Source organism: Paraburkholderia sp. JHI2823 (genome assembly GCF_038900695.1).
GTDB classification, from domain to species: Bacteria; Pseudomonadota; Gammaproteobacteria; order Burkholderiales; family Burkholderiaceae; genus Paraburkholderia; species Paraburkholderia mimosarum.
Genome location: NZ_JAYMRY010000015.1, coordinates 1 through 57,671, shown reverse-complemented (window position 1 = coordinate 57,671; position 57,671 = coordinate 1). Strand labels below are relative to the sequence as shown.

49 protein-coding genes and 2 rRNA genes (1 of these 51 running past the window's edge) are annotated in these 57,671 nt (G+C 64.5%); 25 read left to right on the top strand and 26 right to left on the bottom strand.

Annotated features, from left to right (window positions below):
• Both VSR34_RS18000 and VSR34_RS17995 read left to right on the top strand, forming a co-directional pair.
• A protein-coding gene (locus tag VSR34_RS18000) for a metallophosphoesterase (RefSeq protein ID WP_342963118.1) crosses the window boundary here: on the top strand, window positions 1–501 show its 3' end. The gene continues 855 nt to the left of window position 1, outside the view; only the last 501 of its 1,356 coding nucleotides appear in the window; its start codon lies beyond the left edge, outside the window; its stop codon occupies window positions 499–501.
• A gap of 705 nt (window positions 502–1,206) precedes the next feature.
• Window positions 1,207–2,451: a hypothetical protein gene (locus VSR34_RS17995; protein WP_028213886.1), complete on the top strand. Its 1,245-nt coding sequence runs from the start codon at window positions 1,207–1,209 to the stop codon at window positions 2,449–2,451.
• Between the two features lie 52 nt (window positions 2,452–2,503).
• On the opposite strand, the gene VSR34_RS17990 is transcribed toward VSR34_RS17995, so the two are convergent.
• The 5 genes from VSR34_RS17990 to VSR34_RS17970 all read right to left on the bottom strand — a co-directional run bounded on the left by VSR34_RS17990 (window position 2,504) and on the right by VSR34_RS17970 (window position 6,018).
• Window positions 2,504–2,716, bottom strand: coding sequence for a hypothetical protein (locus tag VSR34_RS17990; RefSeq protein ID WP_028213885.1), 213 nt, complete (start codon window positions 2,714–2,716; stop codon window positions 2,504–2,506).
• A gap of 92 nt (window positions 2,717–2,808) precedes the next feature.
• The gene (locus VSR34_RS17985; RefSeq protein ID WP_028213884.1) at window positions 2,809–3,054 is read right to left on the bottom strand and encodes a hypothetical protein; all 246 of its coding nucleotides are present in this window, start codon (window positions 3,052–3,054) and stop codon (window positions 2,809–2,811) included.
• 136 nt (window positions 3,055–3,190) lie between these two features.
• Window positions 3,191–3,823, bottom strand: a complete 633-nt coding sequence (locus tag VSR34_RS17980; protein WP_028213883.1) for a response regulator transcription factor — start codon at window positions 3,821–3,823, stop codon at window positions 3,191–3,193.
• Complete coding sequence (locus tag VSR34_RS17975) at window positions 3,820–5,472, bottom strand: response regulator (RefSeq protein ID WP_081716163.1); 1,653 nt, start codon at window positions 5,470–5,472, stop codon at window positions 3,820–3,822. The genes VSR34_RS17980 and VSR34_RS17975 overlap by 4 nt, the downstream gene beginning before the upstream one ends.
• Window positions 5,473–5,676: 204 nt before the next feature.
• The gene (locus VSR34_RS17970) at window positions 5,677–6,018 is read right to left on the bottom strand and encodes a hypothetical protein (protein WP_081716167.1); all 342 of its coding nucleotides are present in this window, start codon (window positions 6,016–6,018) and stop codon (window positions 5,677–5,679) included.
• A 471-nt stretch (window positions 6,019–6,489) separates the two neighbouring features.
• Here VSR34_RS17970 and VSR34_RS17965 point away from each other — a divergent pair, with 471 nt between their 5' ends.
• The 7 genes from VSR34_RS17965 to VSR34_RS17935 all read left to right on the top strand — a co-directional run bounded on the left by VSR34_RS17965 (window position 6,490) and on the right by VSR34_RS17935 (window position 16,042).
• Complete coding sequence (locus VSR34_RS17965) at window positions 6,490–7,506, top strand: ABC transporter substrate-binding protein (RefSeq protein ID WP_342963162.1); 1,017 nt, start codon at window positions 6,490–6,492, stop codon at window positions 7,504–7,506.
• Window positions 7,506–9,380 carry a PAS domain S-box protein gene (locus VSR34_RS17960; RefSeq protein WP_342963117.1) on the top strand — a complete coding sequence of 625 codons (1,875 nt, stop codon included), beginning with the start codon at window positions 7,506–7,508 and terminating at the stop codon, window positions 9,378–9,380. The genes VSR34_RS17965 and VSR34_RS17960 overlap by 1 nt, the downstream gene beginning before the upstream one ends.
• Before the next feature lie 235 nt (window positions 9,381–9,615).
• Entirely contained in the window at window positions 9,616–10,752 is a 1,137-nt protein-coding gene (locus tag VSR34_RS17955; protein ID WP_028213880.1) for a branched-chain amino acid ABC transporter substrate-binding protein, read from the top strand.
• A 369-nt stretch (window positions 10,753–11,121) separates the two neighbouring features.
• Window positions 11,122–12,003 (top strand): hypothetical protein, encoded by an 882-nt coding sequence (locus VSR34_RS17950; protein WP_342963116.1) that lies wholly within the window; start codon window positions 11,122–11,124, stop codon window positions 12,001–12,003.
• A gap of 233 nt (window positions 12,004–12,236) precedes the next feature.
• Window positions 12,237–13,493, top strand: coding sequence for a chromate efflux transporter (chrA, locus tag VSR34_RS17945; RefSeq protein WP_342963115.1), 1,257 nt, complete (start codon window positions 12,237–12,239; stop codon window positions 13,491–13,493).
• A gap of 539 nt (window positions 13,494–14,032) precedes the next feature.
• Window positions 14,033–14,452 carry a hypothetical protein gene (locus VSR34_RS17940; RefSeq protein ID WP_051391071.1) on the top strand — a complete coding sequence of 140 codons (420 nt, stop codon included), beginning with the start codon at window positions 14,033–14,035 and terminating at the stop codon, window positions 14,450–14,452.
• Between the two features lie 381 nt (window positions 14,453–14,833).
• Window positions 14,834–16,042: a GNAT family N-acetyltransferase gene (locus tag VSR34_RS17935; RefSeq protein ID WP_342963114.1), complete on the top strand. Its 1,209-nt coding sequence runs from the start codon at window positions 14,834–14,836 to the stop codon at window positions 16,040–16,042.
• 54 nt (window positions 16,043–16,096) lie between these two features.
• Here the strand turns inward: VSR34_RS17935 and VSR34_RS17930 are convergent, their stop codons facing one another.
• The 6 genes from VSR34_RS17930 to VSR34_RS17905 form a co-directional block, all read right to left on the bottom strand.
• Window positions 16,097–16,357, bottom strand: a complete 261-nt coding sequence (locus VSR34_RS17930; RefSeq protein WP_342963113.1) for a hypothetical protein — start codon at window positions 16,355–16,357, stop codon at window positions 16,097–16,099.
• Window positions 16,358–16,416: 59 nt separating this feature from the next.
• Window positions 16,417–17,361, bottom strand: coding sequence for an MBL fold metallo-hydrolase (locus VSR34_RS17925; protein WP_042290910.1), 945 nt, complete (start codon window positions 17,359–17,361; stop codon window positions 16,417–16,419).
• A 49-nt stretch (window positions 17,362–17,410) separates the two neighbouring features.
• A complete protein-coding gene (locus VSR34_RS17920; protein WP_342963112.1) occupies window positions 17,411–19,219 on the bottom strand; it encodes an HAD family hydrolase in 1,809 nt (602 codons plus the stop codon).
• A 321-nt stretch (window positions 19,220–19,540) separates the two neighbouring features.
• Window positions 19,541–20,737 (bottom strand): 5-demethoxyubiquinol-8 5-hydroxylase UbiM, encoded by a 1,197-nt coding sequence (gene ubiM / locus VSR34_RS17915; RefSeq protein ID WP_028213877.1) that lies wholly within the window; start codon window positions 20,735–20,737, stop codon window positions 19,541–19,543.
• Between the two features lie 23 nt (window positions 20,738–20,760).
• A complete protein-coding gene (locus tag VSR34_RS17910; protein WP_036020251.1) occupies window positions 20,761–21,198 on the bottom strand; it encodes a hemerythrin domain-containing protein in 438 nt (145 codons plus the stop codon).
• A 258-nt stretch (window positions 21,199–21,456) separates the two neighbouring features.
• Window positions 21,457–21,666: a hypothetical protein gene (locus tag VSR34_RS17905; protein WP_036020234.1), complete on the bottom strand. Its 210-nt coding sequence runs from the start codon at window positions 21,664–21,666 to the stop codon at window positions 21,457–21,459.
• Window positions 21,667–21,868: 202 nt separating this feature from the next.
• Here VSR34_RS17905 and VSR34_RS17900 point away from each other — a divergent pair, with 202 nt between their 5' ends.
• Entirely contained in the window at window positions 21,869–22,663 is a 795-nt protein-coding gene (locus VSR34_RS17900; protein WP_028213875.1) for a hypothetical protein, read from the top strand.
• A gap of 238 nt (window positions 22,664–22,901) precedes the next feature.
• Entirely contained in the window at window positions 22,902–23,756 is an 855-nt protein-coding gene (locus VSR34_RS17895; protein ID WP_028213874.1) for an alpha/beta hydrolase, read from the top strand.
• 237 nt (window positions 23,757–23,993) lie between these two features.
• Here VSR34_RS17895 and VSR34_RS17890 read toward each other — a convergent pair whose 3' ends face one another.
• From VSR34_RS17890 to VSR34_RS17865, 6 genes are all read right to left on the bottom strand, one after another.
• On the bottom strand, window positions 23,994–24,704 hold the full coding sequence (locus VSR34_RS17890) for a YceH family protein (protein WP_028213873.1): 711 nt from the start codon (window positions 24,702–24,704) through the stop codon (window positions 23,994–23,996).
• 108 nt (window positions 24,705–24,812) lie between these two features.
• Window positions 24,813–27,638, bottom strand: a complete 2,826-nt coding sequence (locus tag VSR34_RS17885) for an Hsp70 family protein (RefSeq protein ID WP_342963111.1) — start codon at window positions 27,636–27,638, stop codon at window positions 24,813–24,815.
• Between the two features lie 5 nt (window positions 27,639–27,643).
• Entirely contained in the window at window positions 27,644–29,488 is a 1,845-nt protein-coding gene (locus VSR34_RS17880; protein WP_028213871.1) for an Hsp70 family protein, read from the bottom strand.
• Window positions 29,485–30,078: a DUF2760 domain-containing protein gene (locus VSR34_RS17875; RefSeq protein ID WP_028231839.1), complete on the bottom strand. Its 594-nt coding sequence runs from the start codon at window positions 30,076–30,078 to the stop codon at window positions 29,485–29,487. The genes VSR34_RS17880 and VSR34_RS17875 overlap by 4 nt, the downstream gene beginning before the upstream one ends.
• A gap of 393 nt (window positions 30,079–30,471) precedes the next feature.
• A complete protein-coding gene (locus tag VSR34_RS17870; RefSeq protein ID WP_028213869.1) occupies window positions 30,472–30,981 on the bottom strand; it encodes a hypothetical protein in 510 nt (169 codons plus the stop codon).
• A 332-nt stretch (window positions 30,982–31,313) separates the two neighbouring features.
• Window positions 31,314–33,239, bottom strand: a complete 1,926-nt coding sequence (locus VSR34_RS17865) for a potassium transporter Kup (RefSeq protein WP_028213868.1) — start codon at window positions 33,237–33,239, stop codon at window positions 31,314–31,316.
• Between the two features lie 760 nt (window positions 33,240–33,999).
• Between VSR34_RS17865 and VSR34_RS17860 the strand changes: the two genes are divergently transcribed.
• The 3 genes from VSR34_RS17860 (at window position 34,000) to VSR34_RS17850 (ending at window position 37,584) form a co-directional block, all read left to right on the top strand.
• On the top strand, window positions 34,000–35,316 hold the full coding sequence (locus VSR34_RS17860; RefSeq protein ID WP_028231837.1) for a tryptophan 7-halogenase: 1,317 nt from the start codon (window positions 34,000–34,002) through the stop codon (window positions 35,314–35,316).
• 337 nt (window positions 35,317–35,653) lie between these two features.
• Window positions 35,654–36,688 carry an SGNH/GDSL hydrolase family protein gene (locus tag VSR34_RS17855; protein WP_028231836.1) on the top strand — a complete coding sequence of 345 codons (1,035 nt, stop codon included), beginning with the start codon at window positions 35,654–35,656 and terminating at the stop codon, window positions 36,686–36,688.
• Between the two features lie 233 nt (window positions 36,689–36,921).
• Window positions 36,922–37,584 (top strand): gamma-glutamylcyclotransferase, encoded by a 663-nt coding sequence (locus tag VSR34_RS17850; RefSeq protein WP_036020230.1) that lies wholly within the window; start codon window positions 36,922–36,924, stop codon window positions 37,582–37,584.
• Here the strand turns inward: VSR34_RS17850 and VSR34_RS17845 are convergent.
• The gene (locus VSR34_RS17845; RefSeq protein ID WP_028231835.1) at window positions 37,581–38,222 is read right to left on the bottom strand and encodes a LysE family transporter; all 642 of its coding nucleotides are present in this window, start codon (window positions 38,220–38,222) and stop codon (window positions 37,581–37,583) included. The genes VSR34_RS17850 and VSR34_RS17845 overlap by 4 nt on opposite strands.
• 111 nt (window positions 38,223–38,333) lie before the next feature.
• Between VSR34_RS17845 and VSR34_RS17840 the strand changes: the two genes are divergently transcribed.
• Complete coding sequence (locus tag VSR34_RS17840) at window positions 38,334–38,804, top strand: Lrp/AsnC family transcriptional regulator (RefSeq protein ID WP_028231834.1); 471 nt, start codon at window positions 38,334–38,336, stop codon at window positions 38,802–38,804.
• Between the two features lie 46 nt (window positions 38,805–38,850).
• On the opposite strand, the gene VSR34_RS17835 is transcribed toward VSR34_RS17840, so the two are convergent.
• Window positions 38,851–39,558: a YafY family protein gene (locus tag VSR34_RS17835; RefSeq protein WP_342963110.1), complete on the bottom strand. Its 708-nt coding sequence runs from the start codon at window positions 39,556–39,558 to the stop codon at window positions 38,851–38,853.
• A 117-nt stretch (window positions 39,559–39,675) separates the two neighbouring features.
• On the opposite strand from VSR34_RS17835, the gene VSR34_RS17830 reads away from it, so the two are divergent.
• The gene (locus VSR34_RS17830) at window positions 39,676–40,074 is read left to right on the top strand and encodes a VOC family protein (RefSeq protein WP_342963109.1); all 399 of its coding nucleotides are present in this window, start codon (window positions 39,676–39,678) and stop codon (window positions 40,072–40,074) included.
• A gap of 87 nt (window positions 40,075–40,161) precedes the next feature.
• On the opposite strand, the gene VSR34_RS17825 is transcribed toward VSR34_RS17830, so the two are convergent.
• The 3 genes from VSR34_RS17825 to VSR34_RS17815 form a co-directional block, all read right to left on the bottom strand.
• On the bottom strand, window positions 40,162–40,545 hold the full coding sequence (locus VSR34_RS17825) for a hypothetical protein (RefSeq protein WP_342963108.1): 384 nt from the start codon (window positions 40,543–40,545) through the stop codon (window positions 40,162–40,164).
• 131 nt (window positions 40,546–40,676) lie between these two features.
• On the bottom strand, window positions 40,677–41,972 hold the full coding sequence (locus VSR34_RS17820; protein WP_342963161.1) for an MFS transporter: 1,296 nt from the start codon (window positions 41,970–41,972) through the stop codon (window positions 40,677–40,679).
• Window positions 41,973–42,036: 64 nt separating this feature from the next.
• Window positions 42,037–43,086, bottom strand: coding sequence for an ABC transporter substrate-binding protein (locus VSR34_RS17815; RefSeq protein ID WP_028231829.1), 1,050 nt, complete (start codon window positions 43,084–43,086; stop codon window positions 42,037–42,039).
• A gap of 159 nt (window positions 43,087–43,245) precedes the next feature.
• Here VSR34_RS17815 and VSR34_RS17810 point away from each other — a divergent pair, with 159 nt between their 5' ends.
• Entirely contained in the window at window positions 43,246–43,911 is a 666-nt protein-coding gene (locus VSR34_RS17810) for a response regulator transcription factor (RefSeq protein ID WP_028213858.1), read from the top strand.
• Window positions 43,898–45,361 (top strand): sensor histidine kinase, encoded by a 1,464-nt coding sequence (locus tag VSR34_RS17805; RefSeq protein WP_342963107.1) that lies wholly within the window; start codon window positions 43,898–43,900, stop codon window positions 45,359–45,361. Before VSR34_RS17810 ends, VSR34_RS17805 begins: the two co-directional genes overlap by 14 nt.
• Window positions 45,362–45,461: 100 nt before the next feature.
• On the opposite strand, the gene VSR34_RS17800 is transcribed toward VSR34_RS17805, so the two are convergent.
• The gene (locus tag VSR34_RS17800; RefSeq protein WP_028213857.1) at window positions 45,462–45,755 is read right to left on the bottom strand and encodes an antibiotic biosynthesis monooxygenase; all 294 of its coding nucleotides are present in this window, start codon (window positions 45,753–45,755) and stop codon (window positions 45,462–45,464) included.
• 253 nt (window positions 45,756–46,008) lie between these two features.
• Between VSR34_RS17800 and VSR34_RS17795 the strand changes: the two genes are divergently transcribed.
• Entirely contained in the window at window positions 46,009–46,518 is a 510-nt protein-coding gene (locus VSR34_RS17795) for an FCD domain-containing protein (protein ID WP_342963106.1), read from the top strand.
• Window positions 46,519–46,565: 47 nt separating this feature from the next.
• On the top strand, window positions 46,566–47,825 hold the full coding sequence (locus VSR34_RS17790) for a LysR family transcriptional regulator (protein ID WP_042290916.1): 1,260 nt from the start codon (window positions 46,566–46,568) through the stop codon (window positions 47,823–47,825).
• 448 nt (window positions 47,826–48,273) lie between these two features.
• Here the strand turns inward: VSR34_RS17790 and VSR34_RS17785 are convergent, their stop codons facing one another.
• On the bottom strand, window positions 48,274–49,170 hold the full coding sequence (locus tag VSR34_RS17785) for a hypothetical protein (protein WP_063619609.1): 897 nt from the start codon (window positions 49,168–49,170) through the stop codon (window positions 48,274–48,276).
• Window positions 49,171–49,249: 79 nt separating this feature from the next.
• On the opposite strand from VSR34_RS17785, the gene VSR34_RS17780 reads away from it, so the two are divergent.
• From VSR34_RS17780 to VSR34_RS17760, 5 genes are all read left to right on the top strand, one after another.
• Window positions 49,250–49,591 carry a helix-turn-helix transcriptional regulator gene (locus VSR34_RS17780; RefSeq protein WP_028213855.1) on the top strand — a complete coding sequence of 114 codons (342 nt, stop codon included), beginning with the start codon at window positions 49,250–49,252 and terminating at the stop codon, window positions 49,589–49,591.
• A 244-nt stretch (window positions 49,592–49,835) separates the two neighbouring features.
• Entirely contained in the window at window positions 49,836–50,273 is a 438-nt protein-coding gene (locus tag VSR34_RS17775; protein WP_342963105.1) for a GFA family protein, read from the top strand.
• Window positions 50,274–50,404: 131 nt separating this feature from the next.
• Window positions 50,405–50,662 (top strand): hypothetical protein, encoded by a 258-nt coding sequence (locus VSR34_RS17770; protein WP_342963104.1) that lies wholly within the window; start codon window positions 50,405–50,407, stop codon window positions 50,660–50,662.
• 415 nt (window positions 50,663–51,077) lie between these two features.
• On the top strand, window positions 51,078–53,057 hold the full coding sequence (gene rpoD, locus VSR34_RS17765) for an RNA polymerase sigma factor RpoD (protein ID WP_342963103.1): 1,980 nt from the start codon (window positions 51,078–51,080) through the stop codon (window positions 53,055–53,057).
• 214 nt (window positions 53,058–53,271) lie between these two features.
• On the top strand, window positions 53,272–54,315 hold the full coding sequence (locus tag VSR34_RS17760) for a glycosyltransferase (RefSeq protein ID WP_028213851.1): 1,044 nt from the start codon (window positions 53,272–53,274) through the stop codon (window positions 54,313–54,315).
• Window positions 54,316–54,492: 177 nt separating this feature from the next.
• Here the strand turns inward: VSR34_RS17760 and rrf are convergent.
• Window positions 54,493–54,606, bottom strand: a 5S ribosomal RNA gene (gene rrf / locus VSR34_RS17755).
• Between the two features lie 170 nt (window positions 54,607–54,776).
• Window positions 54,777–57,657: ribosomal RNA gene (locus tag VSR34_RS17750) — 23S ribosomal RNA — on the bottom strand.
• Window positions 57,658–57,671: the final 14 nt, after the last annotated feature.

Below are 57,671 nucleotides of genomic sequence, written 5' to 3'. Positions count from 1 at the left end.
GGACGTCATGGCTGGAGTATCGAAATGCAGCGGCAGATCGATGCAATCTGCAACGAGGTCGGCGTATGGCCTCACGTCGATCTTGCGGGTCACGCGCACAACTACCAGCGCTTTACGCGCACACGGCCGGACGGCACCCACATCCCATACATCGTGTGCGGCAACGGCGGGCACGGTGTGCAGCGACTGACCACCAACGGGCAACCGCCGCTTCGCGCGCCGCAACTGCTCCAGGCCGCAACGGAGAACACCGATGCCGTTGTCATCGAAAACTACGACGACCGGAATTACGGCTATTTGCGCATCGTGGCGGACGCAACCCAGTTGCGGATCGAATATCACGCCGCAGTCGACGGCCCCTATACCAAGGCGCCCGACGATCAGGTGACCGTGGATCTGGCGACCCGCCAGCTTTCCCACTACGTGGCCCGTAATGCCGGAATACCCGCACTGGCCGAGCGCATTCGGGCGTTCGCGCAAGGCGGGAAATCCAGCGGATGACGTCGTGAAAAGCCACACGACCCGATGACCACGGCTTGAGTATGCGTTAGCCGAGGCCATCGCGTCAGGTAGCACGCCTCGCGAGCCTTGGGGCAGTCACTTACCTCCAGTCCATACGTGCCCACGAATGCGCCTGCGATCGGCGATCTGTTCGATTCCTTCCGGTTCCATCCAGTCAAGGAGTCCGAATCAGAAAGCAGGAACGAGGGCGCAACCGGGATGCTCCCATTCTGACTGCGCTGAATAGTATCGCTACCGGCCGCTCGCCCAGGGACTGCTCATGCCCGGGGCCAGGAAGCCGACCAGGTCGAGGCGACTCGTGCACGGCATCAGCCGGCACGGGGTCGCCACGGCGCCGCTTTTTTCGAGGTCCCCTGGGCGCGCACAGCCGCGTTCGAGAGCCATGAGAGCCAATAGAAACTCGAACGCGTTCAATTTCCATATCATTTGCGTTTTCATTGGCCGTGTTGAGCAATGAACTGGAGTGCGTCCAGCACGCATGAGCCAGGATCGCGCAACCATGACATGGATCAAAAGGTGGGATCTCCCCCCCTCTTACGATGAGACCTGGGCCGAGGCTGCCCACTGGCCCGGCAGTCGTGCGTCAAACGGCATGCGTGAACGACTCGCGCAATCCGCATCGAATGCGGTCCCCTGCGCCGCCGTGGCCACGGAATCGATCAAGAGGGGGAGGCACGCCAAATCATGAACCGCTACCTACATATCGGACCGGAGCACAGAATCCGCCCGGCCCCGACTGCCGAAGAAATTCTGCAGGACACACAAAACTTCTCACTGGTGCTAGGCGGCCCGCTCTTCCAGCTTCTGCGCCGCACGCACATGGCCGACGATGCGCTCGATCTGGTACGCCAGCGGGTGATCGTCATCTCGCTCGTGGCGTGGCTGCCCCTCCTCGCGCTCGCTGCTCTCGACGGACACTTGCTGGGCAGCCAGGTGACCGTGCCATTCCTGATGGACCTGGAAGTTCACATCCGCTTCCTCGTGGCGGTGCCCCTGCTCATCATCGCCGAACTGGTCGTGCATCGGCGCCTGCGTCCGATCGCGCGGGCATTTCTCGACCGGAAGATCATCCCGGAAGCGTCCGTGACGCGGTTCGACGAAGCCGTCCGATCGGCATTCCGCTTGCGCAATTCGGTAGCCGCTGAGCTGATCATGATCGCTCTCGTGTACGGCGTGGGCGTTCTCGTTGTCTGGCGCCAATACATGGCACTGCAAACGACGTCGACCTGGTATGCGATACCGTCCTCCGGCGGCTTGACTCTTTCGCACGCGGGATTGTGGTACGCCTTTATCAGTGTGCCAATATTCCAGTTCCTGTTGATCCGTTGGTACTTCCGGCTGTTCATCTGGACGCGGCTGCTTTGGCAGGTGTCGCGGATCGAACTGAGCCTCCTTCCCACGCATCCCGATCGCGTCGGCGGTCTCGGATTCCTTTCCAATACTGTCTATGCGTTCATGACACTCCTCGCCGCGCACGGCGCCATGCTCGCCGCCCAGTTCGCCAACCGGATTTTCTTCGCAGGTGCGGCACTCACGGAGTTCAAGGCCGAGACGGGGGCAATGGTTGTCTTCCTGCTGTGCCTCGTCTTTGGTCCGTTACTGGTTTTCGCGCCGCAGTTGGCCCAGGCGAAGCGGACCGGCCTGAGCGAATATGGCATGCTGGCCGAACGATACGTGCGGGAATTCGACACCAAGTGGCTGCGGGGCGGCTCGCCTGACGGCGAGCCGTTGGTGGGGAGCGGCGATATTCAGTCGCTTGCCGATCTGGCCAACAGTTTCGACGTGGTGCGAACCATGCGCATCGCACCGATTACCAGGGATGCGGTCATTCGCCTCGCGGCCGCGGTGCTCATACCGATCCTGCCGCTGGCACTGACGATGATGTCGCTGGAAGATCTGATCAAACGGCTCTTCGGATTGGTATTCTAGGCGTGCCTGGAAGTGCCGGTCTGCGACCGACGTTTGGGCGCCGAGGCAAGCATCAATGCGCGCGGCCGAAAAAAGCCTGCGCGCCTTCCGAGGGTGTCAATCCTGCGGCGAAATAGCCTTCGAGCCGCTCGGCCTTGGCGTCGTCGAGCAAAAACGGCGGACGCACGAGTCCCTCGGCCACGGCGTGGTCGTACCACCGGCTCATCCATTGACGCAGATTCGTCTCGTACTGGGACAAGCCATCCTCCGGCGCAATATCGTCCATGCGCAATCTCCCACGCGGCCGCCGCACCCGTGAACGCGACGTGTCCGCCATTTCTCCATCGGGCAGGCATGACGCAATGCCTGCCGCTCAGTTCAGGCCGCTACGCGCCCCAACCCCATCGAAGGACGCATGGTCTCGGGCGGAAACACCTGCCAGCCGCGATCGGCATGGCGGAAGAAAAAGAGCGCACGCGGCCCGTCCGCCGTCTGCGCCTCGACGTACACGCTGACGATCCGTCCCGATGGAGAACGATGCACCGTCACCACCCGCGCCGTCTGCCTGCTGGTGGGGCACAGCCACTTCACGACCGCTGCCCCCAACGACTGCCGCACTGCCATCGCCTTTCCCCCACACTCCGCCCGAAAGCATCGTAGGCAGCCGTAAAACCGGCCGCCATCGGGACGGGTAGATAGATCCTTCGGGAATGGCTGGTTCGTTTGTCAGGATTTCCTTCCGGCCGCGCGTGGCTCGCGTCTATTCGCTGATCAGACCATGGCGAATCGCGTAGCGGATCACCTCGGCGTTGTTGGTGAGCCCGAGCTTTTGCATCAACCGCATCTTGTGCGTGCTGATCGTCTTGGCGCTGAGCGCGCACGTATCGGCGATGTCGTTGATGCTCCTGCCCGCCGCCAGCATCTGCAGCACCTGGAACTCGCGGTCCGAGAGGACCTCGTGCGGCGGCACATCGCCCGAATGCTTCTCGAACACCATCGCGTCCACAAGTTTGGGGTCGATAAAGCGGCCACCGTCCGCGAGTTTGCGGATCGCGGCGAGGAGCACGTCCGGGTCGCTGTCCTTCGTCACATACCCCGTGGCGCCGGCGCGCAGCGCACGGGACGCGACCTGCGCCTCGTTGTGGATGCTGAGCACGAGCACCGGCAACGCAGGCTGCTCGGCGCGCACGCGGCGGATGAGATCGACGCCGCTGATGCCCGGCATCGTCATGTCCAGCAGCAAGAGATCGAAGTCGCAGCTTCTCAGCTTTTCGATCACTTCCGAACCCTGCCCCGCTTCCGCCGTCACGGCGATGTCGGCCGTCGTCGCGAGGATCTGCTTGAGTCCGCCACGCACGATGGCATGGTCATCGGCGATGAGTATTCTGATCATGGGCTGGAACTGCCTTCTAGCGGAACATGGATCGAAATCAGGGTGCCCGTTGCGGCTTCCTTGCCGGCCCGGCTTTCGATGATCAACGTACCACCAATCAACCTTGCGCGCTCGGCCATGCCAAGCAGGCCGTACGCGTATTTTCCATGCGCGGCTGCCACGTCGAATCCGCGGCCGTCATCGCGAACGAGCAGATCGAGCGAGCCCGGCCCCGCGGTGAGCATGACGCGCACGCGCGTAGCCGCCGCGTGGCGCGCGACGTTCGTCAACGCGGCCTCGACGATACGAAAGAGGGCCGTCGTCTGCGCGTCCGTCAAGGCGGGCTCGCGGGCTTCGATGTGCAACTCGCACGGGATGGCGTGGCGCCGGCTCCATTGACCGGTCAGCCACTCGAGCGCCGAAACGAGGCCAAAGTTGAGCGCGGCGGGCCGCAGGTGGCTGGCGACGTTGCGGACCATCCAGATCGTGCCTTCGACCAGTTCACGCATGTCGTCTGCCCGCCCGATCGCCTCGGGATCGTCGGTGAGCCGCATCCTCAGCAGCGAGACATCCATCTTCAGCACGGTGAGCAACTGGCCCAGTTCGTCCTGTATCTCCAGCGCGCTTCGCTTGCGCTCGTCTTCGCGAATTCCTTCCAGATAGGCCGACAGTTCGCGCTGCTGCTCGCGCGAGCGAACGAGTTCTTCCTCGACGCGCTTGCGCCCCGATATGTCGTGCAGCCCAACGTAAATGGCGGGCGCGCTCTCATACGTCGACACCCTCGCCGTCGCCATGGCCCAGAACTGCGTCCCGTCGGGCCGGCACAGTTCGACCTCCGCATCGTCGAAGCTGCCTTGAGCGGCAAGACAGCGCACCAGCCGCTCGCGCTCGGCCGGATCGACGTAAAAATCGGCAATCTCGACGTTAGCGCACGCCGCCTCCTCGAGACGAAACAGTTCGCGAAACCGCGCGTTGGCATAGAGAAGTTTGCCGTCCGGCATCGACGTAATGCCCATCGCAACCGGACCTGATTCGACAATCGCGCGAAACCTCGTTTCGCACGCGCTCAGGCGGCCTTCGAGATCGCGCCGCGCGGCGACCTGGGCGGCCAGTTCCACCTTCACGCGGGCGAGTTCGGAGGCACATCGCGCGACGCGCTGCGTGAGCTCCTCGCGCACATGCGCGAAAGCCGCCTGCATTCGACGCTGATTCCCGGCGGCTTCGAACAGTTCGCGCTGCTGCGTGGCGATCCGCTGCTGAGCGGTGCGCAACGCGACGTGCGCGCGCACCCTGGCCATCAGTTCCTCGACGCGTACAGGCTTCGACACGTGGTCGGCTGCGCCGGCCCTGAACGCATCGGAGAGGTCGCGATGGCTGCACGCCGGCATCATGAGCAAGACCGGAATATCGCGTGTGCGCTCGTCCAGTCTGAGGCGCAGACAGGTGGCGAGGCCGTCCACACGGGTGGCCTCGCCATCGAGCAGAATCAAGTCCGGCTGCGAAAGGCGCGCGCGTTCCAGCACATCGAGGCCGTCGCTCGCGGCGAGCGTCCGGAACCCCTCCCATACGAAGTGATCCGCGATCAGGCTGGTCTCGTTCGGCGTGCCGGCCGCCACCAGGATCGTGCCGGGCATCGCCGTGGCGATGCGCAACCCAGGCTGGGCGCTCATGGCGACGCGCCCCCAGGAACGTTCCGTTTCGCGCGCTCCCCCATCCACCCCTCACGCTGGATGCCTTTGCGCGCGCTGCACCACGTACAAGCCCCGCTGGTAGTCGTCATGTCCACAGTCGCTCCGGCCCTGGTTCCATTGTTTTTGCTTGCTGCCGAAGCCATGGCCCTTCGGCAACGTTTATCAGCGGACTTGCTCGCCCCGTTAGCCTTCCCCTCCCACGCTCCAGCGTGGCAGCGAATCAGCGAACGAATGACTCGCGGTGGTTTGCGCACGGTCGATCAATTCGTCGAGATGGCTGGCGAGTTCGCCGAGCACCGACAACGCGTACGGATCGAGCTTGTCCGCGTGGTTGCGGCGCAGATCCTTCATCGTTTCCTGCAAACGCCGTATCGTGTGCGGGCGGCAGTCCGATAGCGGCCAGCAGTGCATCAGGTAAGCCAGCGGTGTGAGATTGCGCGACTCGCACCATGTGTCGAACAGGCGCATGCAGATCGTGTTGACGTCCTGAACGCACGTGTTGCGGCCCACCACCCCGGAAATCATTGCACGTTGCCTCTGCAGCTTCGGATTGACACCCGCTTCATCATGAACCTGCCCAATGACCGCTGGCAGTCGTCTTCGACTGCAAACGAGAAAGGGCAATCCTGAATCGCGCGTCAGGAAATCCTGAACATCGGCCGCCGCGCCGTGGATTGCGCCCTTGAATTGCAGCGCTGGGTTCAGCCCGCAGTTCATCGGATTGTCGGCACGATTCCGTCGCGCTATGCTGCCGAATCATTAAGGCACGGACAGGTATGGGGCTTCGCACCGGCCCCGACACATTGCCCCGTCCATACTCATTGCACCGTCGCCTTGTCGACTGACCCTTCGGTTCCAAAGAGCGCCCCGCGTGGCTTACGCTGATTTCGTATGAACAGAAGACAGATGATCGCGCGATGCATTGGCATCGGCGCGAGTCTTGCGACGACCCGGGCGAGTCTTGCGTTACCGGTCGGCCGCGCGCCGGCGCGAGTCGTGTTCCTGAATCCGGGGGAAAGCGTGGAACACGATACCGGCCGGCACTGGCAACTCGTCTCGCGCTTCATGGCGGCGACGGCGAAGCGTTTCGGCATGGAACTCGAAGTGCTGTATGCCGAACGCGATCATCTCCTGATGCTCCGCCAGGCCGAATCCGTCGCGGCCCGGTCAGAGGCACCGGACTACGTGGTCATCGTCAACGAAAAACTGGCGGCGCCCCAGATGCTGCAGACGCTGGCGCGCTCCCCGGCCAGGATCCTGCTGATCCACAACGATCTGACCGAAGCCCAGCGGGCGCGAACGGGCAACGAACGCGGCCGGATCGCAAACTGGATCGGCACCATCACCGCCAACGCAGAGCGCGGGACTTTCCGGCTCATGGATTACCTGATGCGAGTGAACGGCAGCACACCGGCCAGCGTGATCGGCATTACCGGCGACCCTGCCACACCGGTTTCGGCGGAGCGCGCCGCCGGGGCGCAGGCCGCGCTCGCGCGCCGGCCGGAGGACCATATCGACCAGCTCGTCTACGGCGACTGGAGTTTTGCCGACGGCCGCGACAAGGCACGTGTGCTCCTGTCACGCTATCCGGATGCCAACATCATCTGGGGTGCCAACGATTCGATGACGCTTGGCGCGTTGAGCGCGGTACGGGAGCGGCATCTCTCCACCACCATTGGGGGCGTCGGCGCGCTGTCCGAAGCTGTTGCGTCGGTGATTCGCGGCGAGCTGGCCGCAATCGTGGCGGGCGATCAGTTCATCGGCGCATGCGCCATGGTGCTGATCCACGACTACCATCACGGCGCGGATTTCGCGCAAGTGGGCGGACCGCGTCAGCGGCTCGACTACCTGAAGGTCCTCCATGGCGCCAACGCCGAGCGTTACTACGAAATGACCTTTCAAGACCGCGCTTCCCTCGACTTCAGCGGCTTTTCGCGTGTTCTGAGCCACCGCGCAGGCGCGTACACCTTCGATCTCGATGCCCTGCTCAATTCTGCTTCGAAGGCCGCGTGATGGGGCTGGCACGGTGGCCATCACGTCCACGGCAACGCTTCCCGCGCAGCCTGCATGCGCAACTCATACTTTCGCTGCTGGTGCTGTGTACGCTGGTCGCGGGGACGTCAGCCTTCGTCCTGCTCGAGCATGCGCGCGAAAGCCGGATCGCCGAACTCGATGAACGCGCGAACCGCATTGCCGACCTCCTGGGTCAATCGCTCGCACAACCGCTATGGAACGTCGATCGCGACGCGATCGCGCGCCAGCTGAACGCCCTGCAACCGAACCCGGAGGTGGTTCGCCTCACCGTCACCGCGACGAATTATGGCGTGCTCGCGGATGCGCGCAACGCGCCGATGCCTGCCCCGGACCGGCAGGTCGTGCGCGTGCGCCCCATTGAATTCGCGCCTCCCGGCGACGTTCCTGCAGAAAAGATCGGCGAGGTCAGCGTGGTATTGACGAAAGCGCTTGCCGAACGAGGGTTCGAGACCGCGCGTGCCGCCGTGCTCGCGACCCTGGCGCTCGTGCTCGCGGTGCTCTACCTCACGACGTTCCTGCTAACAAAGCATCTGGTACGAGAACCCATTCGACGCCTCGAGGACATGGTCGATCGCATCGCCTCCGGCGATCTCGACAGCCGATGCGCGATCGAATCCAGCGTCGAACTCGGCCGGCTCGCCTCGCGCGTCAACGTCATGGCCGACCGGCTGCGCGAGTCCACGGCGTCGCTCAGGGAGAGCGAGCGCAAGTACCGCAGCATCATCGAGCACTCGCTGGAAGGATTCTTCGTGCTCGATCGAAACGGCAAGCTCTGCGAAGCGAATCCCGCGATGGTCCAACTGCTCGGCTATCGCGACATCGAGAGCATGAAGGCGGCGCTTGCGCATGAGGTGCCCGCCGTTTGTGTTCTACGCCCGCCTTTCTCCGCCGCGACGACTGCTCACCTGTTCTCGATGCTCCCACTCACGGGAAAGATCGCGGGACTGGAAATCCAGCTGACTCGCGCCGACGGCAGCGCGGTCTGGTGCCAACTCAATGCCCGCGGGATACGCTACGACGGCGCAGGGCCACGATACCTCGAAGGGCAACTGACCGACATTACCGACCGCAAGCAGGCGATGGAAGTGCTCACACGTCATCGCGATCAACTCGCGGAGGAAGTGCGCGAACGCACGCGGACCGAGCAGCTTCTTCGCCATTCGCGCGAACAGTTGCGGCAACTCTCATCCCATCAGGAGTCGATCCGCGAAGAGGAGCGGCGGCAGATCGCCATGACGATCCACGACGAACTGGGCCAGTTGCTCACCGCAATCAAGATCAACGTGTCCTTGCTGAAGCTCGCTCTGAGCCAGGGCGCCGACTGGAAGCAGAAGGTGGCGGACATCGGCCATCTGGCCGAACGCACCATCGACATCGTCCGTAACGTCGCGAGTCACCTGCGCCCGGCCGCCCTGAACTTCGGACTGCTTTCCGCGCTCGAATGGCTCGTCCAGGACTTCACGCACCATAACGCGACAGCTTGCAGTTTCCGGCTCGAAGGCCGCGAGCCCGCGTTGAGCGACGATCGCGCGACAGCTGTTTTCCGCATCGCCCAGGAGGCGCTCACCAACGTTAGCCGGCACGCTCATGCCTCGCACTCGGAGGTAGTCCTCCGTTGCGTTCACAACCATTTCGAGCTCGAAGTTCATGATGACGGATGCGGCTTCGACGTCACGAAAGCGGTCCGTGGCAATTCTTATGGTCTGCAAGGCATGCGCGAGCGCGCGCGAATGATTGGCGCGCAATTTCAGATCGAGAGCCGGGATGGCCCGGGGTCGACTGTCCGCCTCGTTTTCAGCGAGACGCCGGAGAACGTCGGCCGGGGCTTGCCCGCCGACAATGAATTCAAATAACGACTTCTGCCCGCCGCCGCTACCGGTGCGCACCCTGGTAGTCCTCTACACTTTCCGCATGCTGTGCAGAAATCGTCATGACGCGCACCCCAAACGACCAAGACGCGCACATTTTCGCTACCTAGACTGCATTGGCCGATCCCGCCACGTTACGCGGCGACGCGAAAACCACTCGCCGGCACCGAAGCACCGAGCGTCCGGCATCGCCCAACATGCACCTGAGGGGAAGTGAAAAGTGAAACTGAAGGTAATGCGCTCCGCGCTCGTAGTCGCCGGGGCATGCTCATGCGCCGCCGCCCACGCCGCCGATGTCGTCAAGATTGGTTTTGCAGCGCCGCTCACGGGCGCGCAGTCGAACTATGGCACGGACATGCAAAAAGGCGTGCTGCTGGCCATCAACGATTTCAACGCCACGCGCCCCACGATCGGCGGCAAGCCGGTATCGTTCGAACTCGATTCGCAGGACGACCAGGCCGACCCGCACACGGGTACCGTGGTTGCGCAGCGCCTGATCGACAACGGCGTACGCGGAATCATCGGCCACTTCAACTCGGGCACCAGCATTCCCGCCTCGGATCTGTACAATCGCGCCGGACTGCCGCAGATTTCGATGGCAACGTCCCCGGTCTACACGGCTCGCGGCTACAAGACGACGTATCGTCTGTTGACGAGCGACGCACAGGCCGGCCGCATCGTGGGCGCCTATGTCGTCAAGTCGCTGCACTTCAAGCGCATTGCGATCATCGACGACCGCACGGCGTACGGTCAGGGCATCGCAGACGAATTCGCGAAGGCGGTCGAGGCGGCCGGCGGCACGGTGATCAAGCGTGACTACACGAACGACAAGGCGCTCGACTTCTCTGCAATCCTCACGAATATCAAGGGCCTCGGTCCGGACGCGGTGTTCTACGGCGGCGGCGACGCGCAATCGTCGCCGATGATTCGCAAGATGCGCCAGCTCGGCATCAAGGCGGCGTTCGTGACCGGGGAAATGTCGCGCTCGCCTACCTTCCTCAAGATCGGCGGCAGCGCAGCGGAAGGTGCGATCGTCTACATGGGCGGTTTGCCGAAGGACAAGATGCCCGGCTTCGCCAGCTATGCAACGCGCTACAAGGCGCGCTTTGGCGAGGAACCCATCACGTATTCACCGTACTCGTACGATGGCACGATGGCGCTTCTCACCGCCATGAAGAACGCGAACTCGACCGATCCGAAGGTCTACGGCGCGTATCTCGACAAGCTGTCGATCAAGGGCGTATCCGCTGCGACAATTTCCTACGATTCGACCGGCGACCTCAAGGACGCACCGGTGACGATCTACAAGGTTCAGCACGGCGACTTCAAGCCCGTCGACACCATTGCAGGCAGTTGATGAGCAATTGATTTACCGGCGGGTCCAGGGCGGCCCCGCCGGCTAGTGCCCTTCTCTCCCAGGCTGCATAAATAAACGTGCGCGGAATATCGCGAATTTCTTCGCGCGCGAGGAAGGCGCACGCCCTGTCCAATTCCGCCAGGTGTTGGCGGAATCGGCCGATTGATCTATGGGACGAAGTGGCCCATATTCGATTTGGTGCGCGAACTGCGGCACCCATTTTGCTGCTCTTCGTCAATCGAAGCCAAAGCTAGCTTTCCCATGTTCGACGAACCCGGTCACGAGCAATCTGGCCCGTGGGAGTGCCCCTACTGCGGGATGAGGCTCAACGCGCCGCTTATCCTCTGTCCCCAATGCGGCGCGAATCAATTGGCGGCTGCATCACGCCTTGCCGCTACGGGCGATGGCGCGCCCGACGAACGCGCGGGCGGCGTCGCCGACAACGTGCTCACGAACCCAGGCGGCCCGCCGGGCAATGCCGGGGGCAAACGTGTCTACGACGGCGACTACCCTTCGATCGACGAGGAAACCATCACGCGCCGCCCGCGCCGGCCACTTTACGCATGGGTGGGTCTCGGCGCGCTCGCGATCGCGCTCACCGCCTATGCGGTCCTTCGCAGCGATTGGGAACCGAAGCTCGGCGCCCAGGTGGTCGAGGGCTCCGTGACCGGCTCGAAGGACAAACTCGCGTTGCCGGCGGCCCGCCCGCACGGCGCGCACGTCATGGCCGCGCTCCCGCGCGCCGCCACGACCCGCGCGAACATGGCGCAGCCGGGCGTCGCGCTACAGAAGGCGCCCGCCTTCAAACTCGCGCCCGCCGCGCCGAGCTATGCGAACGCCCATTCCGACGCCGCCCGAAACCTGGCCAGCGCGCGCGCCAGTCTCGACAGGAATAACCTGTGGCCCGCTCGAAGGGCGATCACGAGCGCGCTGGACGCGGAGCCCGGCAACACCGACGCGCAACAAATCGAGGCCGACCTCGTCGCGCGCGAGCAGGAGCGCGACATGCTGATCGGCCTCGCACGGCAATGCGAGCACCTGCGGCAGTGGGCCTGCGTGAGGCAGGACGCGGGGCACGCGGTGAACGTGGACACCTCGAGCCGCGAAGCGAGACGCCTGCTCACGCTCGCGGACGCCGGGCACGAATCGGGCGGGGGCAAGCGCCATGGCCGGTACTGGCCAAGGGAGAGCCAGTACGCGCAGGCAGGCGACACACATTCTCACCAGGGGCCTCTGTTCTGGCATCACTGATCGTTGCCCGTCGCGGCACTCGGGCCGCGACGCGAGCGAAGCGTCCCCGCGTTTTTCCTCAGTAAACGCCATTTGGGCCCTCGCCTTTCGCGCGAAGGCAGCGCGGCGCTGCTCGCTCATTGCCAGGACCCCGCGCCATCGGCTGCCGCAGTCGCCACGGTGGCCCGGCGGCGCCTCTCGCGCTACTATCGCGACGTTCCCGAAACCGCAGCCCTTCCCCCACCTGCTCACCCATGAATTCTGAAATGTCGTCAGTCCACGCGTCTCGCGTTGGCCGCGTCGTCGAAGTACTCGTCGTGTTCCTCAAGCTCGGCATGACGAGCTTCGGTGGCCCGATCGCGCACATCGGCTACTTTCGCCGCGAATTCGTCGAGCGCCGCCGCTGGCTGGACGACAAGGCCTTCACCGATCTGGTCGGCCTTTGTCAATTTCTGCCCGGGCCCGCCAGCAGCCAGACGGGCTTCTCGATCGGCTGGCTGCGTGCGGGCTGGGCCGGAGGACTGGCGGCTTGGTGCGGCTTCACGTTGCCATCCGTGCTCCTGATGCTGGCCTTTGCGGTCATTGCCCCGAACCTCGCGGGACCGGCCGGCGCGGGCGTCATTCACGGGCTCAAGCTCGTCGCCGTGGCCGTGGTCGCTCAAGCGGTGTGGGACATGGCGCGCCGTCTGTGCCCCGACCGTCGGCGCGCGGCGATCGCGCTTGCCGCGCTCGCGCTCCTGAGCGTTTTGACGACGGCTTTCGCCCAGCTCATCGTGATCGCCGCCGGGGCGCTGCTCGGTCTCGCGCTGTGCCGCGCGAACACCAGCGAGACCGCGCCCGCAGCAATGCCCTACGCCGCGCAATTCCCCGTGTCCCGCGCGGCCGGCGTCGCGGCGCTGATCGCATTCTGCGTGCTGCTGGCCGGGCTTCCAGTCTCCGGTGCGAGCGTCGCAGCGCAGGGCGTGCGCGTATTCGAGGCGTTCTACCGGTCCGGCGCGCTGGTGTTCGGTGGCGGACACGTGGTGCTGCCCTTGCTGCAGCGGGAAACGGTCGCCACCGGCTGGGTCGCGCCCGGTGATTTTCTTGCCGGATACGGCGCGGCGCAGGCGGTGCCCGGGCCGCTCTTCACGTTCGCGGCCTTTCTTGGCTGGGTGATGACCGAACCGCCCCGGCACTGGAGCGGCGCGCTGCTCGCCACCGCGGGCATCTTTCTGCCGGGGCTTCTGCTCGTCATCGCCGCATTGCCGTGGTGGCAGGCACTACGCGCGCGCCCGGCCATGGCTTCGGCGCTTGCGGGCATCAATGCAGCCGTGGTCGGGCTGCTGGCCGCGGCGCTGTACTCGCCCGTGTGGACGAGCGCGGTCCAGTCTTCGGCCGACTTCGCCATCGCCGTCATCGGCTTCGTCTCGTTGACGCGTTGGCGAATGCCGCCGCTGGTCGTCGTCGCGTTCTGCATCGCGGCGGGAATCGCGCAGAAAGAAATCGCCCCGCTCGTCCACACCGTCTTCTGAGATACCTCGCAACGCGAGCATCAGATCGCCACTGCAGCGGATATCGATAAAAGTCCGCCATGTGGCGAACCCACGCATCGAGTGGCGCGCCTTGCGTGGCGTTCGGGCGAGCGTCAGGTAACCGGGCGCGTACTCGCACTCGATTGCGTACCGCTCGATCGCGTGCGCCTGCGGCAAGCTAAGGGCTCCGAAATTCGCGCGCAATTCATCGAGCGCGCATCGCGCGTGCCCACGCTTACTCCTTGGTCCCGCAAGTAACCTTGACGCATTCCTTCCCGTGATACGCCACTTGCGTCGCAAGTCTTTCCGGATAAATCATCTGATTCGGTAATGTCGACTCTCGGCTAGTTAGTAGACCGGCAATTCTCTCGTGGCAGAAATATCAATCAGGAGCACGTTCCGAGCTACTCATGACTTCATGGGTCATTACCCTTGACCTTGAGACATCGGCTACTTACGATCAACGTGCATTCGCATGTCTTTTCATCGATGAGATCGATCGATCCTAAGCCCCGTTTGTCCGCATCAGGGGAACTTTCATGTCCTACCGCCGCTGGTCGTCTCCTGCCGAGACTGCAGAATGGATCATCCTCGTCGGCGCGGCTTTCGCGGTGCTGGGTGGATGGATTCCCTGGATGGGCCACGCGCCTTATTACTTCGTTGCGGGCATTGCGCTGATCGGCGCTGGCATTCTCATGCTGTGGAACCGCGCAGCGGGGCTAGCGTGGTATTTCGGCGTGTTCGCCGCCGCCCTCTTCTGGTCCATCTCCAAGGTCGGACTGGATGGCTGGAGTCTTTTGTCGCGACTCTTCGTGCTCGCCTTGCTCGGTATCGGAATAAGCATCGTCACGGCCACCAGCAATCCGACAGTCGGCCGCCCGCTGCGCCTCGCGGCAACCCTCACCGCAATCACGTACGTAGTCGCGATTCTTGGCATGCTCGGGTCCGCCATTTTCTGAAGAAGACCGGCAATTGTGTCCGCTCGCATCGCAGCATGTAGATTCCTCACTTGCACCACGGCTCCATGTCAGATTTCCCGTAATGGATCATTCAAAAGATCTATCGAGTGGCAACACGTACTGAAAGTAAACGCACTCGGGCAATTGTGCGGTGCGTTTTACCGCAAGCCCATATTCCTCTTACCACCCATCTACCACTCACTAGTCGTTCGCCGCCAAATTCAAGTACCGGAATTACTTTTGTGCGCTGCACGGCTTTTTTTGGATCGATGATATGGGTATGCCTCCGATAGATATACGCCTCTCTTTCGGAGTACACATTGATAAGGGAAATACGTACGAATTCGATACCTCGCCGAATCGGACTACCGGGAAAACACAATGCGAAACTCACCGACCGAGACCGTCTTCCTTCCCGAAATTGCCGCCCGGGAGAACACGGCAAGTATTCGTCATGAAATCCGGGTATGCAGGTCGCTCACCGACTTGCAGGAACTGCGCCCCTCCTGGGAAGCGCTCTGCACTGCGGGCCCTGCGTCGCTCGAGTTCACCTATTGCGAAATCGCGGCGGCCAGAGCATCGGCCAGGGGTGCGACAGTCGTTATCGCGCTGGTTTACGAAGGAGGCACGCTCGTCGCGCTGTGGCCGCTGTGCATCGCGCGCGAAGGCGCATGCCGGGTTGCACGTGCGCTAGGCTGCGGGAGCAATGAGGAATACGGCGGCCCGCTCGTGGCCAATCGCGACGATAGGCGCTTCTATGACGCCGCCGTGGATGCGCTGCGCAGCGTCGACGCCGACGTGCTGGAAATACGGTTCGTCGAGTGCAACAGCCCACTCCACGCGGCGCTCTCGCGCGCGTCCCAGTCGTGGATTCTGCGGGCCCTTCCGGAGCGCTGGCGTCTGCTGTCCGGTTACTCCATGCAGCTGTCGCGCTTCCCCAGCTTCGATGCTTTCATCACCACGAGGCCCGACTCGCTACGCCGCCCCTTGCGGCGTCTCGCACGGCGGCTTTCGGAGGATGGCGCGGTCGAGTACGGCTGGTGTCACGACGCCAGCGATGCCCGTGCGGTACTGAGCTGGCTCTTCGAGAACAAGCGCAACTGGGTGCTCTCGCGCGGACTCGACGCCCCCTATCTGATGAATGACGATGTGCGCGACTTCTTCGTCGAACTCGCCGAGCGGACAGATCTCGCTACGACTCCATTGGTCTCGTTCGTCAAACTCGACGGCGCTCCCATCGCAGCAGCCGTCAATCTGGTCGGGCCGCGCAAACTGGAGTATTTCATCACCACTTATGACGAGGCCTATGCCGCGCGTTCCGTCGGCAACCTGCTCGTCGACAGCATGGCTCGGTGGGCGCAGGCGAACGGCCGTGATTTCGATTTCCGGCCATATTTCTCGCCCTACAAGGAGCGTTGGTCGAATCACAAGAGCTGGTACCAATCGCATCTCGTCATACTCACATGGCGGGGCAGGCTCGCTGAGCTGCCCGTTGCCGCGGAGCAGTTTGGGCGCGTATTTCGAAGGGTGCGCCAGTCTGCCATCGACCCGCTGCGCGCGAAGCTGCGCGCGCTTACCGCAGCGCGATGATCACGGAATGCGCCCGTGCGGTAACGCGCACGGGCGCGTGTGCGCGGCGCGCGGTCAGGCTGGGAGATCGCCCTTGCCGTGGGGCTCGGCGTCCGGATCCACGTCGGGAACCTTCCTGTCATGCTCGGCTTCGTACGGTCCCTGGTCGGGATGGTCCGGGCCCTTGGGAACCAGCGTGCTGTCCATGTTGCCATGCGGCTTCTGTTCGACGGTGCCATCCGGCCGCACATCGACATCGCCGTCGCGCTGAGCTTTCCTGCGGGCGCCAGCGCGTTCGACAGGGTCGGCGGCGTCCTCTTTGGTTCGATCGTTCATGGCTGGCTCCATGCATTGATTAGTATTCCTGTGTTCGCACGGCCCGTGCCACTGGCTGGTCAACCGCATAGCGGCGTATGGACATGGCGCGTCAAATAGTTCCAATGCGACGGCCGCGCCGCGGCGCTGAACCCGCGCGGCGCACGGCGCGGGTTCTCGCGCGGAAGCGTGCCGCCGGGCCGCCCCGCGAGCGCCTCGAATTCCATCATGTCGTGGCTGCAGAAAATGCGTACGTCCTTGTCTTCGCGGCGCAGCTCGCGCAAGCGCGCCTGGTTGGCGAGGCGCGCGCGACGGTCTTTCTCGAGCAGCCATTGATAGAACCGCAGGCCCGGCGTGCAGTGTGGCGTCGCAGCCATTTCATCGTGATAGAAGTAGGCGTCGGCGGCGTCGAGCAGCCAGCCATCGGACCCTTCGACGGCAATTCCCGCGTGACCGAACGTATGCCCGCGCAGCGGCACGAGCAGGATCGATGGCGGCAGCCCGTCGAGTTCACGCACGTGTTCGAAGCCGCGCCAGCGTTCGCCGTCGTCGGACGGATAGGTCTGCCAAAGCTGTGCGGATAGCCATTGTTGCGGTCGAAAACGTTGGCGATCGAGCCAGGTTCGCTGCGCGTGCGCGTACGTCGATTCGACATGGAACATGTGCACGGTCGCTTGCGGAAAATCCGACAAGCCGCCGGCATGGTCGAAATCCAGGTGACTGAGCACGATGTGGCGCACATCGCGCGGATCGTACCCGAGCCGCTCAATTTGGCGAATCGCGGTCATTTCTTCGCGAAAGTCCGGGCTGACCAGCGCCAGAAAAAAGCGGCTGAGTCGCGAGCGCGGATGGCGCACGTCTTCGAGACCGAAGCCGGTGTCCACCAGAACGAGTCCCTGCTCGGTCTCGATCAGCAGACAGTGGCAACAAAGCTCGCCTCGCGTGGCCACGGACGACGTGTGTCCGTCCATGAGCCGCCCGCCGAGTGGGCAAGTCGAAACGCAATTCAAGTGGTGTATGACCATCGCGGGTTCCTCCTCCATGCATGATCACCGCACTTTGTGCGCCTGCGCTTCAGGCCTCGCCCGACGGCGTTCGCGGCGTGGCGAGGAGATTGGGCATCGTCGGCATTTCCGGCACCGTGTAGCGGCATGCAATGGCACCGCAAATGCGATCGCGCGTGGCGGCGGCGTCAGCGCCTTGCCGCCGCGCTTCGAGCGCGGCCTGGGCAACACGTTCGAGGTCGCGGTCGCCGATCACCTCGCCGAACCAGCGCGCGTAATCGCCTCGCTGGAGATGCCAGTCCCACGTTTCATCGTCCACGCCCTGCGCCAGTTCCACGAACAGCGTGAGGTTGTGGGCGCGCAGGTTGAGCGCGCCATCCGGCCCGCGAAACCAGAAGCTGCGCTCCGGAATCAGCATGCCTTGGGCGTATTTGCGCACATGGCGTCGATGCGACTGACGTGCGCGCGCCGGGACGAACGGCACGGCGGCATGGCGATGCCCGCCGCCCGGGCGCCAGAGCACCATGGTTCCCTGAGCGGGCTCAGCCGCAAGCGTGGGCGCTTCGATGCCCCTGCATCTTGCGAACGCGGCCAGCGCCTCGCCCGCCTGGGCGGCCGCCGCCACCACGGTGTCCACGGTGCCCAGCAGCGTGCCGGGCAGCGCCTCGGCGCGCGGGGCCACGTAAAGCGTGCTCAGTCCCGCAGGTGCCGCAGGCATCCTCACGCCCGCCGCGTCGGGCACGAACAGATGCTGCGCTTCTTCGAAGACGATCCAGTGCGGCCTGCCCGTGCGCGCGTACAGCGCATGTAACGAGGCACTGATCTGTGCGCAAAAGCCCGGCCGATCGGCAAAAGGCAGCGCCATGAGATTGAGCGACACGCTCAGCGACGGATGCGCGAGCACGCTTTCGAGCGCCTCCGGCGACGGCGCGGCGCGCGCGTCGCCCAGACTGATCGCCCCCTGCAGTTCGTCGTGATCGCCCTCTGGATCGATCACGCAGAACTGGTAGCCCTGAGCCGTGAGCTGTTCGAGCACGGCGCGCGTGAAGAAGGACTTGCCCGACGACGACGCCCCCACGATCAGCATCGACTGAGCCGGCGGCTCGAGCAAGAGGTCGGCGGCTTCGCCGCCGGTGCGCTCGGGTTCCGTCGTTTCGTTGGTGCCTGCGCGCTCCCCGAGCCGCAACGGACACTTGTTCGTCATACGCGCGGCGAGGTCGCTTTGCACGAGTTCGTCCACGAGCGCGGCGACGCCTGCGCCGTTCGCGACCTCGAGCGTGAAGTCGGCGCGCTCCGACAGCCGCGGCGCCGCGTTGGCGACGGCCACGCCAAGCTCGGCGGCGGCGAGCAGCGGATGATCGTTCTGCGCATCGCCCACCGCCACGGCGTTGCGTGCCGAGAGGCCCAGGTCGTCGAGCGCAGCCATCAGTCCGCTCGCCTTGTTCACGCCCGGCGCGACGACCATCACCGCGTCGCCGTTGAAGACGATGTGCTGGTCCAGGCCCATTTCCCGAATCGTTTCCAGCACGATGCGCTCATACGGGTGCATCGTCGCGATCAACGTCTTGCCCACGCCCAGATGCAGGACGCCGCGTGCGCGCAGCGCCTCGGCAAAGCCCGCCGGCGGCGGGGGCGCGAGCGTGTGCAACTCGCCGGTATCGGGCCGGTAAAGCAGGCCGCCATTCTCGGCGACGATCCGGCTGAACAACTCGGGGTGGGCGCAGATGGCGAGCAGATCGTCGAGCTCGCGCCCTGTCACGAGCACGAGTTCGCGCCCCGAGCGGCGCAGCCTCGTGAGCGCCTCCCACGCCTCGGCGCTGACCGCGCCATTCGTTGCAAGCGTGTTGTCGTAGTCGGTAGCGAGGACTGAGAAGCGCATCCGTCTCTCCTGTTTCTCACGATGCTCGCGAGGCGTGGCGCACACGCATTAATGACGATGCGGTTTCCTCTATGGGATATCCCGCGGCCCGGTTCAGCTTGGCAAGTCCCATGATTGCTGTGGCCGCACCGATGCGCTTTTTCAGCACGGCTCAATCCCGAAGCACACGCGCGAAAACGAGCGGCTGGCCAAGAAGAAATGGGGCGATTGCTGCCTCGGGCGATGGAAGCGCAAACGTTGTGCCGGACCGCACGCGCGATTGCGTACGGAACAGGTCCATTACGGACACGGAGGCGGCGGAGGCGTTCAGGGCGTTCGAGCCTAACCGGTCAACGAAGCCGCAATCGCCTTCCTGAACGGCATCAGACGTGACGCCGCGCGCAACATGAAATCGCGCGCCAGTCGCGCGGGCATGGTGTTGTTCGTGTAGATGTCGGTGATGAACCGAGTGGCGAGAAAGAGCGGCTTCGTCGCGTGGCGGTGCTGGATTTCGTATCGCTGCAATACGGGGGCGGCGCCGATGTCGAAGCCGTTCCTGTGCGCCTCGATAATTCGGCTTCCTAATGTTTCCACGCCAAGCAGCCCGAAATTGAACCCATGCGCGGTCACGGGGTGCATGCCGACAGCCGCGTCGCCCACGGCGGCAAAGCGTTTCCCGACGAAACGATCCGCATAAACCGAAACGAGCGGATAAACGTGCCGGGTGCTGGCCAGCTTCATCGCCCCGAGCCGCCGCATGAAGCGATCTTCGATTTGTCCGGCGAACGCGTCGGGCGCGAGCGCCGCGATCTCGTTCACTTCGCCTACGGGCAGCGTGAGCACGACCGACGACTGATGTGCGTGGCTCGCCCGATCCGCGTTCAAGGGAAGCAGGGCGAGCGTCTGACCATAGCCGAACCATTCCCACGCGGTGTGCGCGTGCGGCGCTTCATGCGTCATGCGGCAAACCAGCATGGCCTTGCCGAAATCGTGCATGCAGGCCGCAATGCCCATCATCTTGCGCGTGGACGAGAAGCGGCTGTCTGCCGCGACGATGAGTCTCGCCGAAAGCGTCTCGCCGCTTTCCAGTGTCACGCTCGCCAGCTCGTCACCGGCTTTCACGCTGCTGACCTTTTGCGCCGCCAGCAGCGTCACGTCGCCGTGCCGCGCGGTGCTTTCCCGCAATGCCTCGTAGGCCGCCTTGCGGATCAGGTGATTGGAAACGAGCCAGCCCAGTTCCGCATGGCCGCTCAGCTCATGCCCGATCTCCAGCGCACCCGTGGAAGGCCCATTGAACACTTTGGCGCTGCAAAGCGGGGCGCGCGCGTGCGGGTCGATGAGATCCCAGAGTCCGAACTTGCGCATCAAGCGGACGGATTTCTGTGTCAGCGCGATCTCGCGCCCATCGAACGGCGGCTCGCTGATGTCGGCAAGGCGCTGCTGTTCGACCATCACGGTCTTCAGGCCAGAGCCGCTGAGCGCGCGCGCGAGACACAACCCCACCGGCCCTGCGCCCACGATGACGATATCTGCTTTCATGAGTCGAACGCTCCGGCCAGGCGTCAAGCGGCTTGATGAGGAACTGCTTGCGCGATGCCGCACTCGAGCAGCGATTCGACCATGAGCGAGTCCATCGTCTTCACGTGCCACGCGAACCATTCGCGCAGCTCGTTCACCAGTTGCCGTCCTGTGTCGAAGCGTCCCTCCTCGACGATCTGTCTGCGCACCTCGCCGACCACGTTCAGGACATGCCGGTGTTGCCCCGCATGGCAATGGCGCGGGCCGAAGTTCATGGTCTCCATCCACGCTTCTTCCTGCGCGAAGTGCTGCTTCGTATGAGCCGCCCAGGCGTCGAGCGCGGCGACCAGGGCTTCGTTCGGCGCGGACGCCGCGGCGTCGAGCAGCGCCACGAACCCGGCATGCATCGTATCGGTCATGGGCTCCCCCAGTTGCAGTTCGGGGGAGAGCGTTGGCGAGCGGTGCGGCGCGGATAAGGTCATGAGGAAAATGCGAAGCGCGCCTGAAAGGCGCATGCGGACAAAATTCCAGGATAGCGGGACGCCTCCCTTTGCGCGCTGATTTTTGGCAAACGACCGGTGATCGGTGGTGAGACAGTTGGTCGCCCCTTACGCAAGGCGCGTTCTGCCCGCTCGAACGCATGGGCAGGGAAAAAGCGCGTCAAGCGAGCAGACGAAAGGAAACGTCGAAAGATGCGAGAACGAGATGCCGGGATTCAAGAGTCGCGCGCGAGGCGCGGCTCAGGCCATTTCGGCGAGATTGACGAGGGCGCGATCGCCGTCGGATTGTGCTTCGTTTTCGGCGTTGAAAGTCTTCTCGCTGTAAGCGATGACCTTGAATCCGCCGCCAGCGGACCGCTCGATGGTGATACCCCAGTGCCAGCCGCCTTCCTGCTCGAATACGTGCAGCCGCGGACCAGATGGCCGGCTCGGCGATTGCAATATGTTCATGTGAAGCCTCCCGTGGTGGGAATATCGTCTCCGACGATTGCCTGGATGAGAATCAGTCTAAGAACGAACTTGCTGCGACGCAATGCGGATTAACGTGGACGTGAGAACCCTGAGGCTTGCGCATGTTTTCAAGCGGTTAAAGCGCTTCAAGCGCTTCAAGCATTACGCCTGCTACCATTCGCCTTTAAAATCGCCCGCCGCCATGCTTGCGCTCAAGCTCACGCTCGTTCCGCTTTTCCTGTTGATCGTTTCGATGTCGGGCAAATGGTGGGGGCCTGCCGTTGCAGGATGGCTCGCAGGCCTGCCCGTCGTTGCGGGTCCGATTCTCTTCCTGCTCGTGCTCGCCCACGGCAGCGCCTTCGGCGCGCACGCCGCGCTCCTCTCGCTCTCGGCCATCCTCGCTTCGGAGGCCTACAACTTCGCCTATGCGTGGATATGCCGCGCACATGCCTGGCCCACCGCGCTCGCGGCCGGCCTTGCCGCGTGGTTCGTCAGCGCATTCGGCCTCGCGCATCTCCCGGTAACGCCCGCGGCATCCGCTTTCGTTGCGCTCGCCGCGGTGTGCCTCGGCCAATCGTTCCTCCCGCGCAGCACGGCTGTTGCAGCAGGCGCGCCGCTCACGCGCGCCGACCTGCTCGGGCGGATGGGCGCCGGCGCCGCACTCACCCTTGTGGTGACGTCGATTTCGGGCCGTGTCGGTGCTTCGTGGAGCGGGCTGCTCGCCGTGTTCCCACTGCTGGGCACGATTCTTTGCGTGTCGTCGCAGCGCGCGCACGGCGCCGACTTCGTCGTCTCGCTCGTGCGCGGCATGGTGCTCGGGCGTTTCTCTTTCGCCGCGTTCTGCCTTTCCCTCGCGTTCTCGTTGCCCGTGCAGCGCGCGTCGGTAGCGTTTGCGGAAGCCGCCGCGCTCGCCATGCTCGCGCAATGGCTCACGAAGCAGCTCGCCATGAAAAAGCCCGCTCATATTGCGCAGCAAAGCGCCGTAGACGCCGATTGATGACATGCGAAGCCGCGTGCAGCGCGTGGCCACCCTCTCGATCGCGTGCGCAACGCCGTCAGCACCGCGCGCGCACCCGATTGCCTTCACCCCCGAAAGCTTGCAACGCAACCGTACCGGCCGCGCCGCGTTACGCCCCTTTTTGAATCAGAAAATCTTATCGATTCCTTCAGTTTATTGAGTTTCCCTTAATCGTGCGCTTGCGGCAAAGTGACGCTCATACGTCAGGAGCCTCTCCTTGAACCAACGCATCGATCCCTCGCTACTTGCCGCGCCCGACCTCTCGTACGCCACGCTTCACTCGGGCATTGCCCTGCCGTTTCTCGAACGCGGCGAAGGCGAGCCGGTGCTGTTCGTCCACGGCTCGCTTTGCGACTATCGTTACTGGATGCCGCAGCTGAACGGCCTTTCGGAGCATTTCCGCTGCATCGCACCGAGCCTGAGCCACTACTGGCCGGCTGCCGACGCCTGCATCCAGGGCGACTTCGGCTGGGAGAGCCACGTCACCGAGCTGGCCGATTTCATTGCCGCGCTGGGCCTCGAATCGGTGCACCTAGTCGGTCATTCGCGCGGCGGCTGCGTGGCCTGGCATCTCGCCCGGCGCTATCCGCGCCTCGTGCGCTCGCTGGTGCTCGCGGACCCGGGCGGCCCGCTCTCGCGCGTGGACGACGACGAGGCCGCGCTGCCTCCCGCGACCAATACGCTGCGCACGCGCGCCGCCGACCTCATCCACAGCGGCGAAGTCGAAGCGGGTCTCGAGTTGTTCGTGGACTCCGTGAGCGTGCCGGGCGCCTGGAAAAAAAGCTCAGCGGGTTTTCGCCAGATGGCCATCGCCAACGCGACGACGCTGCCCAAGCAGCTGCAGGATCCGCTGCCGCCTTACGCGCCGCGCGCCGCCGGCGAGATCAAGTGCCGCACGCTGCTCATCGACGGTCAGCGCAGCCCGCTCATGTTCCGCAACAACGTCGAAGCGCTGGAACAATGGATCGCGTTTGCCCGGCGCGTCACGATCAAGGGCGCCACGCACGGCATGAACGGCACGCACCCCGATCTCTTCAACACCCACGTGCACACCTTCATCACGCAAGGCTGAGGCGTCGCCGTCCGGCCTTTGCACGACGACGCGGCGCATGCGCGCCGTGCATGCCGGTATTCGCGTTCTTGCTGCGGAATTGGGTGCGCAGCGTACTCATGCCACGTGTGCCGCGCGCAACGCCACCGGCATGCGCTTCAGACGATTGCGAATGCCGTGATTTCCTCGATCGTCGCAGGATCAGGCAAGCGTCATCTTGAAGCGATTCGTCGGCAACGAGAGCACGAGCCGCGACGCTCAGTCGAGCGACATGCCGAGTTCGGCTGCCATGCGTGCGACGAGCGTCTGCAAGCGGGCGACTTCGTCGGCGAGACGCTGCTGCTCTGCGCGCACCGCCTCGAAATCCGCGAGCGAGACGCTCTCGCCGGATTCATCGCGCGCGCCAGGCGCGGCTGCCCCTGCCCCCGCGAAACTGGCCGCGCTCACCTCGCCACACAGCAGATGCATCCAGCGGCTCTCGCGCTCGCCCGGCGCGCGCGGCAGCTTCACGACGAGCGGCGGTTCGCGCTCCGCCAGCTCCTCGAGGAAACCCTCGACCGACGACACATCGGCGAATCCATGCAGGCGCGACGAGTTCAGGCGCAGTTCGGCGGCCGTCTGCGCGCCGCGCAACAACAGCACGGTGAGGAGCGCCACGGCCTGGCTCGGCACGCCGAGCACGCGGTTCAGGTTGTGTTCGAAGCGCGGCACGCGGCTGCTGCTGCCTTCGAACACGAGGCTCAACAGCTTGAGGTCTTCGATCGCGGCCAGCACCTCGGCTTCGCTCACGTTCATGACGGGGGTGCGCGCCGTCTTCTGGTTGCAGCCGAGCGTGAGCGCGTTGAGCGAGAGCGGATAGGTGTCCGGCACGGTGTGCTGCTTTTCGACCAGCACGCCGACGATACGCGCCTCGATCGGCGAGAGTGCGCGCAACGCGCGCGGCGAGGAGGCTTCGGCAGGAGAATTCATGGGCGGATCGGGCTCGCTGAAAAACAGATGGGAATCAGGCGTTCGATCATACGCGCGCCGCGCTTCCCGCAGAAGTCGGGCGCCGCTCGCGCCGCGATCAGCCTGCGATCAACCTGCGATCAGCTTCAGCCCCGCCGGCAGCGCTTCGCCGAACACGCGGCCCGTGTCGGCCGTATCGAGTGCGACGACTTCGCGCACCATCGTCACCCACGTGGGCGGCGCGTTCGCGGATTCGAGGCGCCGCAGCACCGCGTCGCGCACTTCGGGCGCGAGGTCGCGCGAGCGGTCGCCCGTCATGCGCGCGATCTGCGCGGCGGCGAACATCGCCGGTTCGATCTTCTTCCAGTCGAGCGCGAGTATCGCGTCGAGCCAGCGCGTGGCCGTCTCCGGCGGCACGACGCCATGCGCGCTGCCGTAGAACGGCTGGCGCGCGCCGATGCGCCCCACGGCCCACCACGTCTGATGATTCTCCGAAGGCTTCTGGAGCCGCTGCAACAGCCGCTCGCCGATCTCGACCTTGCGCTCGGCAGCGATCTGTTCGAGCGAGGCATAGAGCCGGATCATGTCCGGAAAACCGAGCTTCGCTGGGTCGAAGGGCAGCTTGTGGCGCTTCGAGCCGGCCGCCTCTTCGAGGTACGTCATCGCCTCCAGTACCTCGTTCTGCTGCGCTTCGTTCAGCCCACCCGCCGCGCGCCGCCAGAGCGTCCACCACTCCGACCACACCTGGCCTTCGTTGACGAACTGGATGCCGTCGTCGAAGAGCGTCCAGAGCTGTTCGACGCGCCATTCGTCCAGCGGATAGCCGAACCCCGGGCGCAGGCTGAACCCGGCCAGGTTGAGCCACAGGCGTTCGTGATCGGCCGAACGCCGGCGCTTGCCCGCGCGCTCCCACAGCGCGCCGAACAGCTCGCGCAGGAGCGAGCCGTCCCAGTTCTGGCGCGGCCCGAGCCGCTCTTCGAGATGCGCGCGCAGACGCTTCACCTCTTTCGCATCGACCTTCGCGGAGCGCGCGCCGAACACGCGTTCGATCGCTTCGATGGCGTCGTCGAGGCCCGCGTGGCGCGACTCGCCGCCCGCTGTCGACGCGCCGCCTTCGTGCTCGGCGCGGCGCAGCGCGAATTCGAGCAGCCAGCGCTGCGAGGCGTCGTCGGTGGCGATGCAGTGCATCTCCAGCGTGCCGACTTCGGTCAACGCGGTCGTGAGCTTGACGGGGCGCTCGCGCGCCGTCCTTGCATCTCCGGACGCGGGCACCACCGTCGCGAGCGGCGGCAGGCGCACGAAGTCGCCCGCCGCGAGGTCGGCCATCTCACCCGGCCGCCACGCGGTGTCGGCAACCGTCGATGCCAGGTGGAACTGCACGGGCTGGCCGAGCTGCAGCGCGAAGGTGCGGTCATCGAGATGCAGTTCATGCCCTTCCTCGGTGCCGCGCGGCAGGACGCATACGCCGCGCGGCGTAGTGCGCGCCTCGTCGCTTGCGGCATCGTCGAGGACGAGAAAGTAACTGCGCGGCGAGCCGCCGCCGATGCGCGGCGCGTGGCCCGCGCGCGCGAGCGCGTAGGCGACCGCGCCGCGCGCGACGGCCACGTCGGGTTGATCGTTTTGCAGCACGTTGAGCGGCTCGCCGCGCCAGGCGCCGAGCGTGTCGGCGAGGCGCTGCGCGAGCGAGCGGGCGCGGAACACGCCGCCGTTGAGCAGCAGCGCGTCGGGCACGGGCGGCGCGGCGTCCTGTGCGCCAACCTCGCCCAGCGCCTCGCGCGACTGCGCGGCAAAGCGCTGCAAGAACGCCGCGATATGACGCGTGATGGCCGGATCGGCCGCATAGGGCAAGCCGAACTCGACGATCGCCGCGCGCGAGCGGCGCGGCAGGTCGCTCGCGGCGCCCATCGGGAAAAAGCCGTCCAGCACGATCTGCGCGACTTCCTCGCGGCCGAGCTGCGTGGTGCGCGCACCGCCCACGAGGCGCGCGCCCGCGCCGAGCAGCGTGACGGGCACGGACTCCGGCGCGCTCGCGTCGAGCAGCAGTTCCTTCGCCACACGGCAGCGCTCGACGAGCTGCGAAAGGCTCGCGGCGCTCAGGCGTGCTTGCGCGTTCTGCGCGTTTTGCGTATTCACGAGCCGGCTCTCGGCCAGATGCACAAGCGCAAGATCCATGTTGTCGCCGCCCAGCATCAGATGGTTGCCCACGCCTATGCGCGTGAGCTGCGGCTCGCCTTTCTCGAACTGGACCTTGATGAGCGTGAGGTCGGTCGTGCCACCGCCCACGTCGCACACGAGCACGAGGCGCGACGCGCCCAGTTCGGCGTCGAGCGTCGCGCGATGGTGGTACAGCCAGTCGTAGAACGCGGCCTGCGGCTCTTCCAGCAGCCGCAGCGCGGGCAGCTTCGCGAGCCGCGCCGCTTCGAGCGTGAGCGCGCGCGCGCCGTCGTCGAACGACGCGGGCACGGTCAGCACCACGTCCTGGTCTTCGAGCGGCGCATGCGGAAAACGATGGTTCCAGGCGGCGCGCACGTGCGCGAGATAGCTCGCGCTCGCGACGACCGGCGACACCTTGGCGACGTCGTCGGGCGCGCCCCACGGCAGGATCGGCGCGAGGCGATCGACCGCGGCATGCGAGAGCCAGCTCTTCGCGCTCGCCACGAGCCGGCCCGGCACCTGCGCGCCGAGCGTGCGCGCGAGGCGGCCGACCACGACGCCCGCGAGCTCGCCGCTGGCGCTCTCGGAAGACGCGCTCCACGGCAGGCGCAGATCGCCCTCGGCCAGCTCGCCCGCCGCCGGGTGATAGCGCGCGGAAGGCAGCATTTTTTCCGCCCCCACTTCTCCGGGACCGGTGAGCTGCTCGATGTCGAACACGCGGATGGCGTCGCCGCCAGCCTCCACGTACGCCACGACCGTATTGCTCGTCCCCAGGTCGATGCCGACGACGTATGGCTTCATCGGACTCAGGCGCTTGCTCCGCCGCGCACGTCGAATTCGACCTTCCAGCGCTCGCTCGTACCGCTCGGCATCGCTTCGAGTTCGAGCGTGCCGGCTTCCGTCACGCGCGCGTGCAGCCGCACCGGCACGACCTCGCCGGAGGTGCGGCCTTCGGTCGGCAGCGTGGCCTGGATTTCCTCCAGCTCCTGCAGCTCGTCGGGCGACCAGTAGTCGAGCATCGTGCCCACCTGATCCTGACGCCGCACCGACGAACCGAAGAAGCGGAAATGCACCGGCTCGCCCACCACGAGGCCGAACTCCTGCGGCGGGAGCGGCACTTCCGTGCCCTCTTCCATGCCGAACGGCGCGACGCAAAGCGCCGAGACGGGCGGCTCCATGCCCGGGACCGCCGGCATGGCCGATTCCACGGCCACGTAGTACGCGCGCGCCGTGCCGCCGCGAATGCGCACGCCCTTGCCGCGCTTTACGTAGCCGTAATAGGCCGCGCCGCGCGCCACGGCGAGGTCGAGGTCCGCGCCGCCCAGCAGGCGTGCGGGCGCGGCGCCCTCGGCCGCGAGCCAGCCGTTGAGGATGTCGAGCACGCGTTGCGAAAGCAGCGGCGACTTGAACACGCCGCCGTTGAACAGAATCGCCGTGGGATGCAGGAAGGTCGCGCCTTCGGGCAATGCGCCAAAGCCTTCGAGTTCCGCAAGCGCTTGCACCTGGCGCCCGAGGAAGGCGGCGAGATGGCGCGTGACGCCCGCATCCTGCGCATAGGGCAGGCCGAGCTGCGTGAGGCCCGCGCGCGTGCGCGCGGCGGGGCGCGCGGTGGCGTCCACCTGCGGGAAGAAGCCTTCGAGGATGATCTGCGTGAGCTCGGCTCGCGTGAGTTCCGTGCGGATCGATCCGCCGATGAGCTTGGAGCCGCGGCTCGGCACGACGATCGGCACCGTATCGACGGACGCGTCGCTCAGCAGCGCTTCCTTGGCCGACCGGCACGCGTAGGTCAGCGCGCGCAATTGCCACGGATCGGCCTGCGTGCCCTGGGCCGCGAGCTTGCGCGCGACGACGTGCGCGAGCGCGAGGTCCATGTTGTCGCCGCCGAGCAGGATGTGCTCGCCCACCGCTACGCGGTGCAGCTCGAGGTTCCCTTCGCGCTCGATCACGGCGATGAGCGAAAGGTCGGTCGTGCCGCCGCCCACGTCGACCACGAGGATGATGTCGCCGACCTTCACTTCCTTGCGCCAGGCGCCGCCGCTCTTCTGGATCCAGCTATAGAGCGCCGCCTGCGGCTCCTCCAGCAGCGTCATGTTGGCGTAGCCGGCCGCCTGCGCCGCCTCGGCCGTCAGCTCGCGCGCGGCCGGATCGAACGACGCCGGAATCGTGACGGTGATGTTCTGGTCGGCGAACGGCGCCTCGGGATGCGCGTGATCCCACGCCTCGCGCAGGTGCGTGAGATAGCGCACCGAGCTTTCGAGCGGCGAGACGCGCGTCACTTCTGGCGGAGCATCGTTGGGCAGGATCGCCGCGCGGCGGTCCACGCCCGGGTGGCACAGCCAGCTCTTCGCGCTCGAAACGAGGCGTATGGGCGTGCCCGCGCCCCGGCTGCGCGCGAGTTCGCCGACGGCGTAGTCGCGCTCGGACGTCCACGGCAGCGTGAGATCGCCCGGCGTCATCTCGCCCGCGTGCGGCAGGTAGAGAAACGAAGGCAGCAGGTGGGGCGACTCGAGCGTGCCCGGCGCCGTGAGCTGGGTGACGTTCAGCACGCCCTGCTCTGTCTTTTCGCCGTCGCTCGCCAGGAGGTCCACGTAAGACAGCGCGCAATGCGTCGTACCGAGGTCGACGCCGATCGAATATCGCGATTCACTCACAGTTCCACCTCCGCGGGGGCGATGATGCTCGCGTCGTGCGTCTTGACGAGCTGGGGCAGCTTGACTTCCTCGACACGCCAGCCGCGGTGCGTGAGGCTGCCGCTAAAGGGCGCCTCGCCGACCACATTGCCCGTGAGGCGCACGGCGGCGGCGTCGAAGCCCGCGGGCAGCGTCACGCGCGCGCCTTCGGCCTCGCTGCGCACCGGGCGGAGCGCGAAATGGTCGCGCAGCGTGGCGCGGCAGCCTTCGTGGACGATGCGCGCGGCGGCGCCGATATCGGCATCGCTGTAACCGGCGATGTCTTCCTCGACGAAATCGACGAAACGCGCGTTGCGCTGGAGCAGCCCGAGCAGCTGAAGCGCGGCGTCGGGAGTCGCTTCCTTGATGACGGCGGGCGCGGGGGCGGGCTGCGGCTTCGCCACCGGCGCCGCGGCGGGCGCGGGTGTGACCGTGGCGGGGGCGAACGACGCAGGACCGCCTTCACGCAGACGGCGCACGTTAGCGGCAAGCTCGGCATCGCCGAGGATCGCGAAGAACGATCCCAGCGCGACCGAAAGCCGGCCGAAGAAAGACAGATTCGATTCGGGCATAGAGACGACTCCAAATATCTTGCCTGGGCTCGCAACGCGAGCCGACCTGCCGGGCTCGCGACGAGGCCCGATCGATGCCTGGAAGGAGGCGGCCAGCAGGGGGACTGGAGCCCGGCGCGGGCTCAAAACCCGTATTTTGCCTTGTCGCGGGCGTGAGCCGGTCAAAATGCGGGATTTGGCGGGGAATTGGCGCCTTTAGCGCGGCTGGGGGGCGCGTGGGTTGGCGGTTCGAACTGCGCGTGGCGCCGGGGCAGAGAGGGACGGGCCGGATTGCTGCGCGGTTCAGATTGGGTGCACCGCAGATTCGACTCGCATTACTTCGCGATTCCCGCGCGGCCGCATCGGCGCATGGGCGGTGAGCCCCGCGCCGATGCCAGCGAAACCCGGGCAAATTCAGGGAAAGATCGGCGTCGTCGGTTCCGCACCTTCCACGTCGGCGCGCGGAACATGCTGAGCAATGTTCTGCTCGATCTCGGCTTCGCGCGAGCCGGGAACGTCGGCCATCACGAGCAACTGACCGTCCTCGATCGGCCCGCGAAAGCGCGCAAGCCGCGTGTTCGGTTCGTCCACGCCGATCATGGCGGCCGTCCACGCGCCGAACACCGCGCCGGCGAGCGTGAGCGCGACGACGGCACCACCCGCGATCTCGAGATTCGCGGGCGGAAACATCAGCGCCACCAGACCGACGATCGCACCGGTCGCGCCGCCGAACGCCACGCCGCGCTCCAGCGCATGCACGACGTCGCTGCGCTGCAAGAGCGACGCCTCGGGCAGGCGTTCGAGCCCAACGCTGTGGTTGGCGAGCACGTGGATATGGCGCCAGGTGATGCGGGCGCGCAGCAGATCGTCCACGATTGCCTGCGCCGTCGTGGTGTCGGGAGCGAGGAAATAGAGGCGTCTCATGATGGCCCTCCTTGGGTGATGCGGTCGCGTGCTACCGCTCGATTCCAGTCATCCTACGCCTGACATCCCCGCAACGCGCAAGCCGGAATCTGCTTCGCCGACGTACCCGTTGCTGCCGAGTCAACTCTCCGACACTGCGACACGCGAGGCGGACGCCAATCCCAGATTCGCACGCACTTCATATGATTTCGCATTCCCGCATGACCCGCACGCCGTGCCGGCAGCCCAAACGAGCTCACCGACCGACCGCGATATTGCCCATCCTGCGCTGTGCACATCGAACTGGAGCAATCACGCACCGGCCGTCGGCAAAGGCGCGCACCGAGCCACCGCTAGATCTCGACGCGCGCGCCCACCTCGATCACACGATTGGCGGGCAGCTTGAAGAATGCGGCGATATTCCCGACGTTGTGCAGCATCACCGCGAACAGGCGCTCGCGCCACAACGACATGCCATGGCCGCGCGTGGGCACCACCACGGCGCGGCTCAGGAACCACGACGTTTCGTCGAGATCGAACGCGAGTTCCGCAGACTTGTATGCGGCCAGCGTGCGCGGCAAGTCGACGTCGTCCTTGAATCCGTAATTGACGACGACGTAGTAGCAGCCCGGGCAGAGCAGTTCGACCACCACGCGCTCGCTCTCGGCTACCCATGGCACATCCTTCGTCATCACGCTCAGGAATACTACGCGTTCGTGCAGCACACGGTTGTGCCGCAGGTTGTTGGCAAGGGCATGCGGTACCGCGTTGGCGTTCGGCGTGAGGAAGATCGCCGTGCCGCCCACGCGCACGGGCGAACGCTCGAGCAGCGCCGTCAGGTAGGGCTTGAGCGGCTTCTTGTCGGCGCGCGCTCGCGCCTCGGCGAGCATCATTTCCCACCCGCGTCCCCAGGTGGCCATGACCGTGAACATGAGCGCGCCTATCACGAGCGGGAACCAGCCGCCGTCCACGATCTTTAGCATGTTGGCCGAGAAAAACATGGCGTCGATCACGAAGAAAAACGCTGTCGCGAAGACGCAAAGCGCCCAGTTGTAATGCCACGCGTAGCGCACCACGAAGAACGTGAGAAACGTCGTGATGAGCATGGTGCCGGTCACGGCAATGCCATAAGCGGACCCGAGCGCCGTGGAAGAGCGGAAGCCGAGCACCGCGGCGACGACGGCAATGAGCAGGATCCAGTTGATGCCGGGCACGTAGATCTGCCCGATCTCGCGCTCCGAGGTATGCACGATATTCATGCGTGGCAGGAAGGAAAGCTGCATGGCCTGCATGGCCATTGAATAGGTGCCCGAAATGACGGCTTGAGATGCGATGACGGTCGCGATCGTCGCGAGCACGATCATCGGCAGGATGGACCATTGCGGGAAGAGCCGGTAGAACGGGTTTTGCACTGCGCCGGGATGCGCCAGCAGCAGCGCGCCCTGGCCGAGGTAGTTGAGCGCGAGCGCAGGAAACACGATGCCGAACCACGTGAGGCGTATCGGCCGCTTGCCGAAATGGCCCATGTCGGCATAGAGCGCCTCGGCGCCCGTGAGCGAAAGCACGACCGCGCCCAGCGCGACGAAAGCGAGCCAGCGATGATGCATGCAGAATGCGAGGCCTTGCAGCGGATCGAGTGCGACCAGCACGACCGGCGCGGCGGCGATGTTGACGACCCCCGCCACGCCGATCACGGCGAACCAGAGCACCATCACCGGACCGAACACGGCGCCGATGCCGCCCGTGCCATGCTTCTGTGTGATGAACAAAACGATGAGCGCCGTGAGCGTGACCGGAATCACATAGGTCTTGAGCGCGGGCTCCGCGACTTCGAGGCCTTCCACGGCGCTCAGCACGGAGATCGCCGGCGTGATCACGCTGTCGCCGAAGAAGAGCGCCGCACCCATCACGCCGATCACGAGCAGCGCGCGATGCAGGTGGGGCCGCCCGGAAACCGACGAAGCGGCGAGCGCGAGCAGCGCCATGATGCCGCCTTCGCCGTGATTGTTCGCCCGCAGGATGAGCGCGACGTACTTTAGCGAGACGACGATCATTAGCGACCAGAAGATCAGCGAGATGATGCCGACGATATTGAAGGCATTGAGCGCAAGCCCGTTGCCGGGATCGAATACCGTGGCGAGCGTATAGAGCGGGCTGGTGCCGATATCCCCATAAACCACGCCGAGCGCGGCCAGCGCGAGCGCAGGGAGAGCCGGGCGATGCGGACCGGAGTCGCCAACGTGCCCGTGGCCCGGCGCAGCGGATGCGGATTGTGCCATGTCTCCCTCCTGACGCCGCGCGAGCGAACCCGAGCGGCCACGGCGATTATCGTTTCGCTTTGGGGGCGCGTTTCCTGGCGCGCGCTAGAGAAAGTATAGGAACCTTGGCGTGAAAATGCGCTTCGTACGACGCGCACGCGCCACGGCGCCTTCGCGAAACTCGCGCGCCGTGGTCCCTGGGAGTCCGTGACGATTGCTGACCTCTCGCCCGACTATTTCTCCATACGATGGCAATGCCATCGACGTATGCGTGTGACCACGGGCATGCAACATGCGAACGCCGCCTCCATCAAGACCCTCCCTTTCGCCCCGCAATTCGAACTGCATTGGAGCGAATGGCAAGACGGTCGTTCGCTCCCGCGCTTCGGCGCCCTTGCGCGCATCGCCTGGCTAAAGGGCAGCTTGTGCACTGTCCCCGCTTTGCGTCCCGCGGCAATCATCCTTGTGAGGAATACCGATGATCCTGACCGGCGTGCATCGCCTATTCGCAAAGCAATTACCGGACACCATCGTTCATACGCATCGCGCATTGAAACGCAGCACTGGCCACTCAGACATCCTCCTTTGACCGGATAGCTTTATCGCGGCATCTATGCCAGATTAGATTTCACTCATCCCAAGCGCAGCGCCGGGGTCGCGAAGCGATGCGCCATGATTTCAAGGAGGACGGCTTGCACGATTCCTTTCCTCCCCTTCATGCTGTCACGCGCGTCATGTTCGTGAGCATGCTCACGGATGGCCGTTCGCGAGCGCGCCCATCATGAATGCCGCCAGCATCGTCGTGCTCGGTGCGGGCCCCGCGGGTGCCGCCGTCGCGCGCGCACTCGTCGGGATGGGTTATCGCGTGCAGGTGGTGAGCGACTGGCGCCGCTTCGACGCGGCCGAAACGCTGTCTGCGCGCGGAATCGAAGCACTGCGCCGCGCGGGTCTCCATTACGCGGCCAGCTGCGGCGAAGGGCCGTGCGTGCGCACCACGCTATGGAACGGCGCGCTGCGGACCCTGGATGCCGAATTTCTCGTAGATCGAAGAGTGTTCGACGCGGCATTGCGCGAAGACCTCTGCAGCGCGGGCGTGGACGTCATCGAGGCGAATGTGCGCTCGCTGCAGTCCACATCCGCGGGTCACGACCTCATGATCGAAAGTGCGGATGGACCGCTCACGCTGCGCGCGGATTTTCTCGTCGAAGCACGCGGCCGTCTCGCCCCCTTGTTGCGCGATGCCACGCGCGGACCGCAGACCGTGAGCCTGCTCAATGCATGGGCGGGCAGCCCCGGCGCGGCGGCCACTGCGGTAGAGAGCCTGCCGGCCGGCTGGGCGTGGATGGCGCGATTGAACGACGGCCGTTGCTACTGGCAGTTGACACTCGACGTCGCGAATCCCGAGTTGCCGCAACGCGACGAATTGCTCGCGTTTTGCGAGCGCATGCGCCACTCGCCGCTTGCTGTCGACTTCTTTTCGGGCGACGACGCAAAAGACGCGCGCCTCTATGCGCGCAGCAGCACCGCCACACTGTGCGGCCGTACGGGCGGCCACAACTGGCTGCGCGTGGGCGACGCCGCCATGGCTGTCGATCCGCTCGCGGGCAATGGCGTGTTCCAGTCGCTCACGTCGGCATTGCAGGCGCCCGCCGTGATCCACACGCTGCTCGCGCGGCCCGACCGCGCACCGCTCGCGCTGCGCTTCCACCAGCAGCGCATCGAGCAGTTGTTCACGCGCTTTGCGCGCACCAGCCGCGATGTCTATGCGCTCGAACAGCGCTGGAGCATGCAGCCCTTCTGGCAAACGCGAAGCGCATGGCCCGACGACCGGCCCGCTCATGTGAGCGCCGACTTCAACGAACTGAACGTGGGTCGCGCCCCCGTGATCGAGGGTGGCATGATTGCCGAAGCGGACGTGGTCGCGAGCCCGGACCAGCCGCTCGGCATCTGGCATCTGTGCGACGCTGCGCTCGCACCTGTGGTAGAGGCGCTACGCCGGGAGCCCGCCGAGCAGGTGCTCAAGTCGCTCGATGCGGATCAGGCGCGCCTGATCCGTCATTGGCTCGCGATGCAGGACTTTCCCGAGCGCTACGTTTGACTCGCGTCTGCGCGAGCTTCGTCCACGAAAGTATCGATTCGACATCTATAACCTTCGTACAACGAACTGATGTTGCGCGCGTACTCTCGGTCGAACGCATAAGGTGCGTCGCGACGGCATCATGCCCGCGCTTTCCGGCGCGGCATCGCCGGTTCCAGGCAGCGTGGCGCCAATGAGGTCGCCCGGTGCAGGTCATGATTGGTTGCACGCGAGAACGATGGGGCGCCGTGAGCCTCGTCAGCAATTTGTAATCAGCGCGCATTGTTCTTGCTAGCCCACTTACGCCCGCCCTATCCAGTCGCGCGGGCCAACCATATCGAGCGAGTAAGGGGGCGCAATGGCAACGATCGATTCCCGGATCCGGGCGGCAATTTTCGCCGCGCTGATCGGCGTGCTGACGGCATGCGGCGGCAGTGGTGGGGGCGGAGGCGGCGGGAGCAGCTCGGGCAGCAGCACGAGCGGGCCGCCGGGCGGTGTCACGCTGCAAGTCGTCTCGTTCGGCGACAGCCTTTCCGATGTCGGCACGTATGCGCCCCTCGCGAGCGCCGTAGGCGGCGGCCGGTTCACGACCAACCCTGGCCAGGTCTGGTCCCAGAATGTCGCGCAATACTATGGGAATACGCTCGGCGCCGCGTACACCGTCGGCCTCGATCACAAGCTGAGCGCGCAAGGCGGCTTAGGCTACGCGGAGGGCGGCGCGACAGTCGCCACGCCGGCCAACCAGTACGATTTCCTCTCCGATGTGATCGGCAACATCGAAATGCCGGTCAATCAACAGGTTTCGAGCTATCTCACCGCTCACGGCAGCTTCAACTCGGGCCAGTTGGTGCTCGTGTGGGCGGGCTCGAACGACGTGCTGCGCGCCGGCAATCCGCCGGGCGCCAACACCGTCGTCCAGGCCGCCGCGACGACGCTCGCGCAGATCGTCGGGCAAATCGTCCAGGCCGGCGCCACGCATGTCGTGGTGATCAACGTGCCGAACGTCGGTCTCTCGCCCAAGGCGATCGCCTCGGCCGACGGCGGCGCGAACCTGACCCAGCTGTCGCAACTCTTCAACAGCACGTTGAACGGCGCGCTGCAAGCGAATGGCCTGCAGGGCAAGGTCATCCAGATCGATTCCTATACGTGGGTGACGCAGCTCGTCGCGAACTTCAAGGCAAACGGCTTTGCTGTATCTAACACGGCCCAGGCCTGCGACCCTTCGAAAACGCCGGACAACACCTCCTTGTTCTGTTCGCGGGCCACTTACGTCACGTCCAACGCCGACCAGACCTATATGTTCGCCGACGATCTTCACCCCACCACGCGCACGCATGCGCTTTTTGCGCAGTACGTCGAACAGCAGATCGCAGCGAGCGGCCTGGGGCACTGAATAGCGGGTTGACGCGGCCGCGCCACGGATGCGCGGCCGCCTGGCTCTCCAACGGCGACCTTTTCAACTGGCGGTCAGCCACTTACAAAGGGGCCGAACAACGCGCCCGCGAAGCGGGCACATCGCATCGATTGTCGTCCCCAGCCGAACGCTGCGTCTCGTTCGGCGGGCTTTATCCACGCGTGCGTCGACGGCATACTCCCTCTCGTAGATTCCACGACCACGCCGAACCCATGTTAAACAGGGACGCCATTCGCTCCGGTGCATTTCTCGAGAGCTTCAATTTCCTTCCACCGGAAATCCTGTGGACACAAGCCCGTATCGACCAGTCGCTCGCCGATACGATGGCCGCGCGGCCCGCTGACGAGGACGTCTGGGTGTTCGCCTACGGTTCGCTCATGTGGAATCCGCTGTCCCGTTTCGACCTGAGCGTCAGCGCGACGCTGCACGGCTGGCACCGTAGCTTCTGCATCCGCCTGATGGCCGGGCGCGGCACGCCGCAGTGCCCGGGCCGCATGCTCGCGCTGGAGCCGGGCGGTCATACGCAAGGCGTGGCGCTGCGACTCGATGCCGCGGCGCGAGACGAAGAGCTGCGCATTCTCTGGACGCGCGAAATGCTCACGGGCGCCTACAAGCCCACCTGGACCACGGTGACGCTCGTCACGGGCGAGACGCAGCACGCCCTCGCGTTCGTGGCGAACGGCTGCCCGCGGCAATACGAGGCCGATTCGAGTCCCTCGACGGTCGCGCGCCAGATCGCCGAGGCACAAGGCCCGCTCGGCACCAACGCCGAATACGTCTTGCGCCTCAGGCAGGCGCTCGCCGATCGCGCGCTGACCGATGCCTATATCGAGGAAGTGGCGCAAGCGCTCGGACGTTTCGAAACGCAGGGCTAAACGAGCCGACTCAAACCCGTAGCCACCTGAACAAGACCGAACGCGGCAATCGCGACGGCGGAGAAAACGGAAATGCCGCGCGTGAACGCGAGAGGCAGCTTCGTGCGCAGCGCGGAGGTAACGACGCTGAGGAAGAGCCACCACACGGCAGAACCGGCGAAAACGCCCGTTACCATCGGCACCACGGTGAACCAGTTCATCGCGGCAGGCGCTCCCTGGCTGGGATTCAACGGCCCAAGCGCCGCAAAGGCTGCGATGAAAGAGAAAATGGTCAGCGGGTTTGAGAGCGTGAGTGCAAACGTGGTGAGGAAATCCCGCGTGACCGGTACACGTATCGTGTCCTGCCCGGCCGCTGGCGCGGCAGGCGCCTCGCGTGCGATCGTCCACGCCATCCACACGAGAAACGTACCGCCCGCCGCTTTCAGAACGACGGTCAGCATCGGCAGGGCCGCCACGATGCCCGCCACCCCGAGCGCGCCGAGCAGGCCATAGACGGCATCGGCGCATGCCGCGCCCATGCCCGTAGCGAACCCTGAGAAGAAGCCCCGGCTCAGGCTGCGCTGGATGCACAGCATGCCGATGGCTCCGACTGGCGCTGCGATACAGAAGCCCATCGCCACCGCTTTCACGAACAACATGTTGCTCTCCCCGCAATCCTTGTCGTATAGGCGAATATCGTAGACGGCGAGGCTTTGCCGCAAAAGCGGGTTTTTAAGGGAGAATGGGCGTTTTACCTTAAAGTCTTCGCCATGACGGACGATCTGGACTGGAAAATACTGATGCACCTGCAAAACAACGGGCGCATGACCTACACCGAGCTTGCGCGCCAGGTGCACCTGTCCGTGCCGGCAGTCACGGAGCGGGTGCGGCGTCTGGAAGAAGCCGGGGTGATCGAAGGCTACGCGGCGCGTGTGAACCCGGCCGCCGCCGGTTACCCGATCTCGGCCCTGCTCGGCATTACGGTGCAGCAATCGGCGAAGGCGAAGTTCCTCAAGCTGCTCGGCACCATCGGCGAAGTCCTCGAATGCCATCACGTCACGGGCGCGGACTCCTATGTCATTCGCCTGGTGGCGACGAGCGTGGCCGACCTGGAGCGCCTGATCCAGCGGATCAATCTCTACGGCGAGACGCGCACGTCCGTCGTCATGTCCACACCGCTCGCCGCGCGGGCGCTGGAGCGGCCGCATGCAAACCGGACAGTCCCGGCCAGCAAGCGCTGAACAACAGCCAATGCTCGTGCGTAGCCAGCGCACCGTAGCCGGTGCGCTAGAGCAGATCCAGTCCGCGCTCTTTTTTCATGTACCGCTTCCACCGCGCCACGAGTTCGCCGCGACGCTGCCCGTGCCGCTCGTCCAGAAAACTGGCCTCGATGATCCGGTCCGTCCTGAAGTGACGAAATGCCTGGCGCTGCTCGCACCAGGCCGCCAGCAACCGAACCGTATCGGCGTAGCCAATTAGCACGGGCCATACCGTGCGCTCGCTTACGCGTCCGCCCTCGTCGCGGTAGCGCATGTGCAGCTTGCGGCCCGCGCGAATCCACTCCCGCAGCTGCGTGAAGTCCAGCCCGCCCGCGCTGGCTGGGGACGCGAGAGGCGGCGGCGCACCCACCGTCGGCTCCGCAACGAAGGGGCGCAGCTGTTCCGGAACGACAGTCGCGATCTTTGCCACGAGGTCTCGCGCGGCCCTCGAAAGCGCAGGATCGCCGCGCCCGGCAACCCATTGTGCACCGAGCACGGCCGCTTCGAGTTCGTCGGGCGTGAGCATGAGCGGGGGCATGTCGTAGTGGCGATCGAGTACGTAGCCCAGCCCCGCCTCGCCGCGAATCGGAACCCGCTGGGCCATCAGATCGGCGACGTCGCGATACACCGTCCGCAAGGACACCTCCAGTTCCTCGGCCAGGCGGCTCGCGGTGACAGGGCGCTTCGAACGCCGCAGAATCTGGATGATCTGGAATAGTCGGTCGGTTCGGCGCATGGGAGTGCGGATTTTGCTGGACTCGCTGGATTCGCTGCTGACAAAACGGTGGCAGCAGGCCTTCGGTAGGATGCGAGCGCAGTTTAACCGACACCGCCATGACCCACGGAGGGCAAGATGGATTTCGTTTCCACCCGAATCATTACTGACGACGTCAAACGACTCGTTCAGTTTTACGAAGCAATTGGACTCACGGCGACCTGGTACACGGATGGGTTTGCGGAGCTTTCAACGGCCAGCGCTACGCTGGCCATTGGCAGCAGGCGCACGATGGCCATGTTCGGTGCGGGCGCCGCCGTTCCCGAGCGCAACCAGTCCGTCATCGTCGAGTTTCGCGTGAAGGATGTCGACGAGGCTTGTCGCAAGCTCGAAACGATGGTCACCGAGCTTGTGCAGCGCCCGACAACGCAGCCCTGGGGCAATCGCTCGCTGCTCGTTCGCGATCCGGACGGCAACCTCGTCAATCTCTTCACGCCTGTCACGGCGGAAGCCATTCGAAAGTACAGCCGTAGTTAGTGGCGATGGTGCGGCCGACGTGGCGCGGTGGGACGCGAAGTGGCGCACCGCACGCTCGACGCACCTGCCGGCTTGGCGTCATGCGCGTCAAAGCTTCGGCTGGCACTCGAAGTTGATAACGGACGATTGTTCCTTAAGCGCTTCGAGGCCCTCTGTATGCTCCAGCCCGAGGCTCGTCTGCATGCCGCGGCCCTCGCAGTAACGAGTCGCCTCGCTCACTGCGCGCTTGTGTGCGCGCGCCCACGCGAGACGGCCGCCCGTTGCAGAAGCCGTGACGACATACGTACCCTGTTTGTCGGCGGCGGCGACATCGCCGGCCGAAGCACAACCGGCGAGGACTGTGCAAGCGGCGGCCACGGCTACGAGTGCCTTGGGCAACGACCCCGCGAAACGGGGCCACGGCCGCGAGCGCTCGCCTGCGCAGCTCGCCTCGGTCTGCGCATTTGCGGCCCCTTTGAAAACTTCCTCCATCGATCCCTCTCATGATCGAGCGCCGTGGCGCTCACATGGAGGAGCAGTTTAGGGGCGTGCTGTCGAAAGTCTATGCGAATGCGATGAATTCACTGTTACCGCCATCCAGACAATCGCAGCGCTTCCGGCCCCTAAGCGGGCACGCCCGCCATCGCGCGCCCGGAACGCCCCCACGCAACGAGGGCGCCGAGGCCGAGGACCGCGAGGCAGACGATCGGCACGATCATCGGACCGAATGCCGTGCCCGTGACTTTGCCCGCGAACGGCATCAGGTTCTGTCCGAAGAAACCGCCGAGATTGCCGATCGAGTTGATCGCCGCGACGCTTGCCGCTGCACGCGCGCCGGTGAAGTAACGCGGCGGCATCGACCAGAAGCACGGATACAGAAGTGGAATGCAGGCTCCGCCCATGACGAGCGCGATGAAGCGCAGCGGCGTGGAAGGCAGCAGAAGGCTCAGCAGGAAACACACCGTGCCGAGCGCCGCGACGATCGCCATGGCGCGCAGCACGCTCGTGGCGCGGCGCAGCCTGGAGGGCAGCCACAGCAGCAGCAACACCGCCAGTGCCCAGGGCAGCATGCTCAAGAGACCGTTCGTGCTGCTCGACACGCCAAACGATTTCACGAGCGTAGGCAGCCAGTAAGTCACGCCGTACAGCGACGTCGACATCAGCATGTACGTCGCGGCGAAAAGCATCACGCGCGGGTCGAGCAGCGCCTTCCACGGCTGCGCGTGCTCAGCGTGCTGCGGTTTTTCGCGTTCGAGCGCGGCCGCCACGATCTGCTTTTCGCGCTCGTTCAGGAAACGCGCCTCCTGGTAGGACGCAGGCAGCAGCCTGAAGACGGCAATGCCAACGAGCACCGCCGGCAGGCCCGTGGCGATGAACACCCACTGCCAGCCCGCGAGGCCGCCCAGGCCATCGAGGCTCAGCAGCCAGCCGCCCACGAGCGAGCCCAGCATGTTCGCGAGCGCGCTGCCGAGCGTGAAGATGCCGAGCACGCGCGCTCGATAGCTTTGCGGAAACCACAGCGTGAGGTAATAAATGACGCCCGGATAGAAGCCGGCCTCGGCCACGCCCAGCGCGAAGCGCAGCCCGCAGAACACGTTCATCGACGTCGTGAAGCCCATCAGCACCGTGATCACGCCCCAGGTGAGCATGATGCGCGCGAGCCAGACGCGCGCGCCGTAGCGGTGCAGCGCGAGCGTGCTCGGCACCTCGAACAGCAGATAGCCGATGAAGAACAGCGAGGAAGCGAGGCCGAACGCCGCTTCGGTCATGTTGAGGCTATGCACCATCTGCAGCTTCGCGAAGCCGACATTTTGCCGGTCGATGAAGGAGATGAGAAACATCACGACGAGGATCGGCATCAGGCGGCGCGCGATCTTCGACATCACGTGCCGCTCTTCGGCGGGCCGCTGGTCAAGCATTGAATCAGTGTTCACTACGTTCTCCTACGGGTTTTCGTTATGTTGTCCATGGTTGCGGGGTTCGCTACGACGGGCGGAACTCCCCGAGCATCGGCACGAACATCTCGTTCCACGTGCGCGGTTTGGCCTTGATCGTGCCCACCATGTAAAGAAAGTCCACGTACTCCATCAGTTGCTCGGGCCAGACCGAAAAGCGCGACTCCGGCGCGGCGAGCGTCTGCACCACGTGCTCGCGCGAGATGCCGAATCCCGATGAGGCGACGTAGATCTGCGCGGCGGCCTGCGGGTTCTGCGCGATCAGGCGGTTCGCTTCGTCGAGCGCGCCAAGGAACGCGCGCGCCAGCGCCGGCTCGGCGTCGACGAGGCGCTTGGGCGCGAACACCACGTCGAGTGTCAGCGGGCCGAGCACGTCGACCGAATCGACCACGCGGCGAATACCGCGCTGCTGCAATTCGAGCGTCGAGAATGGCGGCGACGCGAAGTGCGCGGTGATGCCGCCCTCGCGCCGGATCAGCGACTGCATGGCCTGCGGATGCGGCATGCCGACCGTGATCGAATCGAGTTGCGCGAAGTGCTGCGGCCCAAGCAGCTTGCTCGCGACCATCTGCAGCACGACGGCCGAGAGCGAGGTGCGGATGCCGGGCACGGCAATGCGGTCGGCGGGTGTAAAGTCGCGCAGCGTGTCGATCTGCGGCCGGTTCGTGTTGAGCGAGAGCGAGGTGGCCGAGAGACCGCTGATGCCGATCACCTCGACGTTCGGAATACCCCGCGCCCGCGCCCACAGCACGATGAAGCCTGGCGCGCCCACGGCCGCGAAGTCGAGCGTGCCGGCCATCATGGCGTCGTCGACGGAATTGCCGCCGTCGAGCAGCACCCATTGCACGCCCACCCCCGCCAGCCCCTGGCGGGCGGCGTGCCGCTCGAAAAGCCGTGCCTTCTCCATGACGAGCAGCGGCAAATACAGCAGACCGTAGCCCTTCGAGATGCGTACCGTGCGCGTCGAAGCGTTGACCCACACAGGCGCGAGCGCGGCGCCCATGCCGGCCGCGCCAAGCCCTGCGGCGACGAGGGCGCGCCGCCGCAGCGAAGGCCGCCGTGGCGACTTCGGTCGCATGTTGCCGTCTCCTTTGGTTCGTGTCGTAATCATGTCGCTGCATCTTCCATGGTTCGCGAGGTTACCGGGCGAGTCTGAGAAAATGCTGAGAAAACGTTGAGTGCAGACCTCGGGAAAACCCGCAATCGGACCCATGAAGATTTCGGCAGGAACAGCATCATGCGCATTCTGGTGGTAGAGGACGACGCGGAAATCGGCGCGGCGATCGCGAGCCGCCTCACGCGCCTCGGGCACGCGGTCGACCTCGAAGCGCACGGCGGCACGGCGAACAGCCTGCTGGGCATCGAGCGCTTCGACCTCGTCGTGCTCGACGTCATGCTGCCCGGCATGGACGGTTTCGCGATCCTGCGCAATCTGCGCGCGGCGGGCTCCGCGACTCCGGTGCTGCTCCTCACCGCGCGCTCGGCCATCGACGACCGTGTGAGCGGCCTCGGACTCGGGGCCGACGACTACCTCGTCAAGCCGTTCGACTATCGCGAACTCGAAGCGCGCGTGCAGGCGCTCTTGCGCCGCAACAGCGGGCACGCGAACGATGTCGTGCGGCTCGGCGGCCTTGCGATCGACCGCAGCAGCCGCCTTGCCGAACTCGACGGCAAACCGCTTTCGCTCTCGCGCCAGGAGTTCGCGCTGCTCGAAATCCTGGTCACGCGCCCGCAGCGCATCTTCCCCAAAGAGGAACTGCTGAACCAGCTGTTCAGCTATGGCAACGAGCCGAGCGCGAACGCCGTCGAGCAATACGTCACGCGCGTACGGAAGAAGCTGCAGGGCAGCTCGGTGGAAATCCGCACGGCGCGCGGCATGGGATATCAAATTGCCGCGCTTTGACTGGTTCCCGAAAACGCTGCTCGGCCGCACGCTCCTCTTCGTCGCGCTGGTCGTGGCGTCGGGCGCGGCGGCGCTCGCGGGCATCGCCCGGTACTACGCGGGCGTCGCATCCGAGCGCGCGTACGATCAACTGCTTGCGGGCGCAACGATCCAGGTCGCCGAAAACCTGTACGTGCAGGGCGGCGTGCTCGCGCTCAATCCGCCGGTGGCCGCGCTCTCCTCGCTCTCGCGCTATGACGTCGTCTACTACCGGGTGGTCGACGCACGCGGTGTCGTGGTGGCGGGCTACGGCGACCTGCCCGGTCCGGCCAGCGTCCTGAGCGCGCGGCAAGGTCCCGCGTTCGCGAACGGGCACTATCAGGGCGAGCGCGTGCGCACGGCGACCATCGCGCGCTACATGCCCGATGCCCACCCGCCCGGCTGGGCGGTCGTGACGGTCGCCCAGACCACCCACGCGCGGCAGCAGCTCACGAACGACATGAGCCTCAAGGTGTGGACACTCATCGTGCTGATGAGCGTGCTCGCCATTGGCGCGAGCGGCCTTGCGATCCGGCGCGGTTTGCGCCCGCTCGCGCAGATCGAGCAAATCATCGCAGCGCGCGACCCGGCCGATCTGCGGCCCGTGGCGCACGACACGCCGAGCGAGATCAACGCGCTGATAGGCGCCATCAACGGGCTGATCGGCCGGCTCGCGGAGCGCATGACTGCGATGCAGCGGTTCATCGCCGATGCCGCGCATCAGATGCGCACCCCGATTGCGCGGCTCGATGCACAGATCGAGTTGCTCAGCACCGAATCCGATCCCACGCGCCAGGCCGCGCGGCTCGAAGCCTTGCGCGCGACTTGCTCGGACGTCGGCCGGCTCACCGGCCAGTTGCTCAATCACGCGATGGTGATCCATCGCACGGAAGTCGTGCCGCTGCAGCGGGTGGATCTGGCGAAGCTCGCGAGAGAAGTGCTGGGCCGCACGATTCCGCTCGCCGACGAGCGCGACGTGAAAGTGGCGTTCGAAAGCAATGCGCCGCAGGTCTGGATTGCCGGCGATCCGGTGAGCTTGCAGGAAGCGCTCTCGAACGTGCTGCACAACGCGCTGTTGCATGGCAAGGCCGACGATATCGTCGTGACCATCCGCGCCTTGCGCGACGCCGTCACGCTGACCGTGACCGACAACGGCCGCGGCATTGCGCGCGAAGATTGGGAAGCGGCGCTGCGCCCATTCGAACGTCTGGGTCAGGAAGGTGCGGAGCGCACTACCGGTTCCGGACTCGGGCTCGCGATCGTGCAGGAGGTGATGAAAGCGCACGGCGGGCGCGTGGGTTTCGCGTTTCCCGCCGATGGGGGGTTTGCCGTGGTGCTGACGTTTCCTTCGACGGAAAGTGCGCAAATCGGGATCGAGAACGGCGATCCACAGAAGTCAGCCGGAGCGGCGTTGCGCAACACCGCTCCATGATCATGCGATCGCGGCAGCGCCAGTTCGCGCACGGCGGGCGTCAGCGCGTCGACCGCCGTACAGATGTCGTAGAACGCACACGACGGCCGCTCGCAGCGCGTTACTTCACCACGACCTGCGTATGCCCGACCACGGGCGGCTTTTCGAAGTACGGGCCGACGAGGCTGCGCCACGCCTGAAAGTCCGCCGACTCGCGAAAGTGCACCATGTGGTCCTCGACGGTATCCCACTGCACGACGAGCACATACTGATTCGGCTCTTCGACGCTGCGCTGCAGTTCCACGGCGCGGCAACCGCGCGCGCGGTGAAACAGCGGCAGCGCCTGCGCCACGCCTGCCTCGAATTCGGCGTTCTTGCCGGCGCTCACCGTGATATGCGCCATCTCGTAGACCATCCTGTTCTCCTTGTGATTCACGTTGATTTGCTGCTGCATGCCGTTCTGTTCAGGCGTTCGATCAACCCGGGACGACGTATGCCCATTGCCGCGTTCGCCATCCGCGAACTACGGACGGTTGCCAGCATAACCCGGTTCCTGGGCGTCGTCAGGCAGCGGGGGCCGAGCGACAGGAGATGGAAACAGGGGGCACCCGATCAAACGGTCGGGCCGCGTCAAACGACTGCGTTGCGCAGCGCGCTTCTGAAACGAGGTGCTTCGCCACCCCATCGCCGAACTCTCGAGCCCGCGCGCCGCAAAGCTTTTTTGCAGGCGCTACGCACGCGCATCCTTTCCGGCAAGTTCGCACCCGGCGAACGGCTCGTCGAGGCGCAGCTGCGCGAAGGTCGAAGGCGATGCGTTTTTCGCAGCCGGCTCGCTCGACAGCGAGGGGGAGACGCGCTACGCCGCGACGAATGGCCGTTTCCACGCACTGATCGTGGAAGCGGCGCACAATCTCGCGGTAAGCACCGCGCTCGCGCTCAACGACAAGCTTCCGTTCGTCGCGCCGGGCACGGTGGTGTTCGACAAGACCGCGCAGGAGCGCCAGTTCATGATGCTCTCGTATGCCCACCGCCAGCATCACGCCATCGTGGGCGCGCTCGTGAATGGCGAAGGCGTGCGCGTCGAGGCGCTGATGAAAGAGCACACGCACATTTTCGAAGGAGAGCCTGAATCTCCCGGTCGACCGCCTGCACCTGAGCGCCGTCAAGGCCGCGGTTGACGCATGAGACACGGCACGTTTCCCACCCAAAACGACATGATCGAGACGTGAGCCAGCCCGAACTCCTGAATCTCGCGCATCTGCGCGCCTTTCGCCTCGTTGCCGACACCGGGAGCGCCACGCGCGCCGCTTCGGCCCTCTACCGCGCCCAGTCGGCCGTCACGCGCTCGGTGCAGGAGCTGGAGACTGCGCTTGGCGCGCCGCTCTTCGAGCGCAAGCCTTCGGGCATGCTTCCGACGGCCGTAGGCCGCGTCGTGCTCGAGCGCTGCGCGCGCATTTTCGGCGAACTCGAAGAGCTCGCGCAGTGGTGCGCGGCACGCCAGGCGCGCCGCCGCGCGTTGAGCGAGGGCACGCTGCCCGCGTATCTTCTCAATACGCGCCGGCTGCAGCTTTTCGTCGCGCTGGCGCGGCACCGCCACATGCCGAGCACGGCCAATGCATTCGGCATAAGCCAGCCCGCGGTGAGCAGCGCCATGCGCGTGCTCGAAAGCGGCTCGGGCGTCACGCTGTTCCATCGCGGGCCGCGCGGTGTGCTGCTCACGGCCGAGGGCGAAACCTTCCTGCTGCACGTACGGCGCGCGCTCAACGAACTGCGCCACGTGCCCGACGATATCGCTGCGCTCCACGGCAATATCCAGGGCTCGGTGACGGTAGGCGCACTACCGCTCGGCCGCACGCTGATCCTGCCGGCCGCCATTGCGCGCCTTTGCGCGCAGCATCCGGGCGTGCGCGTGGTCACGGACGAAAGCGCCTATGAACTGCTGGTGGCGGGCTTGCGCGCGGGCGACGTGGACTTCGTGCTCGGCGCGCTGCGCGAGAACGATGCAGCAAGCGGCCTCTCCAACGAGCGGTTGATGTCCGAGGATATGGTGGTACTCGCGCGGCGCGACCATCCGCTCGCGAAACGGCACGGGCTGACGCTGAACGATCTGCGTGATACGCAGTGGATTCTTTCGCGTACCCATTCGCCCTCGCGCGGGCTCGTGGAGGCGCAGTTCCGGCGCGCGAAACTCAAGCCGCCCATGCCGACCGTCGAAACCGCCGATCTCGCCGTGATTCGCGGCCTGCTGCTCGGAACGGACATGATCACGGCGCTTTCGGCGCAGCAGTTGCACTATGAAATCGAGTCAGGCCAGCTCGTGATTCTCGACGTGCCGCTGCAGCACACGCGCCGCGACATCGGGCTCACGCTGCGCGCACAAGGCTCGCCCTCGCCCGCCGCACGCGCACTGATCGACGCGATCCGACTCGCGGTGATGGATGTCGCGCCAGGAACGCGCGTGGTGGAGGGTCGGCGCACCGGTTGAGCGCGGCGCGCGGGTTCGACGTAAAGCGAGCGCCCCCGGGGGCGCTCGTTGTCATTTCAGCGAGAAGAATCCATCGCGCGACGGGAGAGTGCTGAAGGGTTTCGTTGCCAGAACGATCCGCGCTGTGCTCGCTCACCACGAGCATCGATTTTTCAGTCATTTCCGGTTCACCAGACGTCGATCATCACGAAGGTTTTGGGCGCGCCTCGCGAACCAATGAAAGGACTGTCAAAGGCATCGAATTTGCTTATCGCTAGTTGCGCAGCGTGACGCATGGTTGAGCGCGCAACGTTGGACGACAACGATGTTCGCCCCCGTGTCGCGTTCACCGTTTCCGGCCCCACAACCAGCGGGCGAATCACGATCTTTCGCACAGCCGCCGTCTCGAGCCACGTGTCGTCTCCCCTGCAACCGGGCGCGAAATATCTCGTAGACGTTCGGGCTCGCCTCAGAAAAGCGTTGGTCTCCCGCGGCCTCTTGTGAACGGATGCGAATCGCCGTGGAAGAGCTCCATCGTGAGCTGCGTCCAGTCGGGCACCCGGGAGAGGTGGCGCGTTCGGGCGCCGCCATGACGCAAAGACGCCGTGTGCTCGGCAGGCGGCGCATCGAAGAGATCGCGTGTGAAGCCGCGCGCCTGCTGCGCGCACGCCTGGCTGCGCACCCGCTTCGTGAGTTCCGCGTACGTTTCGAAGTCGCCCATGCGCGACGCCTCGTGAATGGCCGCGAGGTCGCGCGCCTTCACAGGCGTGGGTTGCGTGAGGCGCACGAAATACGGCGCCTCCAGCTCCGCCGTGAACACGAGCGGATGGCTCTTGCCGGCCGCTTCCGCGGCGCGCTCGACGCAATCCACGACGACCGTGCCCTGTGAAGGCCTTGGCGCCTTCGCCGTGCTCACGCTGCGCAGGCGTTGGGGGAACACGCGCAGCGAGTTGCCGACGCTGAGCTCCGCAGGCGAGACGCAGACGAGCGCGTAGTAGTGCTCGCGTGCGGCGCCCGAGGGCAGCGTGGCGCCGCTCGTGACGAATACGTGCGGTGGAAGCTGGCGCACCTGGCCGCTTGCGTCGATCCACGCATTCCAGACGACCACGCCGGCGCGCTTGCCGCACTTGTCTTGCGTCGCGCGCGGACGGCTTGCCGACGGCGAGAACAAGGCGAGAAGCGAGCCCGTGCGCAGCGCGGCGACTTGCGCGCTGCTCCCGAGCGACTGGCCGATGCCCCACAGAAAACGTCCGCCTCCCAGCCGGCGCTCCCACTCCTTGCGCACCACGAGCGTGGTGAGATCAACGCCTGCCTCGGGTGCGATACGGGACCAGCAGAAGGTGGGCGGTAGGTGTTTCAGTGCCATCGGCTTCCTCGGAATGCAGCTGCCCGCCGATTCCGGCAAGCAATTCAATAACCGTTACTGTATAGGTATAATGCATGACATGGAAGCCCCAGACACTTTTTTCCCGGTGCAGGAACTGCTGCGGCGGCTAACGGACGACTCACGCTCTGCCAGCGAGATTGCGCGGCTTTCTGGCGTCAGCCAGCCTACGGTTTCGCGCCTTCGCACGTCAAACGGGCGGCGCATCCGTCGGAGTGCGTCATTCAATAAGCTATGCAGTTTCTATGGCGTTAAGGCTCCGCCTGCTGGGCGGCACGCGGCCGCCTATAACGAATTGCTGCGCAACGCGATCGTCGAGGCATGGGACGGCTCAGAAGAGCACGGCCGCGCGCTGCTGCTCGTGATCAAGGGATTGAAGGAACTGAGGGAAAGGCCGGGTTAGGCGTGAGAAGCGGGGCACTGTGAGAAAGCGCGAAAGGTAACCGTTTATGGGAATTTTGCTGTGCTTGCGGGGCTTCCAGGGGCGTCGCGCCCTGGGCGGAGGCTGTGGCTGGCGGTCAAATCCCCATATGTGGTGACCTTGGCTTTTTTCTGCCCGTATGCGTCACCGTACGTATGATGATGACGCCCACTGGGCAATCGCCCATCGCAAGTTTTGACATTGGCCACCTCACCCTCGCATCCGCATGTCCGCCGACACCGCACGCACCCACGCGAATTCCCCCGCAACGCTGCGCGGCCAGTGCCGGTGTGGCGCCGTGCGCTATGCCGTCAAGAACGCATTTCGCTACGCCTTCATCTGTCACTGCTCGCAGTGCCGCCGTGCCACAGGTTCGGCGTTCAAGCCGTTTGCGGGCATCGAAAGCGCGGCACTTCGCCTCACCGAGGGAGAAGGCCGGACAATGATCTACGGCGATCCACCAGGCGCCCACGACGTGCATTGCGGCCGCTGCGGCTCACTGCTTTATTCGGTCGTGCGCGAAGGCGCTTATGTTCACGTGACGCTCGGCACACTGCTCGATACGCCGGATATCCGCCCAAGCGCCCATATGTTCGTGAGCTCGAAAGCGCCGTGGTTCGAAATCGCCGGCTCGCTGCCGCAATACGATGAATTCCCGCCCTGACGCCCCGGGGCCGCGAACAGGTGAGCATAGGAGCGGCCATACCGGTATCGCCACACGACTGCCCGCCGTCGTGCCGATGGGCTAGTCTCGGGACATCGTTTCCTCTTGTCCCCGTGGACTGCGAGCCCCATATGGACCTCACGACGATCGAGACTTACACGAGCCGCGCCGGGAACTTCGCGGCCGAATGGGCAAACCAGCCCGCGCCCGACGACCTCTACGCGCGTCTGGGCGAAAGTGCGCGCGACGCCGCTGGACGCCTATATAGCGCATTCGATCCGGCACTCGTGAACGATGCGCTCCAGGGCACCGCCATTGCGCTCGACGAGCGCTCAGTCAACCAGTCTTCTGGCAAACGCGTTCAACGTATTGTCGCGATTCGTGCGTGAGGGGAACCCTGCACGGGCGAAGGCTGCGAGCGCACGATCGGCTAACGGGGAACGATTCGTGTGTCCGTCGGACGCGAAAAACGGGCGAACCAATGGCTTGAAAATTGGTCTAAGGGACTCACGTAGGAAGTACGTCAGTTGGAGCGTTGCCAAACGATTCGACCCTCAAAGCGGCGATGTGCCGCAAACACGACGATTCGGGTTGCCTCGCATGCCGTAACGCACTACCATACGCGGTCTTTCTGCATTGCACGAAAATCCAGGCTGCCACGCCTCCAGGCGTTTGGCGCTCGCTTGGCGGGACCGGCGTGCGCCCCCGCCCAACTCCCCTGCAATTTCGTCATCGCCAGGACGCCACGCCGCTGGCGCGTGACCCTTTTTGCCCTTGTCGGGCTATCCCTTCGAGGAGAATGTATTGACAAGCCATGACCGGGACGACGCGCTGACCTCGTCTGCCCGCCCCGCACGCCGCTCGTCGAAAGACAGGACCGGCGATACGACTCCAGTGGACGCAGGCTCGCAACTCGAAAAACGCCAGCATCAAATGCGGGCGCTCATCAAGCTCGGCCGTGAACGCGGCTACCTCACGCACGCGGATATCAACGACCATCTGCCCGACAACTTCGCGCAGACGGCCGCGCTCGAAACGATCGTCGCCACGTTCAACGACATGGGCGTGCAGGTCTACGAGCAGGCACCCGACGCCGACACGCTGCTCCTGAACGAAGATTCCCGCGCCGACCAGCAGGCCGACGACGAGGCGGACGAGGAAGTCGAAGTCGCGCTCTCCACCGTCGACTCGGAATTCGGCCGCACCACCGACCCCGTGCGCATGTACATGCGCGAAATGGGCTCGAGCGAGCTGCTTACGCGCGCCGGCGAAATCGAAGTGGCCAAGCGCATCGAAGACGGCCTCCAGGAAATGATCCAGGCAATCGCGGCATGCCCGTCGATCGTCGCGACGATCCTCGCCGACGCTGACCGTATCGCGGCTGACGAAATGCGCATCGACGAGCTCGTCGACGGCATCGGCAGCGACGAGGCCGCGCAGGAACCGGCCGTGGCCGAAGCCGACGGCGGCGAAGAGATCGAAGCGCAGGCATCGGACGAAGAAGAATCGGACGACTCAAGCGATGACGAAGACGACAGCGGCGACAACAGCAAGGCCAACGAAGCCCTGCTTGCGCAACTGAAGGCGGACAGCCTCGCCATCTTCGCACGCGTTCGCGCGCTGTACGAGCAGATGGCGTGCACGGCGGACGCGGATGCGCGTGCGTCGGCCGCGGAAATGCAGATCTGCGCCGACATCCAGACCGAACTCGCGCCGATCCGCTTCACCGCCCGCACGATCGATCGCCTGTGCACGCTGCTGCACGATCAGGTTGCGCAGATTCGCGCGATCGAGCGCAACGTGCTGTCCATCGTCGTCGATCGCTGCGGCATGCCGCGCGAAGCCTTCATCGAGCAGTTCCCGGGCCACGAAACCGACCTGGACTGGGCTGTGCGCGCCGCCGCGGCATCGAGCAAGTACGGCCCCGCGATCGAGCGCAGCCTGCCGGCGATTCAGTCCGAGCAGCGCAAGCTCGCCGACATCGAAGCGGCGGCATCGCTGTCGCTGCAGCAGATCAAGGCGATCAACCGCCGCATGACCGTCGCTGAATCGAAGATGCGTCAGGCCAAGGGCGAGATGGTCAAGGCCAACCTGCGTCTCGTGATTTCGATCGCAAAGAAGTACGTGAATCGCGGCATGCAGTTCCTCGACCTCATTCAGGAAGGCAACATCGGCCTGATGAAGGCGGTGGACAAGTTCGAATATCGCCGCGGCTGGAAGTTCTCGACGTACGCCACGTGGTGGGTGCGTCAGGCCGTGACGCGTGCGCTGGCCGATCAGGCGCGCACGATCCGCGTGCCGGTCCACATGATCGAAACGATCAACAAGCTCAACCGCATTTCGCGCGAGATCCTGCAGCAAACGGGCATGGAAGCGCATCCGGCGGATCTCGCCGCGCGCATGGGCTTGACCGAAGAGAAGGTGCGCGGCATCCTCAAGATCGCCAAGCAACCGGTTTCGCTCGAAAGCCCCGTGGGCGACGATGGCGATGCGACGCTCGGCGACATGATCGAGGACGCAGGTTCGGCTTCGCCGGCAGACGCCGCGATCCACGCGAATATGCGCGCAGCAATCGACGAGGCGCTCAAGGCGCTCTCGCCGCGCGAAGCCAAGGTGCTGCGGATGCGCTACGGCATCGACACGACCTCGGATCATACGCTCGAGGAAGTGGGCAAGCAGTTCGACGTGACGCGCGAGCGTATCCGCCAGATCGAAAGCAAGGCCATGCGCAAGCTGATGCACCCGAGCCGTGCCGACAAGCTTCGGCCGTTCCTCGAACGTTAAGCCGTTGCTACGCTTTTTGCAGCTGTAGCGGGAAAAGCCCGTCACTTGCGTGACGGGCTTTTTGTTTTGCGCAACGGCGATTTTGCGGCGTCTCTGGCAAGAGCGGTCGGTATAGCGTCGGCGTGACGGCCGCGCAATGGACCGCTATATTGAGACACTACCGTGACTTCCGTGTGCCTCGCCCGAAAACTCACATAGGCACTGTTCAACACTTATGACGAAGACGATCTCGCGAATCCTGATCGCGCATCCCCGCTTTCCACCATTGGCCGATGACTACGCCGATGCTTTCGACAGGGCTGGCGTAGAAGCGAAGACCTTCATCATTGAGGAACAGATCCACTGGGTTTCGCGCTACGTCTTTCGCAGGATAAACAAGCTCGCCCGTACGCTTCGCCTCGTCCCGAGAGGCACGGATTTATTCCGACAGCACCGCCTTGGTGAAGTCAACCATCTTGCGACCCGGCTCAGCGAAGAAGTGGCAGCATTTGAGCCCGATGTCGTTCTTTGCATTCATGGCAAAAGAGCGGAAATCTTCAAGCTGCGAGATTCAAACGTGGTGAAGATCGGCTGGTGGGTCGAGCAAAGCAACGACTGGTCCGATCTGGAGGCTGCCTCGCGAGGCTTCGATCTCTACTTTGCATTCGCACCCGAAGTCGTCGATGCGATCGTTTCTCACGGCCGTGATGCACGCTACTTGCCGCATGGTGCGAATGCTCGTCAGCATTATCCGATTGCCGGCACTGCGAAAGAAATCGACCTGGTCTTTGTCGGAGCATGGAGTCCGTGGCGAGATCAGGTCATTGCGAGCGCTTTCGACGTGACTCAGAACATCGCGCTTTACGGGCATTCGTGGCTCAAGAAAAGCCGGTTACCTCGCGATATGCTGCGCAGCATCCACAAGGGAGACCTGATCCTCGGCACGCAACTGAACGCGCTTCACAACAGGGCCCGCGTGGTCCTCAATGCGGACCGGACGGTGAGATTGGGGCTGAACATGAGATATTTCGAGGTTCTAGCCAGCGGGTCATGCCTGCTGACGGATAATGCCCTCGATCTCCACAACTATTTCGCCGATAACGAACACCTGTGCGTCTATCACGATCTCGAGGACATGCAGCGCAAGCTGCGGTGGCTTCTGGACAACGAAGACGAGCGTCTACGAATCAGCGGGAACGGTTTCCGGGAAGTCACCCAGCACCACACTTGCGACCACCGGGTGCAGTCGTTGCTCGCGTCGATCAGCGAATGGCGGTAGCAAAGGCGATGGGCGATCGACCTCGTCGCGTTGCGTCGGGCAGCGCCGCTGCCGCCACCGAAGCCGCGACAGCCGGGCCGACGTGACGGAGAAGTCCGGCGCTTTACCGGAGCATAAACGCCAGAACCCCGGCGCTCATTGAGAGACACCGGGGTTCTGGACGTTACGGCATGAGGAGCCTGACGATTACCTACTTTCACACGGGCAATCCGCACTATCATCGGCGTGGAGTCGTTTCACGGTCCTGTTCGGGATGGGAAGGGGTGGGACCGACTCGCTATGGTCATCAGGCATGACGGGTTGCTGCGTCGCGGCGGGTTTTAGTGTCCGCGCGCCACAGCCAATCGGGAAGAAGCGTAAAGAGGTGTTGCTGAATTGGGGTTGTGTTGTTTCCGGCACAACACGCGATCTCTCAACCTGTGCGTCCTGCTCGCCCAGCCGGGCGGAGGCACACCTGTTATAGGATCAAGCCTTACGGGCAATTAGTATCAGTTAGCTTAACGCATTACTGCGCTTCCACACCTGACCTATCAACGTCCTGGTCTCGAACGACCCTTCAAGGGGATCAAGTCCCCGGGGAAGTCTCATCTTGAGGCGAGTTTCCCGCTTAGATGCTTTCAGCGGTTATCTCTTCCGAACATAGCTACCCGGCGATGCGACTGGCGTCACAACCGGTACACCAGAGGTTCGTCCACTCCGGTCCTCTCGTACTAGGAGCAGGCCCCCTCAAACTTCCAGCGCCCACGGCAGATAGGGACCAAACTGTCTCACGACGTTTTAAACCCAGCTCACGTACCTCTTTAAATGGCGAACAGCCATACCCTTGGGACCGGCTACAGCCCCAGGATGAGATGAGCCGACATCGAGGTGCCAAACACCGCCGTCGATATGAACTCTTGGGCGGTATCAGCCTGTTATCCCCAGAGTACCTTTTATCCGTTGAGCGATGGCCCTTCCATACAGAACCACCGGATCACTATGACCTGCTTTCGCACCTGTTCGACTTGTGAGTCTCACAGTCAAGCACGCTTATGCCATTGCACTATCAGCACGATTTCCGACCGTACCTAGCGTACCTTCGTACTCCTCCGTTACCCTTTGGGAGGAGACCGCCCCAGTCAAACTGCCTACCATGCACTGTCCCCGACCCGGATCACGGGCCAAGGTTAGAACCTCAAACAGATCAGGGTGGTATTTCAAGGACGGCTCCACGGAAACTAGCGTTCCCGCTTCACAGCCTCCCACCTATCCTACACAAACCGGTTCAAAGTCCAATGCAAAGCTACAGTAAAGGTTCATGGGGTCTTTCCGTCTAGCCGCGGGGAGATTGCATCATCACAAACACTTCAACTTCGCTGAGTCTCGGGAGGAGACAGTGTGGCCATCGTTACGCCATTCGTGCAGGTCGGAACTTACCCGACAAGGAATTTCGCTACCTTAGGACCGTTATAGTTACGGCCGCCGTTTACCGGGACTTCAATCAAGAGCTTGCACCCCATCATTTAATCTTCCGGCACCGGGCAGGCGTCACACCCTATACGTCCACTTTCGTGTTTGCAGAGTGCTGTGTTTTTATTAAACAGTCGCAGCCACCAGTTTATTGCAACCCCTTCACCCTCTGCGCGCAGGCGCATCAAGCTACCAGGGCGTACCTTATCCCGAAGTTACGGTACCAATTTGCCGAGTTCCTTCTCCCGAGTTCTCTCAAGCGCCTTAGAATACTCATCTCGCCCACCTGTGTCGGTTTGCGGTACGGTCAACGTGAAACTGAAGCTTAGAGGCTTTTCCTGGAACCCCTTCCAGTTGCTTCGCTTCCGAAGAAGCTCGCGCCACACCCTTGAGTCCTGTAGCCGGATTTGCCAGGCTACCCTCTCCAATGCAGCGACCGGGACTTCCAACACCCGGACAACCTTCCGCGATCCGTCCCCCCATCGCATTTCACGCCGGTGCAGGAATATTGACCTGCTTCCCATCAGCTACGCATTTCTGCCTCGCCTTAGGGGCCGACTCACCCTACGCCGATGAACGTTGCGTAGGAAACCTTGGGCTTACGGCGAGGGGGCCTTTCACCCCCTTTATCGCTACTCATGTCAGCATTCGCACTTCCGATACCTCCAGCACGCTTTTCAACGCACCTTCGCAGGCTTACGGAACGCTCTCCTACCATGCGTGCAAAGCACGCATCCGCAGCTTCGGTATATGGCTTAGCCCCGTTACATCTTCCGCGCAGGACGACTCGATCAGTGAGCTATTACGCTTTCTTTAAAGGGTGGCTGCTTCTAAGCCAACCTCCTGACTGTTTTAGCCTTCCCACTTCGTTTCCCACTTAGCCATATTTGGGGACCTTAGCTGGCGGTCTGGGTTGTTTCCCTCTTGACACCGGACGTTAGCACCCGATGTCTGTCTCCCGTGATTGCACTCTTCGGTATTCGGAGTTTGCTATGGCGAGGTAATCCGCAATGGACCCCTCAACCATGACAGTGCTCTACCCCCGAAGGTGATACACGAGGCACTACCTAAATAGTTTTCGGAGAGAACCAGCTATTTCCAGGTTTGTTTAGCCTTTCACCCCTATCCACAGCTCATCCCCTAACTTTTCAACGTTAGTGGGTTCGGTCCTCCAGCACGTGTTACCGTGCCTTCAACCTGGCCATGGATAGATCACCTGGTTTCGGGTCTACACCCAGCGACTGGACGCCCTGTTCGGACTCGCTTTCGCTACGCCTGCCCTATTCGGTTAAGCTTGCCACTGAATGTAAGTCGCTGACCCATTATACAAAAGGTACGCCGTCACCCCTTGCGAGGCTCCGACTGTTTGTATGCATGCGGTTTCAGGATCTGTTTCACTCCCCTCCCGGGGTTCTTTTCGCCTTTCCCTCACGGTACTGGTTCACTATCGGTCGATCACGAGTATTTAGCCTTGGAGGATGGTCCCCCCATCTTCAGACAGGATTTCACGTGTCCCGCCCTACTTGTCGCATACCTAGTTCTTCCGTTCCGTTTTCATCTACGGGGCTATCACCCACTATGGCCGCACTTTCCAGAGCGTTCGATTAACGGTACAGATAAAGAATGCAGGCTGGTCCCATTTCGCTCGCCACTACTTTGGGAATCTCGGTTGATTTCTTTTCCTGCGGCTACTTAGATGTTTCAGTTCGCCGCGTTCGCTTCACATGACCTATGTATTCAGCCATGGATACTCCATACGGAGTGGGTTTCCCCATTCGGATATCTGTGGATCAAAGCTTGTTTGCCAGCTCCCCACAGCTTTTCGCAGGCTACCGCGTCCTTCATCGCCTGTGATCGCCAAGGCATCCACCACATGCACTTGTTCGCTTGACCCTATAACGGGTGTG

Coding starts and splice junctions, on each gene's coding strand:
- VSR34_RS17785 (WP_063619609.1), bottom strand. CDS start 49,170: ATGGCACTGAAACACCTACCGCCCACCTTCTGCTGGTCCCGTATCGCA.
- VSR34_RS17845 (WP_028231835.1), bottom strand. CDS start 38,222: ATGTTGTTCGTGAAAGCGGTGGCGATGGGCTTCTGTATCGCAGCGCCA.
- VSR34_RS17865 (WP_028213868.1), bottom strand. CDS start 33,239: ATGGCACAATCCGCATCCGCTGCGCCGGGCCACGGGCACGTTGGCGAC.
- VSR34_RS17760 (WP_028213851.1), top strand. CDS start 53,272: ATGACGAAGACGATCTCGCGAATCCTGATCGCGCATCCCCGCTTTCCA.
- VSR34_RS17780 (WP_028213855.1), top strand. CDS start 49,250: ATGGAAGCCCCAGACACTTTTTTCCCGGTGCAGGAACTGCTGCGGCGG.
- VSR34_RS17935 (WP_342963114.1), top strand. CDS start 14,834: ATGCGAAACTCACCGACCGAGACCGTCTTCCTTCCCGAAATTGCCGCC.
- VSR34_RS17985 (WP_028213884.1), bottom strand. CDS start 3,054: ATGGCAGTGCGGCAGTCGTTGGGGGCAGCGGTCGTGAAGTGGCTGTGC.
- VSR34_RS17820 (WP_342963161.1), bottom strand. CDS start 41,972: ATGCTTGACCAGCGGCCCGCCGAAGAGCGGCACGTGATGTCGAAGATC.
- VSR34_RS17860 (WP_028231837.1), top strand. CDS start 34,000: ATGAATGCCGCCAGCATCGTCGTGCTCGGTGCGGGCCCCGCGGGTGCC.
- chrA (WP_342963115.1), top strand. CDS start 12,237: ATGAATTCTGAAATGTCGTCAGTCCACGCGTCTCGCGTTGGCCGCGTC.
- VSR34_RS17885 (WP_342963111.1), bottom strand. CDS start 27,638: ATGAAGCCATACGTCGTCGGCATCGACCTGGGGACGAGCAATACGGTC.
- VSR34_RS17910 (WP_036020251.1), bottom strand. CDS start 21,198: ATGACCTTATCCGCGCCGCACCGCTCGCCAACGCTCTCCCCCGAACTG.
- VSR34_RS17825 (WP_342963108.1), bottom strand. CDS start 40,545: ATGGAGGAAGTTTTCAAAGGGGCCGCAAATGCGCAGACCGAGGCGAGC.
- VSR34_RS17850 (WP_036020230.1), top strand. CDS start 36,922: ATGTTAAACAGGGACGCCATTCGCTCCGGTGCATTTCTCGAGAGCTTC.
- VSR34_RS17775 (WP_342963105.1), top strand. CDS start 49,836: ATGTCCGCCGACACCGCACGCACCCACGCGAATTCCCCCGCAACGCTG.
- VSR34_RS17830 (WP_342963109.1), top strand. CDS start 39,676: ATGGATTTCGTTTCCACCCGAATCATTACTGACGACGTCAAACGACTC.
- VSR34_RS17855 (WP_028231836.1), top strand. CDS start 35,654: ATGGCAACGATCGATTCCCGGATCCGGGCGGCAATTTTCGCCGCGCTG.
- VSR34_RS17960 (WP_342963117.1), top strand. CDS start 7,506: ATGGGGCTGGCACGGTGGCCATCACGTCCACGGCAACGCTTCCCGCGC.
- VSR34_RS17920 (WP_342963112.1), bottom strand. CDS start 19,219: ATGCGCTTCTCAGTCCTCGCTACCGACTACGACAACACGCTTGCAACG.
- VSR34_RS17980 (WP_028213883.1), bottom strand. CDS start 3,823: ATGATCAGAATACTCATCGCCGATGACCATGCCATCGTGCGTGGCGGA.
- VSR34_RS17875 (WP_028231839.1), bottom strand. CDS start 30,078: ATGCCCGAATCGAATCTGTCTTTCTTCGGCCGGCTTTCGGTCGCGCTG.
- VSR34_RS17835 (WP_342963110.1), bottom strand. CDS start 39,558: ATGCGCCGAACCGACCGACTATTCCAGATCATCCAGATTCTGCGGCGT.
- VSR34_RS17890 (WP_028213873.1), bottom strand. CDS start 24,704: ATGAATTCTCCTGCCGAAGCCTCCTCGCCGCGCGCGTTGCGCGCACTC.
- VSR34_RS17990 (WP_028213885.1), bottom strand. CDS start 2,716: ATGGACGATATTGCGCCGGAGGATGGCTTGTCCCAGTACGAGACGAAT.
- VSR34_RS17800 (WP_028213857.1), bottom strand. CDS start 45,755: ATGGTCTACGAGATGGCGCATATCACGGTGAGCGCCGGCAAGAACGCC.
- VSR34_RS17995 (WP_028213886.1), top strand. CDS start 1,207: ATGAACCGCTACCTACATATCGGACCGGAGCACAGAATCCGCCCGGCC.
- VSR34_RS17925 (WP_042290910.1), bottom strand. CDS start 17,361: ATGGTCATACACCACTTGAATTGCGTTTCGACTTGCCCACTCGGCGGG.
- VSR34_RS17840 (WP_028231834.1), top strand. CDS start 38,334: ATGACGGACGATCTGGACTGGAAAATACTGATGCACCTGCAAAACAAC.
- VSR34_RS17815 (WP_028231829.1), bottom strand. CDS start 43,086: ATGCGACCGAAGTCGCCACGGCGGCCTTCGCTGCGGCGGCGCGCCCTC.
- ubiM (WP_028213877.1), bottom strand. CDS start 20,737: ATGAAAGCAGATATCGTCATCGTGGGCGCAGGGCCGGTGGGGTTGTGT.
- VSR34_RS17900 (WP_028213875.1), top strand. CDS start 21,869: ATGCTTGCGCTCAAGCTCACGCTCGTTCCGCTTTTCCTGTTGATCGTT.
- VSR34_RS17975 (WP_081716163.1), bottom strand. CDS start 5,472: ATGAGCGCCCAGCCTGGGTTGCGCATCGCCACGGCGATGCCCGGCACG.
- VSR34_RS17970 (WP_081716167.1), bottom strand. CDS start 6,018: ATGATTTCCGGGGTGGTGGGCCGCAACACGTGCGTTCAGGACGTCAAC.
- VSR34_RS17930 (WP_342963113.1), bottom strand. CDS start 16,357: ATGAACGATCGAACCAAAGAGGACGCCGCCGACCCTGTCGAACGCGCT.
- VSR34_RS17870 (WP_028213869.1), bottom strand. CDS start 30,981: ATGAGACGCCTCTATTTCCTCGCTCCCGACACCACGACGGCGCAGGCA.
- VSR34_RS17940 (WP_051391071.1), top strand. CDS start 14,033: ATGTCCTACCGCCGCTGGTCGTCTCCTGCCGAGACTGCAGAATGGATC.
- VSR34_RS17770 (WP_342963104.1), top strand. CDS start 50,405: ATGGACCTCACGACGATCGAGACTTACACGAGCCGCGCCGGGAACTTC.
- VSR34_RS17810 (WP_028213858.1), top strand. CDS start 43,246: ATGCGCATTCTGGTGGTAGAGGACGACGCGGAAATCGGCGCGGCGATC.
- VSR34_RS17905 (WP_036020234.1), bottom strand. CDS start 21,666: ATGAACATATTGCAATCGCCGAGCCGGCCATCTGGTCCGCGGCTGCAC.